Below are 56,167 nucleotides of genomic sequence, written 5' to 3' on the forward strand. Positions count from 1 at the left end.
CGGGGCCCGCCGCCGTCTGCTTCGCGGATTACACCGGGCCGTCCTTCTCCATGCCCGACCAGCCGCGCGGGCTCTCCGGCTCGCCGCTGTCGTCGTTGTCGATCACGTCGGGCGAGACCGCGGTGTCGCCGTGCTCGTTCGCGAAGTCGGGCTGGTCCTGCGGGTCCAGCTCCGAGTTGCCGAAGGCCGGAAGGCGCTCGTTCTGCTGCGTCATGTCACTGCTCCTCTGGGCTCAGTCGAGAGTGCGGAGGGCCTCGGCGGCCTCGTCCTGGGCGTACTCGCCCTCGGGCAGGGCGTCGATCCGGGTCAGCGCGGAGGCCGGCAGGCCGGCTGCCACGGCGCCACGCTGCAGGTCGGCGCTGCTGAGCCTCTCCTGCGCGGCGTAGGCGTCGTCGAGGTACTCGTCCAGCACGCGGAAGTCGTCGCTCACGGCAGTCGACTACCCGGCCGGCGGCCCGGCAAACGGTGTGGTCCAGGTCACATATGCTGCCGGAATGGGGTCGGGTGGCCGACGGTTGAGAACAGATGTCGGTGTGACCAGTGTCCCCGGGCCTCACCCTTTGCCTTCGCGGAATACCGTTCGGCTGGAGCCGCGTTGAGCCTTTCGCCGCGAGGCGACCTGCACACCGGCACCTACATCCGCCGCCCCCGGCCTCGCCGGGGGCGGCGTTTGTTTTCGACCCCGCTCCTCGGGGGTACCCCTCGATCATGAGTGATGATCGCGTCGAGCGGCGCGCTGCCGACCTGCTGCCGGAGGAACGCGCCGCCGGGAGTGCCGACCCGGAACTGCAGGCGGAAGCCATCCTCGCCGAGTCGGACGAGCGGGAGCACGTGCCCGAGGGCGCGCCGAGCACCTTCGTGGAACATCGTTCCTCGGACCGCACGGTTACGCCCGCGGACGGTACCCGATAGAGGACACCACTTTCGTGTTCCCGGATCCGCATGGCAATATCGGGCAAATGTCTGCCCCGCAACGGAGCACCGGGCGGCGGGTGGTGAACACGTCGGAGATCACGATCTCCGTCGCGTCGCCGTCCGACCCCAGTGGCTCCCCGCGTACCGCCTCAGCCGGTGACGTCGCCTCCGCCGATTCGCCGGTGGGGGAGGGACGCCGCCGCCGTGGTCGCCGCGGACGGAAGAACCGCCGGCCGGTCAGGGCCAAGGGCGCCGGCAGACCCGCGTCCGGCCGGAATGAGCCGGACGGGCCGCATCCGGTCGAGGTGGCTGGGCTGCTGCACGAGCTGTCGGCGCGGCTGCTCAGCGCCGACGACCTCCGGCAGGCCCTGGACCGCCTCGCCGTCTTCGCCGCGGGCGCCGTACCCGGCACCTTGCGCTGCTCGGTTGCCCTCATCGGCGAGGGCGGTCCGCTGACCCTGGCCGTCTCCGGGCCGCAGGCGCAGGCTCTCGACGACGTCCAGTACGCGTCGGGCGACGGTCCCGGGCTGGAGGCCGCCCGTACGCGGGCCGTGGTCAGCGTGGACGACCTGCCCGGCGACCCCCGCTGGCCCGAGCTCGCCGAGTGCGCCCGCGAGGAGGGCGTGCACGGGGTCGTGTCGATCCCGGTGGACGTCCAGCGCTCCGCGGTCGGCTCGGTCAGCTTCTTCGTCGGCCCGCCCGGCGGCGTCGGCTCGGAACGGCTGCTCACCGCCATGGCCCTGGTCAACCAGGCCGAGATCCTGCTCGGCGAGATGTGCCGCCGCGAGGGGCTGAGCCAGGGCGCGATCGTGGACCGGGCCGCCGGCGTCATCATCGCGCAGCGCGGCTGCGGCGTACGGGAGGCCTACGACGTGCTGCGGGACACCGCGCAGCGGCTCGGCATGCCCTGGGAGGACGTCGCCGAGCGGCTCATCGCGGCAGCCGCCCGCAACGCCTGAAACAGCGACAGGGTACGAGCGCGTGCTGCGCTCGTACCCTGTGCGGTTTCGAAGGGTTATGAACGGCCCGGAGCCGCCGGCGCCTGCTCGGTCCCGGCCACCGGCTCCCCGGCGGGGGCGGCCGCGGCCGCGGCGTCCTCGGCGCGCTGTGCCTGCGCCGAGCGCTGGGCGAGCGGGATCTCCGGCAGGAAGAACACCACGACCAGGCCGACCAGCATGACGGCGAGCGCCAGCAGGTAGACCACGTGGATGCCGTCGGCGAAGCCGACCTTGAACGGGTGGGCGAGCGCGTCCGGCAGCTTGTTGATGAACGACGTGTCGCTCAGGTCGCCGCCGCCGGACTGGCCGGGCGGGAGCTGGACCCCGGCGTCGGTGTACGCCCCCGAGATCCTGCCCGGCAGCACGTTGAACAGCACCGACAGGAAGATCGCGGTGCCCAGCGTGCCGCCCATGGACCGGAAGAACGTCACCGAGCTGGTGGCCACGCCGATCTCCCGCGGCGACACCGCGTTCTGCACCGCCGTGATCATCGGCTGCATGTTGCCGCCCAGGCCGAGGCCCATCAGCACCATGATCAGCATCGTCCGCCACAGCGGGGTGTCGGCGCCGACCAGGGAGAACAGGGCCAGTGAGGCGGCCATCAGGATGCTGCCGACGATCGGGAAGATCCGGTAGCGGCCGGTCTTGGCGATGAGCTGGCCGGCCGCGATCGAGCCGCCCATGATGCCCACCACGAACGGGATCATCTGCAGGCCGGCGACCGTGGGGGAGCTGCCCTTGACGATCTGCAGGTACAGCGGGACGGTCATCAGGCCGCCGAACATCGCCATGCCCAGGATCGTGCTCGAGGTCGCGCCGACGGCGACCGTACGGTTGCGGAACAGCCGCAGCGGCAGCAGCGCCTCGTCCTTGTACGCCCGCTCCGCCAGCACGAACGCGACCAGGCCGACGGCGCCGATCACGTAGCAGGCCAGCGCCCGTCCGGAGCCCCAGCCCCAGTCGCGGCCCTGCTCGGCCACGGTCAGCAGCGGCACGAGGCCGACGATCAGCGCGACCGCGCCGGGCCAGTCGATGCGGTGGTCGGTGCGCTGGTGCGGCAGGTGCAGGACCCGCGCCACCACGATCATCGCCACGATGCCGATCGGCACGTTGAGGTAGAACACCCAGCGCCAGCCGTCGACCCACAGGATGGTGTCCGCGCCGGCGAAGAACCCGCCGAGGATCGGGCCGATGACGCTGGCAGTGCCGAACACCGCCAGGAAGAAGCCCTGGTACTTGGCGCGCTCGCGGGGCGGGACGATGTCACCGATGATCGCGAGCGCCAGCGACATCAGGCCGCCGGCGCCGATGCCCTGGATGGCCCGGAACGCGGCCAGCTCGTACATGTTCTGGGACAGGCCGCAGAGCATCGAGCCGACGATGAACACGCCGATCGCGAACAGGAAGAACGGCCGCCGGCCGTAGATGTCGGACAGCTTGCCGTACAGCGGCGTGGAGATCGTCGACGTGATGAGGAACGCCGTCGTCGCCCAGGCCTGCAGGTTGAAGCCGTTGAGGTCGTCGGCGATCGTCCGGGTCGCCGTTGCCATGATCGTCTGGTCCAGGGCGGCCAGGAACATGCCCATCATCAGGCCGATCAGAACCGTGAGGATCTGCCGGTGGGTGAAGTCCGCGGAGGCCTGGGGGCCTCGGGCGCCGCCCCCTGGACCGGCCTCCGCCGGTGCTGTGGTGCTCGAGTTACTCACGCGTTCTCCCGTGCTGGTACGGCTGGGTCGCTGCGCAGGAGCGCCTCGACGGAGCTGTTGAATTGTTCGAAGAGGCCGGCGAACGCGGCGACGCGCTCGGCCGGCCAGTCGCTCAGCGCCTCGCTGAGCAGTGCGTGCCGCGCCTCGTCCAGGCGGGCACAGGCCGCGTGGCCCGGCTCCGTGATGGCCAGGCGGGAGGCCCGGCCGTCGGCCGGATCGGCCTCCCGGCGGGCGAGTCCGGCCTTGACGAGCTGGGCCGCCTGGCGGCTGATCGTGGAGGGGTCCGCGTGCTTGACCTCGGCCAGATCGGTGACCCGCAACGGGCCGAGGTGACGCAGCGGGAACAGCAGCATCAGCGCGGAGGTCTCGGCTCCGAGATCCCCGGCATTGAGCATGCCCTTCATGCGAGCTCCCACGCGGAAGAACCGCATGAGTTCGTCGGCCAACCGGCCGGTGTCGTCCGCTGCCACGCTGCACCCCCCTCAGATGTATGCAGCGTACAACTGGTTGGTTGGTGAAAGCATTTCCACTCGATCAACGCAGCGTGATTGTGGTGCGCATCTCCCACACGCCGGTCGCCAGCGCCTCGGTCTCCTCGAGGGAGGCGGGCACCGGCACGGTGTACTCGGCCCGCCGGACGAAGAGTCGCTCCGGGAAATACCCACGCCCGGGGTCGCCAACCAGGATCACCGCGCCGGCGGCGGCCGCCCGGCGCAGGGCCGCGGTCATCCGGTCGGCCACGCTGCGGGTGTAGAACACGTCCCCGGCCAGGATCACCTCCGCCGGCCCGGCGTCGCCGATGTCGGCCGCCCGGGCGTGCACGGTCACCCCGTTGGCCTCGGCGTTGCGGGTCGTCGCGGCCGCCGCGGCGGGGTCCAGGTCGAGGGCCTCGACCCGGGCGGCGCCGGCCCGGGCCGCCGCGATGGCCGCCACCCCCGACCCGGACGCGACGTCGAGGACGTGCCGCCCCCGGACCAGCTCGGGATGGTCGAGGACGTAGCGCGCGAGCGCCTGGCCCCCGGCCCAGACGAAGGCCCAGAACGGCGGCGGGACGTCGCTGCGGAACTGCCCGTCCGCCGAGTCGAACAACCCGACGCGATCGCCGGCCAGGTGCAGCGAGATCTCGGGAGCGAGGGGTACGGGCAGCAGAGCGGTTTGCACGACCCCGATTCTTCGTCGCGCGGATCCGCCCTGCGCCCTATTTACCGCGTCCGACGTCGCTTATGCGGCGAATTCTGGTGCTCGTGTGAACAATGCGTGACGAGCCTCACCGCGCCGGGCCTGGGTCAATGCGGCCGCTCTCACCGCTGCCGCTGCGGCCCGGTCGCGGTAGAGCTCCCGGGCCCGGGTCACCCATTCGGGGCCGGTCAGGTCCTCCAGCAGGGGACGCCCGGCCAGGTGTGCAGCCGCGACGAGGGGGCGCAATGCGCTGCGGCCGGACCGGCCGGCCGCCGCGGCCACCAGCTCGTCGAACCGGGCCACGTCGACGCGGACCCGGTCGGGCGCGAGGGCGAACTCGTCGTCGCTGATGGTGACGAAAGAGTCACCGGCTTCGGCGGCCGGATCGAGCCGACGGCACAAAAGGGACAGTTGACCCTCCATCATGGTCAGATGGCCGGCCGGCGGGCATTCCGGCCACAACAGCTCGGCCAGCTCGGCCTTCCGGACCTTCCCGCGCAGCGCCAGCAGTGCCAGGATGTGCCGGGGCAGGTCGTCACCGAGGTCGCCGCCGGAGAGGCGTACTCCGCGCGTGCGGACCTCGAGCGGGCCGAAGAGCTGGATCTCGTACATGGGGTTAGACCCTGGATGCGGGACGGTCGCGCGACAAGCCTCCGGCGCGACGGTCGGCACCCCGAAAGCGAGGGGGCGGACCGGCCGAAGATACGAGTCACGCCGAGCCGCTCGGCCTCATCCGCCCGGCGGGTGGCCACCGCGATCGGTTTGGCTTGGATGCGCTGTCAGACTGTTGGTACGCCTTGGCTTCGCTCGAGGGACACATAGACTTCCAGCGCTGGCGGATCAGGAGGCGTGAATGGTGGGCGAGGCGATCACGGTGCTCGTGGTGGACGGGCATCAGACGTTCGCCGAGTTGCTCGGTGTGGCGCTGACCGGGCAACCGGAGCTGCGTTACGTAGGACAGGCACGCACGGGTGAGCAGGCCATCCGGATGGTGCAGGAGCTGCGCCCGAACGTCGTGCTGCTCGACCCGGACCTGCCGGACGCGGACGGCATCGCGATCGCGGAGCTGCTGCGGCACCGCCTGCCCGACACCCGGTTCGTGATCCTCACGGCGAACAACGAGTCCGCGCTGGTCGGCCGGGCCACGGCGGCGGGCGCCTCCGGCTTCCTGTCGAAGAACGGCCCGCTCGGCGACGTGATGAACGCGATCCGCACGGCCCACGGCGGCGGCATGACCGTCTCCACCGACATCCTCGCCCGGCTGCTGCGCAGCACCGCCCCGGTGGTCGGCCCGCGCGCCGGCGGGCTCACCGCCCGCGAGCACGAGGTGCTCGTCCTCATGGGGTCCGGGCTCGACCCGCGCGCCATCGCCCGCCGGCTCGGCATCAGCGTGCACACCTGCCGCGGGTACGTGAAGGCTGTGCTGGGCAAACTCGGCGCGCACAGCCAGCTGGAGGCCGTCGCGGTGGCCACCCGGCGGGGCCTGCTGCGCCCCGACGGTCATAACGCAGAGTAATTCGCGTCTGCACTCATCCGCTACGCCGCGGGATCCGTACCACTCGCTGGAGCGCCGGAGGAAATGCCGGCGCCGGCGCGAGTTGGAGGGCTTCGCGTGCAACCGCCATTCGCTGATTCGTCCGATGTGTCCCTCGCGCTGGTCGGCCCGTCGAACTCCGGCACCGACTGGGCGAATCGGGACCGGGAATCGCTCTACCGTCGGCCGGGGACGCCCGCGGCCCCGTACCGGCGGCCGCCCGCGGCGACCCCCTTGCGTGACGAAAAGGAAGACATGTCCGACACCGGAAGCTGGAACGCCTTCGCCGCGCCGTCCAAAGGGAGACAGGAGCCGAAGGCGGATCGCGCGCCGGCGGATCGCACGCAGCATTCCCCGGAGCCGGAGTTCGGACCCGCGCCGCCGGCCACCGGCGGGCGGACGGCGTTCGGCGTCACGGCCGGACCCATCAGCGGCAACTGGCGCACCGACGCTCCGACCTCCCCGGCCGGCGGCGGTCCGGGGGCTCTGCCCATCCGGACGGCCCCCGACGCGGATACCGGCTATGCCGGGTGGACCACCGCCGGCCGCGACGCCGGTGCGGGGCAGCCGGCCTCCGGGCACGCAGCCGGTGCGGGGCAGCCTGCCTTCGGGCACGCTGCCGGTGCGGGGCGGCCGACCTCCGGTCAGCCTTACGGGGCCGGGGCCGGGGCCGGGGCCGGGTCCGGGGCTGGGGTCTGGTCCGCGGCTGGGGCCGTGCCCGAGCCGGCCCGGCACTCCCGGCCTGCGCCAGCCACCGACCGCTTCCGGCCTGCACCCGCTACCGATCGCTTCCGGCCGGCGCCGCCGGTCGAGCACGACGAGGGTGTCGGTGATTTCATCGGCGGGCCGGGACGGGAGATCCGGCCGCACCGGGCCGCCCGGCACCCCGCCCATCCCACCGCGCCGGCTGCCTCCGCCGGGCTGCCCGAGGCACCCCGGCGCAGCCGTGGCGTCCTGCTCGCCGGGCTCGCGCTGACCACCGCCGTGCTGCTCGGCGCGACCGTCGCCGGGGTGGCGTACTTCTCCGGGCCGGACAAGGACCTGACGTCCGTGCTGGAGCTGGGCGCGGGCGACAAGGCGGAGCAGCGTACGGCCAGCGCCGCCGTGGAGGGGCGTACCGCGGCCGGCTTCGACCTGGTGAGCGCGGTGACGCGGGTGACCGTACGCAGCGAGGACCTCGGCGACCGGCTGTTCAGCGTCACCACCGCGGACGACTCCGGCGTGCTGCCGAAGCCGGTGCTCGCGCAGGACAAGGTGCAGCTCTACCTCACGCCCGACGGCGACGGCAACGCGACCGGGGCGGTGGACGTCGTGCTGACGACGCGGGTCACCTGGACGCTGCGCTTCTCCGGCGCCGCCGACGAGCAGATCCTCAACCTGCAGGGTGGCCGGGTGGCGGGGATCGACATGCTGGGCGGGGCCCGGCGTACGGCGATCCAGCTGCCCGCGGCCGCCGGAACCGTGCCGCTGACGGTCACGGGAGCCGTCGATGAACTCGCGATGACGTCGCCGGCCGGCAACCCCGTACGCGTGCAGGTGAAAGGCGGGGCCAAGACCGTCGCAGCCGGTGCGCGCACCCTGCGGGACGTGGCACCCGGCTCGACGCTGACCCCGAAGAACTGGGCGACCAACGACCGGTACGACGTGAACGCCGAAGCCCGGGTGACCCTGCTGTCGGTCGAAACCGTCAAGTAGGGCACCCGGGCTCCGGGGCCGGGCCGGAGTCCGCCGGCCGGTCAGGCCGGCCGGCGGCCGCCGATCAGGAGAGCACCCGCAGCCGTACGGTCTGGCTCATGGCACGGAGCTGGTCGAGCACGTCGGCGCTGTAGTGGCCGCTGATGTCGGTGATCAGGTAGCCGTAGTCGCCCTTCGTGCTCAGCAGCTGGCCCTCGACGTTCACCTGGTGCTCGGCGAGGATGCTGTTGACCTGCGCCAGGACGCCGGGCGTGTTGAGGTGCACGTGCACGATGCGGCTCGTTCCACCCTGGGCGGGCAGGGCGATGCTGGGCAGGTTGACGCTCAGCGTGGTGTTGCCCTCCTCCACGAAGTGGACGAGCTTGTTCGCCACGAAGTCGCCGATGTCCGCCTGCGCCTCCTCGGTGGATCCGCCGATGTGCGGGGTGAGGATGACGTTCGGCAGCCCGCGCAGCTCGGAGACGAACTCGTCGCCGCGGCCCTTCGGCTCCTTGGGGAACACGTCCACGGCGGCGCCGGCGAGGTGACCGCTGGTCAGCGCCTCGCGCAGCGCGACGTGGTCGACCACGATGCCACGGGACAGGTTGAGGAACAGCGAGCCCTCGCGCATCTTCGCGAACTGCTCCGCGCCGAAGAAGCCGGCGTTGCCCGGGCGGCCGTCGACGTGCAGCGTGACCACGTCCACCGACTCCAGCAGCTCCTCCAGGGTGCTGCACCGCTGGGCGTTGCCGAGCGCCAGCTTGTCGGCGGTGTCGTAGAAGGACACGTGCATGCCGAGGTTCTCCGCGAGCACCGACAGCTGGGTGCCGATGTTGCCGTACCCGACGATGCCGAGCCGGCGGCCGCGGACCTCGTGGCTGCCGTTGGCGGCCTTGTCCCAGACGCCCTTGTGCATCAGGTCGTTCTTCTCGGTGAGCCGGCGGGTCATCGCGATGATCTCGGCGAGGGCCAGCTCGACGACCGAGCGGGTGTTGGAGAACGGCGCGTTGAAGACGGCGATGCCGGCCTGGGACGCGTGCGCCAGGTCGATCTGGTCGGTGCCGATGCAGAACGCACCGATGGCGACGAGGCTGTCCGCGGCCTCCAGCGCCTTGGCGGTCACCTTGGTCTTGGAGCGGATGCCGAGCAGGTGGACGCCCGGGATGCGCTCGATGAGCTCGACCTCGTCGAGGGCGTTGCGGACGGACTCGACCTGGTAACCCTCTGCCTCGAGCCGGGACACCGCGTCGGGGTGGATGCTCTCGAGCAGCAGAACTCGTACCTTGGCTTGGTCGATCATCACTTTCCGTTTCTCATGGGGAGTCGATCGTCCGGGCCGCCACGCCGAAGCCCAGCTCACAGCGTCCCAGCCTAATGCCCCGGATTGCCCGGACCTCCCGGGTGTGCCGGAGGTCCCACCTGCCGGGCCGCGAGCCACGGGAGCAGCGCGTCGGCCTGGGCGCGCTGGAACTCGCGCACGTGCGGGATGCCGGGCGAGGGCAGCCGGGAGCGGTGCATGAAGTAACCGGTGAAGCCCGCCAGCACGTCGGTGGCCTGCGCGTGGTCCACGCCGGTGAGGAGGAGGTCGCCGGGGCCGCCGTACACGGTGATGTTCATGGCGAGCAGCAGGGTGTCCAGCCACTCCGGTGCCAGGCAGGCCCACGGCCAGTCGACGACCGTGATCGCGCCGTCCGGGCGTACCAGAAGATTGTCGGCCCGGATGTCACCGTGCGCGACCGTCTCGCCGGTCCGCAGGACCGTCAGGCCGCGCATCGCGGCCGCGTGCAGCTCACCCAGACGGACCGCGGCCCAGGGATCGAGGTCTTCCATCGGGTCGTCCGCGAGGGCGGCCCAGCCGGCGAAGTGGTCCGCGAGCACGTCGGCAGCCTGCGGCACGCCGGAGATGCGCGACGGCGTGAGCGTTCCGGCGAGGTCGCGCAGGGCGGTCGCGGCCGCGTCCGTCTCGTCCTCCACCCAGGGGGTACGGGGATGACGGCCGGCGATGTCCTCCAGGACCAGCACCACCCACTCGCCGTCGTCGAAGTAGCCGAGCAGCCGCGGCACCGGCGCGTCCCCGGGCATCTGCCGCGTGACGTGGGCCTCGCGGCGGGCCATCTCGGCGGAGGTCACGTTGAGCGCGGTGCTGACCGCCTTGACGAAGGCCCGGCCGCCCGTCGCGGTCCGGACCCGGTCGGCGGTGCCGGGGGAGAAGCCGCCCCGCTGCGACTCGGCCGCCACGACCCGGTCGCCGAGCACGTCCTCGACCCGCCCGTGGACGGCGACGGGCAGGTCGTGCCAGCCGATACGGACGCCGGCCGCCCGGATGGTCGTCATCGCATCGCCCCCGTCACGCGAGATCACCTGGGAGGATCCTGGCAGGCGCGTCGCGGTTCGGAAACGGACTTCCCGGGTGGCCGGCCCGAACGGCGAAAATGTCGTACCGGCGCGGGACGATGCCGCCATGCCCAACGGAGGGACATGAGATGAGCGCACCGGCCATCGAGACATCCGGTCTGGTCAAGACGTTCGGCGACAACCGCGCGGTCGACGGCGTCGACCTGACCGTCCCGCACGGGACCGTCTACGGGCTGCTCGGGCCCAACGGCGCGGGCAAGACGACGCTGGTCCGCGTCCTCGCGACCCTGCTGAGACCCGACGGCGGCCAGGCCCGGGTCTTCGGCCGCGACGTGGTGCGCGAGGCGGACGCCGTCCGCAGCCGCGTCAGCCTCACCGGGCAGTACGCCTCCGTCGACGAGGACCTCACCGGCACGGAGAATCTCGTCCTGCTCGCCCGCCTGCTCGGGCACGGCAAGCGCGCCGCCCGCGACCGGGCCGCGCAGCTGCTCGAGGCGTTCGGGCTCACCGACGCCGCCGGCCGTCAGGTGAAGAAGTATTCGGGCGGCATGCGCCGGCGCATCGACATCGCCGCGAGCATCCTCAACACACCCGACCTGCTGTTCCTCGACGAGCCGACGACCGGCCTCGACCCGCGCAGCCGCAACCAGGTGTGGGACATCATCCGGGTGGTCGTCGCCCACGGCACCACCGTGCTGCTCACGACGCAGTATCTCGACGAGGCCGATCGGCTCGCCGGCCGGATCGCCGTCATCGACCACGGCAAGGTGATCGCCGAGGGCACCCCGGGCTCGCTGAAGGCGTCCATCGGCTCCGGCACCGTCCACGTACGCCTCCGCGACGCGGCGCAGAGACCGGAGGCGGAACGCCTGCTCACCACCGTCCTCGGCACGAGCGTCCAGGCGGGGACCGACCCGGTGGCGCTGACGGCCCGCGCCGGCAGTGCCGATTCCGAGCGTGGTGCTGCCGAGCACGCATCGCGCGCGCTGGCGGCGCTGGCCGACGCCGGGATCCTGGTGGACGACTTCTCGCTGGGCCAGCCGAGCCTCGACGAGGTGTTCCTGGCGCTGACGGACCGGAAGCCGGAGGCGGTGGCATGAGCACGACCACGACGAACGAACCGGCCACCGTCTACACGCCGTCGGCCGATGCCCTGGGCGCGGTGCTGGCCCGCGAGGCGCGTCCGCCACGCGCCGGGGCCTGGTCGGCCTCGCTGACCTTCGGCTGGCGCGCGATCCTGAAGATCAAGCACGTCCCGGAGCAGCTCTTCGACGTGACGGCCTTCCCGATCATCATGACGCTGATGTTCACGTACCTCTTCGGCGGTGCGCTGGCCGGCTCGACGCGGGAGTACCTGCAGTTCCTGCTTCCCGGGATCATGGTCACCAGCGTCGTGATGATCACGATGTACACGGGCGTCGGCCTCAACACCGACATCGAGAAGGGCGTCTTCGACCGCTTCCGGACCCTGCCGGTCTGGCGTCCCGCCGCGCTGGTCGGAATGATCTTCGGCGATGTCCTGCGCTACGTCCTCGCGGCCACGACCATCATGGTGGTCGGCCTCGTGCTCGGCTTCCGCCCCGGCGGCGGCGTGATCGGTGTCCTCGCCGGCATCGGCCTGCTGGTCGTGTTCTCCTTCGCCTTCTCCTGGATCTGGACGATGTTCGGGCTGTTCCTGCGCTCGGAGAAGTCGGTGATGGGCGTCAGCATGCTGGTGCTGTTCCCGCTCACCTTCCTCAGCAACGTCTTCGTCGACCCGGGCACGATGCCGGGCTGGCTGCAGGGCTTCGTCGAGGTCAACCCGATCACCCATGTGGTGGCGGCGGTTCGCGCGCTCATGGCCGGCGACTGGGACACGGGCGAGACGATGTGGGTGCTGGCGGCGAGCGCGGTCCTGCTGCTCGTCTTCGGGCCGCTGACGATGCGCCTCTACAACCGCAAGGGTGCGCGGTGACCGACGTGGACGCGTGGCGCGAGCAGCTCGCGGCCCGCTCCGAGCAGCTGCGCCGGGCACAGGCCCTGACTGCCGCCGACCGGCGCGATCGGCGGCGGCGGCGTCTGCACGGCATGGTCGATCGCCACGCCGCGCGGCTCGCCCACCGCCGCAGCGCCGCCCCCGATGGGCCGGCGCCGCCGAACCCGCCCGACCCGGCCGGCGCGGCGGCGCTGAAGCGGCCGGGCTGAAGCTGAGCCGGGCTGAAGCTGAGCCGGGCCGCCCGTGAGGGCTATGACCAGGCCTGGGCGGCCGGGAGGGCGACGGTCACGACGAGGCCGCCCTCGTCGCGCGGCTCGAGGTGCACGTCACCGCCGTGGGCGCGGGCCACCGCGCGCACGATCGACAGGCCGAGGCCCGCGCCGCCGGAGCCGGCGAGCCGGTCGGTGCCGGTGAGCCGGCGGAATGGTTCGAGGAGCGACGCCACCTCGTAGCGGGGCACGACCGGGCCGCTGTTGGCGACCTGCAGCGTGGCCCAGCCGTTGTGGGTGGCGGTGCTGACGCGGACCCAGCCGCCGGAGCTGAGGTTGTGCCGGGCCGCGTTGTCCAGCAGGTTCTGCACGAGGCGTTCCAGCAGCACCGGGTCGCCCAGCGTGGCGGCCTCGGCCAGGTCCGTCTTCACGTCGTCGGCGGCCGCGTGCTCGACGATGTCGGCCAGGTCGACGTACGAGCGCTCGGTCAGCTCCCGTTCCGACCGGGCGAGCAGCAGCAGGCCGTCGATCAGCCGCCCGTGCCGCTGGTTGATGGCGAGCAGCGTCGTACCGAGCTGGGTCACCTCCGGCGAGGCGTCCTTCTCCAGCGCCACCTCGAGCAGGGTCCGGTTCAGCGTCAGCGGCGTACGCAGCTCGTGCGAGGCGTTCGCGATGAACCGACGCTGCCCGTCGAACGACCGGTCGAGGCGCGCCAGCATCACGTCGAACGTGTCCGCCAGCCGCTTCATCTCGTCGTCCGGACCCTTCAGCGCGATCCGCTCGTGCAGGCCGCGGTCGGCGGCCGGCGCCTCGGCGATGCGCCGGGCCGTGTCGGTGATCTGGTGCAGCGGCTGCAGCATCCGCCCGGCCACCAGCCAGCCCAGGGCCACCGCGGCCGCGCCGACCACGAGCAGCGCGATGCCGCCCTGGGTCAGCAACGCGGACAGCGCGTCGTCCCGCGTGATCTCGACGGCCCTCCGGAACACCACGTCCGGCTCCGACCCGTCGAGCAACCGGGTGCGCTGCACGTCGACCGACGTCGCCAGCCCGGCGACCCCGGTCGGGAGCTGCCGGGACACGAGAACGTACGTCACGCCCAGCATCACGAGCCCGGCGAGCAGGAACAGGCCGCCGTACACGAGGGTCAGCCGGCCCCGAATGGTGAGCTTGAGCCTCATCCGATGCGATACCCCACTCCCGGCTCGGTGAGCAGCACCGGCGGATCGCCCAGCTTCCGGCGCAGCTTCAGGATCGTCATGCGGACCGCGTGGGTGAACGGGTCGGCGTTCTCGTCCCACGCCTTCTCCAGCAGCTGCTCGGCGGAGACCGCGGTGCCGTCGGCCCGCAGCAGCTCGGCGAGCACCGCGAACTCCTTGCGGGACAACGGGACATAGCGGCCGTCCCGGTAGACCTCGCGCCGGTGCGGGTCCAGGCTGATCCCCGCCCGTCGCAGCACCGGCGGGGTGGCCGGCCGGGAGCGCCGGCCCAGCGCGGCGACCCGGGCCGCCAGCTCGCGGAAGGCGAACGGCTTGACGAGGTAGTCGTCCGCGCCGAGGGCCAGCCCGTCGACGCGATCGTCCACGTCGGACGCGGCGGTCAGCATGAGGATCCGCAGGCTGCCGTCTTGTTGCGCCAGCTCGCGGCACACGTCGTCGCCGTGCACGAGCGGCAGGTCCCGGTCCAAGACCAGCACGTCGTAGTCGTTGACCGCGGCCCGTTCCAGCGCGGCGGCGCCGTCGTACACCACGTCGACCGCGTGGGCGTCGTGGCGCAGGCCGTCCGCGACCGTGTCGGCGAGCAGGCGCTCGTCCTCGACCACCAGGATCCGCATGCCTCCCATGGTGACCGGTGATCGCGTCACGTGGGCGTCACCGTTTTCGCTGACGGCGGGGAAACGCCCGGGGGTCTTCACTCGGCGCCGAGGCGGCCGCCCGGCCGCCGGGACGGAGACCAACGATGCGGACCAGAACGGTCCTCGCGCTCGGCCTGCTGCTCACACTGGCGGTGGGCGGGTGCGGCAAGGCGAAGGACGACGGTGGCGGGGTCGCCTCGGCCGGCGGTACGGCGACGCCCTCCAGCAGCGCCGCGGCGGCCGACAAGGAGGCCGACGCCGCGCTCAAGTTCTCGAAGTGCATGCGTGAGCAGGGGCTGACATGGTTCCCCGATCCGGAGCCGGTCGGGCACGGGATGCGCCTGTCGATCCCCAAGGGCACGGACCAGGCGAAGCTTCAGAAGGCCATGGAGGCCTGCAAGAAGTACGCCCCGAACGGCGGCGAACCCCGCAAGCTGAACCCGGAGGAGCTGGAGAAGGCGCGGCAGATGGCCCAGTGCATGCGGGACCACGGCGTCAAGGACTTCCCCGACCCCAACCCCGACGGCAACATCCGGATGCTGGGGGACAAGGGGCCCGGCGACCCGACGTTCGACAAGGCCATGGAGGCGTGCGACAAGTACGGGCCGGGTATCGCGGGCAGGGCGGGCTCATGAGGGGCCGCTACCTCATCGCCGGCGCGGTGGCCGCCGTCGGTGCCGCGGCCCTCGTGGCGGCCGGGCTTCCGTCGGGCGGTGACGACGCCGCCCAGGCGACATCCGTGCCGCCGGGCACCGCGCGCGTGACGAAGCAGACGCTTGTCGACACCCAGTCGGTGGACGGCGAGCTCGGGTACGGCGACGCCACGAAGCAGAAGGCGCGCCTGTCCGGCACGGTCACCGCCCTGGCGGCCTCCGGTTCGACGGTCAGCCGGGGACGGGCGCTGTACCGCATCGACAACGACCCGGTCGTGTTGCTGTACGGGACGCTGCCCGCGTACCGCACGCTGTCCCCGGGCGACGACGGAAGAGACGTGAAGCAGTTCGAGGCCAACCTCTGGGCGCTCGGATATCGGGGGTTCACCGTCGACAAGTCGTACACGTCTGCCACCGCGGATGCGGTCCGCGACTGGCAGGACGACCTCGGGGTGCCGGAGACCGGCAGGGTCGACCCGGCCCGGATCGTCTACGCGGCCGGCAAGGTCCGCGTCGATTCCCGGCAGGCCGCCCCCGGCGACGTGGTGCAGCCCGGCGCCGCGCTGCTCAGCACCACCGGCACGGGCCGCGTGGCCACCGTCTCCCTCGAGGCCTCCGACGCGCGGCTGGCCCGTAAGGGCGCCGCGGTCACCGTCACGCTGCCGGACGGCAAGCAGGCCAAGGGAAAGATCGTCGACGTCGAGACGACCGTGACGCCCGGCGAGGGGCAGCAGGAGGACACGACCACGTTCGACGTCACGGTCGGCGGTTTCAGCTCGGGCGCCCTCGACCACGCGGCCGTCACGGTCGACTTCACCGCGACGAAGCGTGACAACGTCCTGACCGTGCCGGTGGCCGCGCTGCTCGCGCTCGCCGAGGGCGGCTACGGGCTGGAGGTCGTGGAGGGGGACACCAGTCGGATCGTCGCCGTGCGCACCGGGATGTTCGCCGACGGGCGCGTCGAGGTCTCCGGCGCCGGCATCACCGACGGCACGACCGTGGGAACGCCGGCATGAGCGCGGTGGTCCAGCTCGGCGGCGCGACGAAGACCTACCCCGGCGGGGTCACCGCGCTCGACTCGGTCACCATCTCCATCGGGTACGGCGAGATGACCGCGGTGGTCGGCCCCTCGGGCTCCGGGAAGTCCACGATGCTGCACCTGATCGGTACGCTCGACCGCCCGTCCGCGGGAACCGTGCGCATCGACGGGCACGACGTCGCCGAGCTGTCGGACCGGCAACTGTCCGCCCTGCGCGCGCGGCGGATCGGCTTCGTGTTCCAGCAGTTCCACCTGGCTCCCGGCCGTACCGCGGTCGCCAACGTCGCGGACGGGCTGCTGTATGCGGGCGTACCCCGGAGGGAGCGGGAGCGGCGCGCGATCGCCGCGCTGAACCGGGTGGGCCTCGGCGCCCGCCTGGGGCACCGCCCGCACGAGCTCTCCGGCGGCGAACGGCAACGCGTCGCGGTGGCCCGCGCGGTGGCGGGCGACCCGGCGCTGCTGCTGGCCGACGAGCCGACCGGCAACCTGGATTCGGCGTCCGGCGCGGAGGTCGTCGAGATCCTGACCGAGCTCAACGCCGGCGGCACCACGGTCGTGGTGATCACGCACGACCGCGACCTGGCGGGCAGCCTGCCGCGGCAGATCCGCATGCGTGACGGCCGGGTGATGTGAGATGACCGAGCTCAGCCCGGCCCGGCTGCGCCCGGGCGACCTGATGCGCGTCGGCGGCTCCGGCATCCGTGCCCGCCCGCTGCGCGCGGTGCTGTCGGCCCTGGGGATCGCCATCGGCATCGCCGCCATGACCGCGGTGGTCGGCATCTCCTCGTCCAGCCGCGCCGACCTCGATCGGCAGCTCGCGGCGCTCGGCACGAACCTGCTGACCGCCGGCCCGGGCTCCACGATGTTCGGCGAGGACGCGACGCTGCCGGACGACGCCGTGCCGATGATCAAACGGATCGGCCCGGTCACCGCCGCCTCGGCGACCGGCACGGTGGAGGACACGTCCGTCTACCGCACGGACCGGATCCCGAAGGCGCAGACCGGCGGCATCTCCGTGCTGGCGGCCCAGCTCGACCTGCCCGCCACGGTCGGTGCCGCGATGGCCTCCGGCACCTGGCTGAACGCCGCGACCGGCCGCTACCCGGCGGTGGTCCTCGGCGCCACCACGGCCCGCCGGCTGGGCTCGGTGCCGGCGGTCCTCATCGGCGGCCGCCGGTACACCGTCGTCGGCGTGCTGCAACCGGTGCCGCTGGCCCCGGAGCTCGACTCGGCCGCGCTCATCGGCTGGGACGCGGCCCGCACGTACGCCGGCTTCGACGGGCACGCCACCACCGTCTACACCAGATCGAAGGAGTCGCAGGTGAGCGCCGTGCAGTCGGTGCTCGCCGCCACGGCCAACCCGGAGAACCCCGACGAGGTGAAGGTGTCCCGGCCCTCCGACGCGCTCAAGGCGCAGCAGGCCACGGACAACACCTTCACCCAGCTCCTGCTCGGCCTGGGCGCGGTGGCGCTGCTGGTCGGCGGGATCGGCGTGGCCAACACCATGGTGATCTCGGTGCTGGAACGCCGGGCGGAGATCGGCCTGCGCCGGTCGCTGGGCGCGACCCGCGGCCAGGTACGCGCCCAGTTCATCGCCGAATCGCTGCTGCTGTCCCTGCTCGGCGGCGCGGGCGGCGTGCTCATCGGGACGGCCGTGACCTTCGCGTACGCCGCGGCGCAGAGCTGGCCGGGTGTCGTGCCGGCGTGGGCGCTCGCCGGGGGAGTGGGAGCGACCGTGCTGATCGGCGCGGTGGCGGGCTGGTACCCGGCCGTACGGGCGGCCCGCCTCCCCCCGACGGAGGCGCTGGCCGCGGCCTGACGGGCTGAGCCCCGGCGTCGACGGCTACTCGGCGCCGGGGCTGCGCTCCCACACGGAGACGTGGCTGCGGCTGTCGGCGGTGAACGGCGTACGGTCCCAGCCGGCCCAGCGTTCCCGGAGCCGCATCCCGGCCAGCCGCGCCATGAGGTCGAGCTCGGACGGCCACACGTAGCGGTGCGGCGAGGCAAAGGTGCGTACGTCGCCGTCGATCGTCCAGCGGTGATGGGACACCGCGATCTGGTTGGCGACGTCGTAGCGCTCATACGCGAAATGGTCCGGGGTGTCCGCGAAGACGTGCGTCGTCACGCCCGGCGGCAGGCGGCGGAGCTCGGGAATGTAGTTCTCGACGACGAAGCAGCCCCCCGCCCGCAGATGGGCCGCCGCGTTGCGGAAGGCCCGCACCTGTTCGTCCTGGGTGGTCAAATTCGTGATCGTGTTCCGCACGAGATAGACGAGGTCGAACACGTGCGGGACGATCGCGGTGGCGAAATCGCCGACGTGAATCGCTATGTCGTGGCCGCCCGGCCGGGAACGCGCCTCGGCCGCCATCGCCGGCGACAGTTCGATGCCGTGCACCGTGACGCCGCGCCGGCTCAGCGGAAGGGCGATCCGGCCCGTTCCGATGCCCATCTCGAGAGCCGTGGAGAGTTCGAGGGCGGCCAGGAAATCGACGGCGGGGCCGATGACGGCGGGGTCGAACAGCTCCGGCCACAGCGTTTCGTAGTGGGCGGCGATCCATTCGTCGAAATGCGTCTCGGCCATTTCCTCTACCGTTCCGGCTCGCGCGGCCCGAGGAGGCGCTCGATGAGGCGGGGCTCGCCCGGCCACGCCGCCATCAGCACCTCCCGCGGCACCTGACGTCCCGCGTACCGTAGTGCCAGCGCGACCACGACGATGTCGTCGAGCGGACCGATGACCGGGATGAACTCCGGGATCAGGTCGATCGGACTGGCCACCCACACGCCGGCCAGGACGATGGCGATCTTCGCCCGGCGTGGCACGCGCGGATCCTTGCGCAGGCGCCGGACGGTGGTCACGCAGTCGGGGATGAACGCGGCGAGGTCCCGGAGCAGGCCGGGCGGCAGGCGCCGGGCCAGCAGGATGAGCAGCGCCCAGCTGGCCAGCAGGCACAGGATGGCGATGCCGATCCCGGCGATCCAATTTCGCACCCGGATATTCCACCACGGGTGGCTCGCTCCCACTTCAACGTATATCGGACCGGTGGGCTTGCGGCAAGGCCCCGGTCGTCGCGCAGAATCGTCGGCTGAGGGCACAATCTGCGACTACGGGGGCACTACGTGCAGGACGTGATGCATGTGAACGACGTCGGCGGGACCCAGGTCGCGCTCGTCGGCGGAAAAGGCGCTCAGCTGGGGGAGCTGTCACGGATCGACGGTATCCGGGTGCCGGCCGGTTTCTGCGTCACGACGAATGCGTACCGGCGGATTCTCGCGTCGACGCCCGCGATCGAGGATCTTCTCGATCGGCTGTCCCACCTGACGATCCACGACCGCGACGCGATTCGAACGGTCAGCGCGGACCTTCGCCGGACCCTGGAAACGGTCGACGTCCCGGACGACCTGGCGAGATCGGTTGTCGCCGCCGTCGCAGGGCTGGGCGAGCGGTACGCGTATGCCGTGCGGTCCAGCGCCACGGCCGAGGACCTGCCGACGGCCTCCTTCGCGGGCCAGCAGGACACCTACCTCAACGTCATCGGCCCGGCCGCGGTGCTCGAGCACGTCGTACGGTGCTGGGCCTCGCTGTTCACCGAGCGGGCCGTCACGTACCGGCTGCGGAACGGCTTCGACCACCGCAAGGTCCGGATGGCGGTCGTGGTGCAGCGGATGGTGTCCGCCGAGGCGGCCGGCATTCTCTTCACGGCGGACCCGGTCACCGGCAACCGGAAGGTCGCTGCCGTGGACGCCGGCTTCGGGCTCGGCGAGGCCCTGGTCTCCGGCCTGGTGAACCCGGACGTCTACCGGGTACGCGACGGCGGCATCGTCGCCAGGACGGTCGCCGCCAAACAGCGCCTGGTCCTGGCCCTGCCCGAGGGCGGAACGCGGGTGGTGCCGGTCGATCCGGAGCGGCAGGAGCAGCCGGCGCTGACCGACGAGCAGATTCTGCGGCTCGTGCGTCTGGGGCGGCGGATCGAGGAGCGGTTCGGCCGCCCCCAGGACATCGAGTGGTGCCTTGCCGACGGCGACTTCCACATCGTGCAGAGCCGGCCGATCACCACGCTGTTCCCCGTACCGGCGTCCGCCGACGGGAAGAACCACGTCTTTCTCTCCGTCGGCCATCAGCAGATGATGACCGATGCGATGAAGCCCTTGGGCATCGCCATGTGGCAGCTGATCGCCATGGCGCCGATGCTCGAGGCCGGCGGCCGGCTGTTCGTCGACGCCACCGGCCGCCTGGCCACGCCCGCGGGCCGGGCCGCCTTCCTCGACCTGGCCGGGCGGTCCGACCCGCTGATGCGGGACGCGCTGGAGACGCTCCTGGAAAACGACGACTTCCTCCCGGCCGTCCCGGACCCGGCCACGGCCCCGCCGCCGACCGGTGGGTCGTCCGCGCCGATCGAGAATGATCCCGCCATCGTCGCCGAGCTGATCGAACGCAGCGAGAAGTCGATCGCCGCGCTGGGGCACGACATCCGCACGAAGACGGGACCGGCGCTCTTCGACTACCTCATGGACGAGGCGTTCCCGGAGCACAAGCGGGTCCTGAGCGATCCGCTGAGCATGCAGGCGATCATGGCCGGGATGGGGGCCACCTGGTGGCTCAACGACCGGCTGCGGGAATGGCTGGGCGAGAAGAACGCGGCCGACACGCTCACCCTGTCCGCCCCGGGCAACATCACGTCGGAGATGGGGCTGGCGCTGCTCGACGTCGCGGACGCGATCCGGCCGCATCCCGAGGTGACGGCATTCCTGCAGCACGTTGAGGACGACGGTTTCCTGGAGGAACTGCCGACGATCCCCGGCGGGCTCGAGGCGCGCGACGCCATCGAGACCTATCTGGACCGGTACGGCATGCGCTGCGTCGGGGAGATCGACATCACGAGGCCGCGCTGGAGCGAACGACCGGCCACGCTCGTACCGCTGATCCTCGACAACATCAAGCTGTTCGAGCCCGGCGCGGCCGTACGGCGGTTCGAGCAGGGACAGCAGGCGGCGGAGAAGAAGCGGCAGGAGGTGCTGGAACGCCTGCGGGCGCTGCCGGACGGGGAGCGCAGAGCCGGCGAGACCGAGCGGATGATCGACCGGGTCCGCACCTTCATCGGCTACCGCGAATACCCCAAGTACGGGATCATCAGCCGCCTGTTCATCTACAAGCGGGCCCTGATGGCGGAGGCGGAGCGGCTGGTACGCGCCCGCGGGCTCGGCACGGCGGAAGACGCCTTCTACCTGACGTTCCAGGAGCTGCGGGACGCCGTGTCCACCGGGCGGGCCGACAACCACCTCATCCGCCGGCGCAAGGACGAGTTCCGCGCTTCCCAGGAGCTCACGCCGCCCCGGGTGCTCACCTCCGACGGCGAGGCCCTGTCGGGGTCGTACCGGCGCGACGATGCGCCGGCGGGTGCCCTGATCGGCATCGCCGTGTCCGGCGGGACGGTCGAGGGACGGGCCCGGGTCATCCTCGACCTGACGCAGGCCGACCTCGAGGCGGGGGACATCCTGGTCACGGCGTACACGGACCCGAGCTGGTCACCGCTGTTCGTGGCGGTCGCCGGCCTGGTGACGGAGGTCGGCGGGCTGATGACCCATGGGGCGGTGATCGCCCGGGAGTACGGGCTGCCGGCCGTGGTGGGCGTGGCCGACGCGACCCGGCTGATCAGGGACGGGCAGCGGATCCGCGTGCACGGAACGGACGGGTACGTGGAGCTCCTGCAGTGACCTGTCGGCGTCACGGGGAGGCGAGCGCCTCGGTGGGAGGCAGCCGGGCGGCGCGTACCGCGGGGTAGACGCCGGCGATGACTCCCACGAGCGTCGCGCCTCCGAGGCCGGCCGCCGCGACCCAGGAGGGAATCGAGACCGGCCAGGAGTGCCCCATCGCGTACGCGACGACCGCGCCCGAGCCCAGCGCTGTGCCGGCCACCCCGCCCAGCACCGACAGCGCCGTCGACTCGGCCAGGAACTGGAGGCGGATGTGGCCACGGCGGGCGCCCAGCGCGCGGCGGAGACCGATCTCGCGGCGTCGTTCCAGCACCGAGACCACCATGGTGTTGGCCACCCCGACCGCGCCCACCAGCACCGCCACGCCGGCCAGCCCGAGCACCAGGGACCCGAACGTCGTCGCGGTCGCCCGCTTCGCCGCGAGGGCGTCCGAGGGCCGGGAGACGTCGACCATCCCCGGCAGGCGCGGGTTCACGGTCGCGGGCAGCACGGCACGGACGTCCTCGAGGTTCGCCTCGGCCGCTCGTACGTAAAGGACCGTGGGGTGGCCGTCGAAGCCGAGGGCCCGCTCGGCGACCTCCCACCCGACCACGACCGAGGTGTCCAGGTCGGGCGCGAGCGGCGCCGGCGCGAGGACCCCGGCGACGACGAACCGGCGGTTGCCGATGGTGATCTGGGGCAGCGGCTCGCCGGGACGCACGGCGGCGACGCCGAGGCGGGACCCCGCCTCCCACCCGAGCACCGCCACCGGGAAGCGCGCGGTGGCCTCGGTCAGGAAACGCCCCGAGCTCAGCCGTGCGCCGATCGCGGGAAGCAGATCCGTACGGCCGGCCAGCACGGTGAGTCCGGAGGCGTCATGCTCGTCGACGCGGTCCGACCGGCGGGCCACGGTGTGCAGGTTGGCGACCGCGCTGACCTCGGCGACGGGCCCGATTCGGCGGACCATGCCGATCGACTCCGCCGGCAGGGGCTCCGGCTGATCGCCCACGGTGACCGGGTGCACCCGGAGAAGGTTGGTGCCGAGCGTGGCCAGCCGCGCGTCCAGGGCCCGCCCGCTCGAGGCCGGGACCCCGGTCACGACGACCATCGTGGCGATCCCGATGGCGATGCCCAGGGCCGACAGGGCGGCGCGGGCCTTCCGGGTACGCAGGCCGTGCAGTCCCAGGAGCACGACGTCCACCGGTGTCAGGCGCATGGTGTGCCGCCCTCGGCATGGTCCGAGACGATCCGGCCGTCGCGTACGGTGACGCGCCGGGGCAGGCGCGCGGCGATGTCCGCGTCATGGGTGATCACCGCGATGGTGGCGCCGTCGGCGTGCAGCCCGGTCAGCAGGTTCAGCACGGAATCTCCCGTCGCGGTGTCCAGCGCGCCGGTCGGCTCGTCGGCGAGGATCAGGTCGGGCTCGTTGACCACAGCGCGGGCGATCGCGACCCGTTGTTTCTCGCCGCCGGACAGCTGGTGGGGAAGGTGCCGCAGGCGGTGGCCCAGCCCGACCCGCTCCAGGGCCTGTTCCGCCAGCCGTCTGCGCCTGCGGCGCGGAACCCCGGCGTAGAGCAGCCCGGTCGCGACGTTCTCCACGGCGGTGGTGCCCTCGGTGAGGTGGAACTGCTGGAAGACGAAGCCGAGCCGGGCGCCGCGCAGGTCCGACAGGCGGCGGTCGGAGAGCCGCGTGACGTCCTCACCGCCGATGCGGACGGTGCCCCGGGACGGCAGGTCGAGCGTTCCCATGATGTTGAGCAGCGTCGACTTGCCGGAGCCGGAGGGGCCGACGATCCCCAGCAGCTCGCCGCGGGTCACGACCAGCGAGACGTCGTCGAGGGCCCGCACCCCGCCCGGATACTCCCGGGTGACCCGCTCCAGCGCGAGAACCTCGGTCATCCGGCATCCACCACCGTCAGGCCCGCGGTGATGCCGGCGCCACTGACCTCGACCATGCCGCCCGCGAACACGCCGGTGGTGGCGGCGACCAGACCGCCGCCGGGGTGCTGCAGGGCGTACCCGCCTTCGCGGAGCGCGACGAGCGCGGTGACCGGGACCATGAGCACGTTCCTGCGGGCCGCCGTCGTGAAGCGGACCTGGACGGGCGCGGCATCGAGCGCGGCCAGGCTCTTGCCGGCGGACGGCTTCACCGTCACGGTGCGCTTGGGCGGTTCGGCGGAGCCGGGGGAACCGGCGTCCGCGACGATGGACCGGCTGACGGCACTCACCTTGCCGGGCACCTCCCGGCCGTCGGGCAGGACCACCGCGACCTTCGCGCCGAGCCGGACCGTACGAGCGTCCCCGGCGGTCATGGGGATCGTCACCACCTTGGTCTTCGCGGTCGTCCGCAGCACGACCCCGTCCGCCGGGGCGCCGAGGTCGGCGATCACCTCGCTGACCCGGGCGGGCCCGGGCACGACCACCACCTGGCCGGGTCGCAGCGTGCCGGGAGGCGTCACCCCGAGCCGCTGCTGCCACTTCTTGACCGCGTCCAGCATCGGCTGGTCCACCGTGTCCGCCCTGCCGGCGCGGCTCGGATAGCCCAGTGCGCGCAGATTGCGGCGCAGTTGCAGCACGTCGTTGCCGGTCAGGCCGACCCGGTCGATCGCGCGGAACACCGGGGTGTCGCCGTAGAGGACCACGACGGGTTGATCGTTGACGCGGAACAGCTCGGCGCCGCGGCGTACGGCGGCGCCCGGCTTCGGCAGCCGGGTCAGCACACCGCTCCCGGTGGCACGCACCTCACGGGCCGCGCCGAAGCCGAGCGTGGCCGGCACCAGCCTGCTGTCGGAGAGGTTCCCGCGCTGGACCGTCGTCGTGGCCACCGACGGGGTGATCACCTGCGGTGGCGCGGGCGGCCCGGTGCGCAGGGTCGCCACGGCCGCGCCCGTACCGGCGCCGGCCCCGGCCATGGCCAGGGCGACGGCCAGCAGGCTAGTCCTTCTTCGCACCGAAGGCCTCCAGCATGCACTGCCGCTCCAGCTGCTGCTGATTCTCGGGAACCGGGGTGTCGCTGCTGTCGTACGTCCACTCGCCGGGCTTGGTCACGTGCACCATGAGCCCGTGGGCGCGCAGGCAGCGCACGTTCTCCTGCCACTGCGCCGCGAAGTCCGGGTTGCGGTCCGGGTCGGTCTCCACCGGTTCGAGCGGCTTCTGCGGAGCGCAGGCGGTGTACGCGGCCTTCGGCTCACCGCTGCTGTCGAGCAGGCGCTTGCCCGTTCCGACAGCCGGCGCCGCGACGTCCTTCTCCTTCGACCGTTCCTTGACGCCGTGCGAGAACAGACAGTCCTGGTACGCGTCCCAGAACCGGGCCTTCTCGTCGTCGGTCATGTCGAGGCGCAGTTGAACGCCCCGCGGGGTCCCGGCAGCCTGGGACGTTCGCGCGGCCGCCGGGGCGCTCTCCAGCGTCGCCACCCTCGGCGGCTGATGATCGGCGTTGCCTGACGAGCAACTGCTCAGGAGTACCAGGGCGGCGGCGACGAACGACGTCTGACGGAGGCGATTCATGGGCAGGGAGTCTGGCGGCGACTTGTCATGGTCCTGTTGTGATCGCGTAGTGCTTCCGTTCGCCGCCCGGTGCGGTACCGCGCCGGTCCTAGACTCGCCGCCGTGACTGCCAAGCTGCTCGTTGCCGAGGACGACCCCAAGCAGGCGGAGCTGCTGCGTCGCTACCTGGAGCACGAGGGTCACGCGGTGACGGTCGTCGGCGACGGTCGCGCGGCCCTCGACGAGATCCGCCGGAACCCGCCCGACCTGCTGGTGCTCGACGTGATGATGCCGCGGGTCGACGGGCTGGACGTGTGCCGGGTGCTGCGGCGGGAGTCGGAGCTGCCGGTGCTCATGCTGACCGCCCGCAGCAGCGAGGACGACCTGCTGCTGGGCCTGGACCTGGGTGCCGACGACTACCTCACGAAGCCGTACAGCCCCCGCGAGCTGGCCGCCCGGATCCGTACGTTGCTGCGCCGCACGCGGGTTCCGGTCGCCGCGTCGCCGGTGCTGCGGGTCGGCGGGCTCGAGGTTGATCCCGTACGCCACGAGGTGCGCGTTGACGGCCGGCAGGTCGGCTGCACCCCGGGCGAGTTCCGGCTGCTCGAGGTGATGGTCGCCGAGCCGGGACGGGTCTTCACCCGCGACCAGCTCCTGCGGCACCTGCACGGCTTCGACTCGTACGTGACGGCACGCACGGTCGACGTCCACGTGCTCAACCTGCGACGCAAGATCGAACCGGCTCCGGGCACCCCGGTGCGCCTGCTCACCGTGTACGGCATCGGCTACAAGCTCGCCGATGGCTGACCGGCGGCTCCGCAGCAGCCTGCTCGTACGGTTGCTCGCAGTGTCGATCGTGGTGTCGGTCCTCTCCGTGGCGGCCACCGCCTGGCTCGCCGCGCGCGTCACCACCCGGGCCGTGCAGCAGGAACGCGGCCAGGCCGTCGCCGACGGCGCCAGGGTCTACGACGAGTTGCTCGGGTACGCGGCGACGCACCGCGACTGGGCCGCCGCCGGCCCGCTGGTGCGCGAGCTGGCGCACAGCACCGGCCGCCGCATCGTCGTGACCGGCCGGGACCGGCGCCCGCTCGTCGAGTCCGCCGCCGCGCAGCTGCCCGAGGAGGCGTCGGCGACCGTCGACCCGCTCGCGGACGGCATCGACGGGCGCGCCGTCGGGCCCTTCCTGCTGTCCGGCCGGGACCGCCGCGACCTCGACCGCCTGGCCGCCGCGGCCGTGACCTGTCTCAACGGACCGCCGAGAACCGGGGCGGCCCCCACGGACGGCGCCGTCGTGCAGGCGGCCGTCGCCCGGGCGACGATCGTCCGCGAGCTGAGCGGTCGCCCCCGCGTCGAGACGGGCGATCCGCAGACGCCGGCCCGCTGCGCCGACGAGCTGAACGAGCTCGCCGAACCCACCGCCGCCGAGCAGCGCGCGCTCACCCAGCTCGGCACGCTGACCAACGCCTGCCTCAAACGGCAACGCCGGGCCCCCGTGGCGATCAGCTTGGGCGGCAGGTGGAGCACCACGCAGGTGACCGGCGACGGCTCCGCGTACGACCGGGCGGTGGAGTCCTGCCTTGCCGGCGCGCGTCGCGAGCAGCTCACAGCGTACGTGGCCCCGCCGGCGCTGCTGTTCGTGCTGGACCCGCGCTCGCCGTCCCCCGCCGGCGGCTTCGACCTGTCCCCGGCCAACCAGGCGCGGATCGCCGGCGTCGCCGGACTCGTCCTGCTGGTCACGATCGGCGTCACCGTGCTGGTCGGCATCCGCGTCGTGCGCCCGCTCCGCGCCCTCACCACCGCGGCCGACCGGTTGCGGGACGGCGACACCGGTGCGCTCGTCCGCGTGACCGGGCACGACGAGATCGCCCGGCTGGGCAGCGCCTTCAACGCCATGGCCGAGCAGCGCCGCCACATCGAGGGACTGCGGCGGGCCATGGTCGGCGACATCGCCCACGAGATGCGTACGCCGGTGACGAACGTCCGCGGCTGGCTCGAGGCGGCCGACGAGGGCGTGGTGCCGCTCGACAAGGAGCTGATCGGGTCGCTGCTCGAGGAGGCATTGCTCCTGCAGCACGTCATCGACGACCTGCAGGACCTCTCGGCGGCCGACGCGGGGGAGCTGCGCCTGCACCTTCGCGAGGTGGAGGTGTCCGAGCTGCTCACGTCGATCGCCGACGGCTTCGCCGCCACCGCGGGCGGGGTGTCGCTACGAGCCGAGGCGCCGCCCACGATCTGGCGTGCGGACCCGATCCGGCTGCGCCAGGCGATCGGCAACCTCGTGGCCAACGCCATCCGGCACACGCCGCCCGGCGGTTCGGTCACGCTCTCCGCCCGTACGCAAGGATCCGACCTGGTCATCGACGTGGCCGACACCGGATCCGGAATCCCGGCGGATCAGCAGGATCTGATCTTCGAACGGTTCTGGCGGGCGGAGAAGTCCCGCAGCCGGCAGACCGGCGGGAGCGGCCTCGGCCTGGCGATCGTGCGCAAACTGATCGAGGCACACGGCGGAACGGCGGCGGTGACGAGCACGCCGGGCCGCGGGTCGACCTTCACCCTGCGGCTGCCGGCAATCGGTCCGCAGTAGGTGCCACATCCTGGCACCTACTGCTGCGAATCTTGCTCTCGAAGCCGGCAATCACCTTCGAGGAGTCACCACCATGGCCATCACCACCACCCCCCACCTCAACTTCCGCGGCAACGCCCGCGCGGCGCTCGAGTTCTACCAGGCCGTGTTCGGCGGCCGGCTCACGGTCGTCGCGTACGGCGACTTCGGCATGCCCCAGGAAGCGCCCGACGCGGACAAGGTCGTCTTCGGTCAGGTGACGGCGGACAACGGCTTCAGCATCATGGCGTACGACATTCCCAGCGATTCCGCTTCGGCTCCGGCGCCTGTTTCTCCGACGGTTCGGCAGAACGGCATGACGCTGACGGGGCAGCCGTTCTTCGTGTCCGTCCGCGGCGATTCCGCCGAAGAGGTGGGGGAGCTGTGGAACAAGCTCGCCGACGGCGCCGACGTGATCGAGAAATTCGGGCCGTCGCAGTGGGCGCCCGGGTTCGGGATGCTCACGGACCGGTTCGGCGTCACGTGGATCCTCGACGTGGCGGCCCCGTACGCCGGCTGACTCCGGTCGTGCCCTCTCCTGTGCAAACCGGAGGGGGCACGTCAGAGGCGTCTCATCTCGAACGGCTGGCTCGGATAGCCATCAGGTTCGAGCGTTCCCCGCATAACGTCCGCACCGGAGCTGATCGTCATAGTCAGGGAACCGGTCAGACCGTTGAACGCCTGCCACCGGAAGGTGACGCGGCGCCCGGACAAAGCCCCCTGCCCGACGGTCGTGACACCGTAGGGCGACTCCTCCTGGAACACCAGCTGATCGCCGTACTGCTCGACCACATAGGTATAGCCGGTGCTGCCGGACCACCGGCCCGCAAGGCCGGGAAGTGACGACTCCACCGGCGCTCTGCGCGCCTCCGCAGCTTGCTGAGCGCTGTCGGCCTCCTGCTGCATCGTCGACTGCTTGTCGGCTATGTCCTGCGACGAATACTCCCGATCGTTGGCGTAGAACTCGATCTTCCCGCCCTCGATCGTCTTGACCTGCTGACCGCTCATGATCGCGTAGCCGCCGGCGCACAGAGCGAACAAGAAGATCCCGAGGGCGATGATGGTCGTCACCACACGGCCGGACCGGCGTCGTTGCGGCTTGGGCTCAGGGCCTGCACGGACAGGCTGCGCCGACGGGCGCGTATAGGTCGTCCACTGCCGGCCGTCGAAGTACCTGTCCAAGGCCTGCCCACAGGGATACCAGCCGGCGCCGGGCGGCGTTTTCGGATCCGTACGAGTCATCGTCCACCACCGAGCTTTCACATCGGTGCGTACGAACCCAGAATGCGCGCCGGGCAGGCTTGGAAGAAGAGCCGTCCGTCGCGCGCCCGAGGTCATACGGCCCTTCGCGGAACCATCCGTGTCTCGCCGTGCCGAGCGTGATGACCAGCCCTGGCCGCGTCGTCAATCCGTTCGATGTCACCCGTCGGGTTGTCTGCCCGCCGGCTGCCGTCGGGGCGGTACTCGCCTGGGAATACCTGACCGGCGTTCGGCGCTTGTGGAAAAGAAGGTGACGAAACCTCGGCGGAGCCCCACGCGGCGGCCGGGGTTTCTCCGTGTAATGGCCAGATGGCGACACGGAGGAACTGCTATGACGGACAAGCCGAGTGAGAAGCAACCGCGCTGGGAACGCTTAGTGACCTTGGGCGCGGCGCTGGCGTCCACCCTGGCAGCGTTGGTAACGGCGCTTGTTGAGCTGCAACGCGTGATCGGAGGCTGAGCCTCTTCCTGCACCGATGCGCTGTGGTTGCCCAGCGAATGCCCGCGTTCTTCATCGCCGTCCCAGAAGCCTGAGCGCTCCCGCCGGAGGCATCAACCTTGTCGGCCGGGAACGTCGGCTTCGTGATGCCGCCGGGTCGGGCTCTCTGGGATACCCAGCGGATTGGCCGAGCCCGCGGCACGCTAGCGGGTTGCCTTGATACCGGAGAAGTGGACTGGCCAGTAGCGCTTCGAGGCTCATCTCTGCAAGGGCGATTGGACCCGTTCGCAGACCGTCTGGATGAGGCCGGGGATGCGCGAGGATCGGTCCGGCCCTCGACAACGTACGGCGGAAAGCCGAAAGGCCGATTGAGCAGGAATGGAAGAAAGCGCGCCCGGCAGGATTCGAACCTGCGACCGACGGATTAGAAGTCCGTTGCTCTATCCGCTGAGCTACGAGCGCCTGGCCAGCACATCCTAGAGTCCCGCCGCCGTCGTGGCGAGCCGGATGTCAGGCCGTCGTGGCGTCCGCTTTGTCTCCTGGGCCGCCCGGCCGCTTCTCCGATGGCTGCGCGTCGCTGCTGGGCGTACCCATGGATGCGGCGACCTCGGCTTCGACGGCTGCGATGCCTTCCGGGGTGTCTTCCGGTGCCGGCGGGATGTGTTCCTGTGGGGTTCCCTTCGGGGGGACGAATGCGTCGACCCAGCGGCCCAGTTCGCGGAAGACCTCGTCGCGCACCTCGCGGCCGGACAGTGTGAGGTCGTGCATGCCGCCGTCGAAACGGGCGATCGTCACGCGCGGTCCCAGTCGCGGCGCCCAGCGCACGATGTGTTCCACATCGAGAACCGTGTCGGTCACCCTGGCGTCCTCGCTCCAGCCTCTACCCCGGAATGTACGGGTGGAGCACGCGACCAGAACGGGGGCGTCGATCGACAGTCCCGCGCGCAGCCGGGCCTGACCGCGACGGATTGCTTCGAGCCAGCCTGTGCGGACGGGGAAGCCGAGGACCGGTTTCCACTTCAATTCGTACGTCCATTCGCCGCGGTGCTCGGAGTGCAGGCTCTGGCCGTAGAGGCCGAGGGTGCTCATCGGCAGGACGCGGTAGGGGTTCCGGGAGCTGGTCTTGCCGACGATGCTCATCAGCGGACGGCGCAGGACCCACGGCACGTTGAAGTCGAAGAAGGGGCTGTTGAGGAACAGGCCGTCGACGATGCCCCGGTCGTGGCGCGCGTGCGACCACAGGGACGTGATCAGGCCGCCCGTCGAGTGGCCGGCGACGAGCATCTGGTCGTGGTCGTCGTCCTCGCGGATGATGCGGGCCGCCTCGTCGAGCTCCGGGAAGTATTCCGTGAGGCTGCGCGCGAAGTTCGGGGTCTGGTGCGGGAGCAGGCTGCGGCCGTACTTGCGCAGGTCGAGCGCGTAGAAGTCCCAGCCGCGTTCGACGAAGAAGTCGGCCAGGTGGGTCTGGAAGAAGTAGTCGACGAAGCCGTGCACGTACAGCACCGCGCGCCGCGTCGGGGTCTCGGCGCGGCGGCGGATCAGGGTCGCGACGACCGCACCCTCGTCGTCGGTGCCGAGGTCGATGGTGTGTCGCTCGTACGGCGGGCCCAGAACATCGATCTCCACGTCGCCAGGTTACCCACGCGTAGGGCTACCTGCGCCATACCAGGTTGTGACGATCTTGCGGACTTTTCCACATCGCGGCGTTGTCCACAGGCCGGCGCATCTTCTCCGGCGCCCCGGCCGCCACCCGGGGCAGGCTGCACCCCACGAACTTCGACCGATTGAGGAGAAGCGATGTTCGACACCAACATTGTCGTGATCGGCAACGTGCTGACCGCTCCGGAGTGGCGCCGTACGGCGAATTCCAACACGCTCGTGGCCAACTTCCGGGTCGCGTCGACGGCACGCCGGCTCGACCGGGAGACCGGCCGGTGGGTGGACGGCAACCACCTTCGCGTACGCGTCAACTGCTGGCGCCGGCTCGCCGAGGGCGTCGCCTCCTCGGTGACCGTCGGCGACCCGGTGATCGTGACGGGACGCCTCTACACGCGTGACTGGACCGACAACGAGGGCACCCTGCGCACGACGTACGAGATGGAAGCCGTCTCCGTCGGCCACGACCTGTCCCGCGGCCGGGCCAAGTTCTTCCGGAGCAAAGCCGCCGCGACGGCCGCGGTCGAGAGCCCCGAGGCGGAGGCGAAGATCCGCGGCGAGGCGGCCGCCCCGATCCCGGACAGCGAGGCCCCGCCGTGTACGGCGAAGGCGTGCCGGACGGCGAGGAGCCCACCTTCGAGGACGTCCCGGCGCGGTCGCCGGAGGGCTTCGACCCGGTGGCGGCGCTCCGCGGCGGCGGGTTCGAGCCGTTCGACACGGGCATCACCCTGCCGCCCGGAGCGGCGGATGCCACAGGTGCCCCGGACTCTGTTGCCGCCGCCGGGCCCGTCGTCGAACAGCTGCAGCTGTCGAGCACCGTCGAGCCGACCGGCGCGGAGCCGGCCCCGGACGCCGGTCCGCCGGCTGCCGAGGCGCCGTCGCCGCGCCGGGTACGCGCCCGAGCCCCGCGCCGCCAGCCGGTCGCGGCCTGAGCGCCGCCGCTCCGCGAGGCACCTCTCCCCGTGGACGCGCGGAGCGGCGGTACCGAACCAGCCCCACCCCTTCCCGTTCACGCCCGGCGGTCCGGTGCGCGCCGGCCTCCGCGGCAGCCGCCGACCGGCCCGGCGGGGGAGTGGTTCGAGGGCTGGCAGCCGGGAGCCCTGCGCTGGGGGTCGAGCGCGGGCGACCGGCCCGTCCGGGTGGGTCCCCGGTGGTCGCACCCACCCGGACGGCATAGCCGCTCGTCGCCCGTGGGCGGGCGAGCGGCCGGGACCCGGTCGTCGCTGCCCGCCCCACGCGCGGCGGCGACCGGGCACCCCTTGAACGACCGGTGGAGTCGGCGGTGAGGACGACGCCCACCGGCCGAGCTGTCCCCTTCCCACATCGGCATCGGCATCCGGGGAAAGAGCCCGCGCCCCTCGGCAAGGCGGCGCGGTGCCTGGGGACAGCACCCGACCGGCCGTCGCCGCACTGGCACCCGGCGGCGGCCGGTCCCCAGGCGTGGGCGGCTGCGAACGACGCGAGGCGCGTCCTCGTGGCCCGTCGGCGCCCCAAGGCAGCGGACGGTTGCCGATGGTCGGCGTCCGTCCGCTCGCCCCACCGTTCTGTCCCCCGAGCAGCGGTGGCGGCAGGCCTGTCCGGCAACGTGCGCAGAACGGCCGGGCGGGCAGAAAACCGCCGGCCGGCGGCCCCGATGGCGGGCCGGCGGCCGGCACGCGGGCCGGACCGGAGCTTGATCCATCCGGCCCGCGACGGCGCGTCGGCGGCAGGTGAGCGCGGCATGTGACCTGAAGCCACCTCGCAAGGTGGTGCACCGGACGAGCGGGAACGACTCACTAGGGTGATGCGGATGGAACGAGCAAGGCGAGCCGCGGTGACAGCCGACGCCGCCGGCATCCTGGCCGGGTACGCGTTGGACGCCGTCCTCGGTGACCCCCGCCGCTTCCACCCCGTCGCCGGCTTCGGGCAGGCGGCCGCGGCCGTGGAGGGGCGCCTCTACGCTCCGACGCGCCGCGCCGGGACCGCGTACGCCCTCATCGCCGCCGGCGTTCCCGTCGTGGCCGGTGCCGCGCTCGCGAGAGCGACCCGGCGGTGGCCGTGGGCACGCGCGACCCTGGTCGCCGCCGCCACGTGGACCGTGCTGGGCGGCCGTACGCTGCGTCGTGAGGCCGCGGTCATGGCCGGTCACCTGGAACGCGGCGACCTCGGCGCGGCGCGGGGACGGCTCGGTCACCTGTGCGGGCGCGATCCATCGGCACTGGACGAGCCGGAATTGGCCCGTGCCACCGTCGAGTCCGTCGCCGAGAACACGTCGGACGCCGTGGTGGCTCCGCTGTTCTGGGGCGGTGTGGCCGGTCTGCCGGGGCTTCTCGGCTACCGGGCGGCGAACACGCTCGACGCGATGGTCGGCCATCGCTCCGCGCGGTACGCCCGCTTCGGCACGGCGTCGGCGCGCCTCGACGACGTCCTGAATCTGGTGCCGTCGCGGCTGACCGGTGTCCTGACGATCGTTGCCGCTCCCGTGGCAGGCGGTCGGCTCGCGGAGACGTCGCGGGTGTGGCGCCGGGATCGCAACGATCACCCCAGTCCGAACGCCGGGCAGTGCGAGGCCGCGATGGCGGGGGCGCTGGGCGTGCGGCTGGGGGGACGCAACGTCTACTTCGGGCGTACGGAAACCCGGCCGTTCCTCGGCGACGGACCCCGACCGTCGGCGACGCACGTGCGCAAGGCCGCGCGGGTGTCGGGTGCTGTCGGGCTCGCCGCTGCCGTCATCGGTGCCGGCATCGCACTGGCCCGCGCGGGAAGGGGACGTCGATGAGCGGTGGACTGTTGGTGGCCGGGACGACGTCCGACGCCGGCAAGAGTGTCGTCACGGCCGGGATCTGCCGGTGGCTGCACCGCCGGGGCGTCAAGGTCGCGCCGTTCAAGGCGCAGAACATGTCCAACAACTCCGTCGTCGTGGTCGGCGCCGACGGGCGCGGCGGCGAGATCGGGCGGGCTCAGGCCATGCAGGCCGCCGCGTGCGGGATCGCGCCGGACATCCGCTTCAACCCGGTGCTGCTCAAGCCCGGGAGTGACCTGTCGAGCCAGGTCGTCCTGCTGGGCGAGGCGATCGACACCGTGACCGCCGGCAACTACCGGAGCATGCGGCCGCGGCTCGCGGAGGTCGCCCACGCCACTTTGGCCGAGTTGCGCAACGAATACGACGCCGTCATCTGCGAGGGAGCGGGCAGTCCCACCGAGATCAATCTGCGGGACGGCGACTTCGTGAACATGGGGCTGGCGCGGCAGGCCGGCCTTCCCGCGGTCGTCGTGGGCGACATCGACCGCGGGGGCGTCTTCGCGGCCCTCTTCGGTACGGTCGCGCTGCTCAGCCGCGAGGATCAGGCGCTGGTCAACGGCTTCATCATCAACAAGTTCCGGGGCGACCTCGGCCTGCTGCGGCCCGGACTCGACATGATCACCGCGGCCACCGGGCGGCCGGTGCACGGCGTGCTGCCGTTCGACCTCGACGTGTGGCTCGACGCCGAGGACTCCCTCGCGTACGGGCGGATGCTCGGCCGGCCAGGGCCGCCGCGCGGCACGGAATGGTTGCGGGTCGCCGTGGTGCGCCTGCCCCGGATCTCCAACGCCACCGACGCCGAGGCGCTCGCCACCGAGCCCGGGGTGCAGGTCCGGCTGACCATCGAGCCGGCCGAGATCGCCGACGCGGACCTGGTCGTGCTGCCCGGCTCCAAGGCGACCGTCAGCGACCTTGCGTGGCTGCGCGAGACCGGTCTCGCCGACGCTATTCGTGCCCACGCCGCCTCCGGAAAGCCCTTGGTCGGCATCTGCGGCGGTTTCCAGATGCTCTCCGAGACCATCCACGACGCGGTCGAGAGCCGCCGCGGCACTGTGCCCGGGCTCGGCCTGTTGCCCGTCGAGATCACGTTCGGGGAGCGCAAGACCCTGGCGCGGTCGCGCGGCGCGGCCTGGGGTGCGGTTCCGGTGAGCGGCTACGAGATCCATCACGGGTACGTCTCCACCGGCGCACCCGAGCCCCTCCTGCGGTACGCGGACGGCACGCCCGAGGGCGCCGTGGTCGGCTCGGTATGCGGCACGCACTGGCACGGCGCCTTCGAGTCCGACGAGTTCCGGCGCCGCTTCCTCACCGAAGCCGCGCGCGCGGCAGGACGGCACGGGTTCGAGGTGGCACCGGACACGCGCTTCGCGGAGGTGCGGGAACGCGCCCTCGACGCGCTGGGCGACCTGGTCGAGGAACACCTGGACACCGACGCGCTGTGGCGTCTGATCGAGGAGGGCCCGGTTGCCGGTCTGCCCTTCGTGCCGCCGGGAGCCCCCGGTGGATAGCTTCGCGGAGCTCGCCGCGCGGATCCTGGGGACCGAACCGCGGCTGGGGCCCGTACGGCTCGTGGCGATCGACGGGCCCAGCGGCGCCGGCAAGAGCTGGTTCGCCGACCGGCTCGCCAAGGCCGCCGACGTGCCGGTCGTGCACACCGACGACCTGCTCGACGGCTGGGAGGACCAGTTCACCTTCTGGCCGCGCCTCGAGGAGCAGGTGCTGGAGCCGTTGCGGCGGGGCCGGCCGGCCACGTACCTGCGCTACCTCTGGCATCGGCGGGCGTTCGGCGGGGTTCCGGTGATCGTCGAGCCTGCTGCGGCCGTACTTGTTGAAGGGGTGACGTCCGCGCGCCGGGCGATCCGTCCCGAGCTGTCATATTCGATCTTCGTGACCGCGCCCGTCGAGCTGCGGTGGAGACGGGTTTTGGCACGCGACGGCTCGGATGATGTTGCCTACCGGGCGTACCTTGAGCGCTGGCGCGCCGCCGAGGACGAGCACTTCGCCGCCGAAGCGACCGCCGCGCACGTTGACCTGGTGGTCGACGGGGCGTCGGAAGGGTCCGGCGAGGGGTACGAACGGCTGTAGCCTCCCGGCGCCGCAATGGGCCACGATCAGCTGCCTGAGCAGCGGGAACGGGGACGGACGATGACGACCGACGACAACCGGCCGACGCGGCGACGGGTCACGCTGACCGGCATCAGTTCCCGCGCGTGGGAGCACCCCGCCGACCGTGGCGCGCTGACAGCGCTGCGGGAGCTGCGCGGCTTCGACGACGTGGTGAAGACGTTCTTCGGCATGTGGAACGAGCGCGGTTTCCGCCTCCAGTTCCTCGCCAGCTCCATCCGCGTCGACCACCGGCAGTATCCGCGCGTCTACCAGCGCTTCACGGAGGCCGCCGCGACCCTCGACGTGGCCGAGCTCCCGGACCTGTACGTGACCCAGGATCCGATCATCAACGGTCAGGCCATCGGCATGGACAAGCCGTTCATCGTGATCACCACGGGCGCCGTGGAGAAGCTCGACGACGACGAGCTGCGCGCGCTGCTCGGCCACGAGATCGGCCACGTCCGCAGCGGCCACGCGGTCTACAAGACAATCATGATGATCCTGACCCGGTGGGCCGCGAACCTGAGCTGGCTGCCGGTCGGCGCGATCGCTCTGCGCGCCATCATCGCCGCGATGTTCGAATGGTGGCGCAAGGCCGAACTGTCCGCCGACCGGGCCGGGCTGCTCGCCGGTCAGGACCCTGCGGCGTCCACGCGACTGCTGATGAAGCTGGCCGGCGGCGGCGACCTCTCGCAGATCGACACCGCCGCATTCCTCGAGCAGGCAGTCGAGTACGAGAGCGGCGGCGACCTGCGCGACAGCATCCACAAGATCGGCATGACTGCGTGGAGCAGCCACCCCGTGCCCGTGGCGCGAGCGTCTGAGCTGCGCAAATGGGTCGACTCGGGTGATTACGCGAGGATTCTCGGCGGCGACTACCCGCGTCGCGACTCCGACGGCAACGCCTCGGTCACCGAGGACATCAAGGCCGCTGCCGACTCTTACCGCGAGACGTTCAGCACCTCGCAGGACCCGCTCGTGGGCCTGCTGCGCAAGCTCGGCGACGGGGCGGCCGACCTGGCCGGTTCGGCCGCGCGCGGCGCTCGCGACTGGGCCTCCGGCACGGGCCGGCGCCGCGACGACGACGCCCCTCCGCCGCCCCCGTCCTCACCCAACTGAGTTATCCACAGGCCGCTCGCTCGGCCCCGCACCGGCCCGGCGCGCGGGCCTAGGATCGGCTCATGAGCCTCACTGAAGACGACCTGCGCGCCGCGATCGCGCGGGAGCTGCCCGGAGTCCGCGCCGACCTCGAACGGCTGGTCCGCATCCCGGGGATCGCGTTCGACGGGTTCGACCACTCGCACGTCGAGCGGTCCGCCGAGGCGGTCGCCGAGCTGTTGCGCGGGTGCGGCCTCGAGGTCCAGATCGTCCGCGGCGGCGGCCAGCCCGCCGTCATCGGCCACCGGCCGGCGCCCGCCGGTGCGCCGACCGTGCTGCTCTACGCGCACCACGACGTGCAGCCGGCGGGCGACCCCGCGCTGTGGCAGAGCGACCCCTTCGAGCCGGTCGAGCGCGACGGACGCCTCTACGGGCGCGGCGCCGCCGACGACAAGGCCGGCGTGATGGCGCACGTCGCGGCGCTGCGCGCCTTCGGCGACCAGCTGCCGGTCGGGGTGGTGCTCTTCATCGAGGGCGAGGAGGAATACGGCTCCGACTCGCTCGACGAACTCCTCCAGACCCACAAGGAGCTGCTGCGCTCCGACGTCATCGTGATCGCCGACTCCGGCAACTGGGACATCGGCGCGCCGGCGCTGACCACCTCGCTGCGCGGCCTCGTCAACTGCTTCGTCGAGGTCAGCGTGCTGCAGAGCGCCGTGCACAGCGGCATGTTCGGCGGCCCGGTGCCCGATGCGCTCACCGTGCTGTCCCGCCTCATCAGCACGCTGCACGACGACCAGGGCGAGGTCGCGGTCGACGGGCTGGTCGGGCGCGAGGCCGCCACGGTCGACTATCCCGAGGAGCGGCTCCGGCACGAGGCCGGGGTCCTCGACGGGGTCAAGCTCATCGGCAGCGGCCGGCTCACCGACCGCATCTGGACCAAGCCCTCGATCTCGGTGCTCGGCATCGACGCCCCGAAGACCAACGAGGCGCCCAACGCCCTGGTGCCCAAGGCGAAGGCCAAGCTGAGCGTACGGCTCGCGCCCGGCGACGACCCGTCCTCGGCGTATGCGGCGGTCCGGGCCCACCTCGAGAAGTACGTGCCGTGGGGCGCGCACGTCGAGGTGACCCTGGAGAGCGGCGGCATGCCGTGCGTCATCGACGCGACCGGCCCGGCGTACGACGCGGCGCGCTCGGCCTTCGCGACCGCCTGGGACGGTGTGGAACCGGTGGACATGGGCGTCGGCGGCTCGATCCCGTTCATCGCCACCTTCCAGGAGCTGTTCCCGCAGGCGGCGATCCTGGTGACCGGCGTGGAAGATCCGTACGCGAACGCGCACGGCCCCAACGAGAGCCTGCACCTGGGTGAATTCGCCCGCGTCTGCCTCGCGGAGGCCCTCCTGCTGCACAACGTTGCCGCGCTGGGAGCCGGCGCCGACGCCTCTTCCGGTGGTGCGGCTGGTGGCGGGGACCCGGCGGCTCCGTCCGGCGGTGCGGCGGCTTCGGGGGACGGCGTGTGACATGACTGCCCCGGATCCGGGCGCTCCCCGGCACAGCTGCGACGTTCTGGTGGTCGGCGCCGGACCCACCGGTCTGATGCTGGCGAACTGGCTGGTGAAGCTCGGCGTCCGGGTCATCGTGGCGGACGGCAAGCAGGGCCCGACCCGCGAGTCCCGCGCCCTGGTCGTGCAGGCGCGCAGCATCGAGGTGTACGACCAGCTCGGCATCGCCGACAAGGTCCTCGCGGCTGCGCGCCGGGCCGAGGCTCTGGCGCCGGGCTTCCGGGACCGCGTGTTCGGCCGGATCCCGCTCGGACCCCTGGGCGGCGCCGTCACGCCGTACCCGTGGATCCAGGTTCTCGAGCAGAGCCGCAACGAGGAGATCCTCTACGGGAACCTGCAGGCCCTCGGTGGCTCGGTCCGGTGGGAGTCGCCGGTCACCGAGCTCACGGCCGGGCCGGGCGGCGTGGAGGCGGTCGTCGGCGGCGAGACGGTGACCGCCCGCTACTGCGTCGGCGCGGACGGCGCCAACTCGATCGTGCGTAAGTCCCGCGACATCGGCTTCGAGGGGGTCACCAACCCGCACCTGTTCTACGTGATCGACGCGGTGGGTGTCGGTGGCCTCGTCGACGGCTCGATCAACGTGCGACCGGGCGGCAGCGACTTCCTGCTCGCCTTCCCGATGAACGGTCGCGGCAACTGGCGGCTCATCGGGCTCGTCCGCGACGACGACGGCGACGGCAAGGTGGGGGAGGACGACGCCCGCGCCCGGATGCGCCGCGAATTCGCCGTCACGTACGCCGACTCGCGCTGGTTCGCCACGTACCGGGTCCATCACCGAGTGGCGGCGACCTTCCGCGACGGCCCGTTCTTCCTCGCCGGCGATGCCGCCCACGTCCACTCGCCGGTCGGTGGTCAGGGCATGAACACGGGCCTGCAGGACGCACACAACCTGGCGTTCAAGCTCGCCGACGTCATCCACGGGCGGGCCGGCGAGGCATGGCTCGACCGCTATGCGGCGGAACGGCGCCCGGTGGCGCGTACGCTCGTCGCGACCACGGACCGGCTGTTCGGCTTCGTGACCTCGCAACGGGTGTGGCTGCGCGCCGTACGCCGGGCCGCCGTGCCGTTCGTCGCCCCGATCGCCGTACGGCTCCTGCCGCGGGTGTCGGGCGGCTCCCGCTTCTTCGAGTACGTGAGCCAGACCCGCATCCGCTACCCGATGCTCCCCGACACGCCCCGCGACCCCGTGGTGGGCCGGCGGCTCGCGTGGACCGGCGACAACTTCGCGGCTCTGCGGGCGCTGGAATGGCAGGTTCACGCGTACGGGAATCCCGGCCCCATCCCGGATCTCGGCTTGCCGGTGCACGTGTTCGACGCGGCTCCACAGACACGCCTGCAGCCTGGGATCCTCTACCTCGTACGCCCCGACGGGTTCGTGGCGGCCGCCGCGCCACCGGGGGAGGCCCCCGAGACGTTCCGCCGCGCCATGCCACCTCCGGGCGGCAGCGCGCCGGCTCGAGCCTCTGCGGATGACGCACCGGCTTCAGCCTCTGCGGTGATCTCCGACGCGGATGCGCCTGCTCCGGCTTCTGCGGTGTCCTCCGGTGCGGACGTGCCTGCTCCGGCTTCTACAGTGTCCTCCGATGCGGACGCGCCTGCTCCGGCGTCCACGGGGTCCTCCGCTGAGGTCGGCGATGAAGGGCGTGACGTTCCGAACGGGTGAGTCTGCTGCGCCGCGGAGATCAATCCTGTTAGGATTCGAACATGAGTTCGAATGATGCCATTCAGGCGCTCCGCGCCGCCGGCAGTGCTCTGGGGGACGTGGACGTCTCCGGGTGGGACGACACCATGCTCACCGACCAACTGGCGGAGCTCTCCGCCGCCCTGTGCCAGCTCGACGCGCAACTGAGCCGCGTCGCCGACGCCGTACGAGCCCGCGGCTTCCGCATCACCGAGCCGCTGGCCGCCTGACCTGATCGTGTCCCACCCTGCCGTGCCACCCGAGCCCTCGCCCCAGGGTTCGCGTGCCCCGGCAGGCGCGCCTTCCGTCCGGGCGGCAACGCCTGGACGGCGCGCCTTCCGTCCGGCTGCCATGCCTGGACGGCGCGCCTTTCGTCCGGGCCGCAACGCCTGGACGGCGGCGCAACGCCTGTCATCGCCCCGGAAGGTTCGTCGCCACGAGGCTTCCGCGGGGATGGCAGGTGCCGCTGCCGGGTTCTCCCCGACCCGGCGGCGACCGGGCCGGCCCCATGTCCCTGGATGGCCGGCCCGGCAAGCTTCAGCCGCCCACGCCCGCCGACACTGCCGGGCGGGCGTGTGGGCGGGCTGCTCGGCCCGCTTCGCCGGCGCCGACGCGGTGGCCCGGCCGCTGGCTTTCCCGGCAGCGCCGTCCGCAGCCAGCGCCGTCCCCAGCCGGCATCGGCCGTCCGCCCGCGGCCGGAACCGGCCGTCCGCCCGCCTGCAGTGGCCGTCCGCCCGCCTGCAGTGGCCGTCCGCCCGCCTGCAGCGGCCGTCCGCTCGCAGCGGATCGAAGCCACCGATCCGCCGCCCACCCGCTTCCCTCCGCCAGGACCCGCCCGGCACGCGGTCCTGGCGGAGGGATCCAGGCCGTGGTGACCGCTTCACGGGGGAGTGCGTCCCGACGGCCCGGAAAATGTCGGAGGTGGCTGCCAGGATGGGTCCGTGCAGTTCCTGGATCTGGCAGCCACCTCGGCAGCCGTCGCCGCCGTTTCGGGCCGGAAGGCCAAGGTCGACCTGCTCGCCGACGCCCTGCGCCGGCTGGAGCAGGTTGAGATCGCAGCCGGTTCGGCTTACCTGGCCGGCGAGCTGCGGCAGCGGCAGACCGGCGTCGGTTACGCCGCCCTGCGCGACCTGCCCGCGCCCGCCGCCGAGGGCAGCCTGACCGTCGCCGAGGTGGACGAGCGCATCGCCGCGATCTCCGTGGTCTCGGGCGCCGGGTCGCAGGCCCGACGGCGGGAGCTGGTCGCCGCCTTGTTCGGGCGGGCCACCGCCGAGGAGCAGCGGCTGCTCGTGGGGCTCTTCGGCGGCGAGTTACGTCAGGGCGCCCAGGCCGGCCTGCTCGCCGACGCGATCGCGCGGGCCGCTGAGGTTCCGCTCACCGCCGTGCGCCGGGCCCTCCTGCTGTCCGGTGATCTCAAGCAGGTGGCGGTGGCCGCGTTGACCGGGGGAGCGCCCGCGCTGGCCGACATCAGCCTGCGGGTGGGCACTCCGCTCAGCCCGATGCTGGCCGGCAGCGCGCCCGACGTCGGTGCCGCACTGCTCGCTACAGGGGCGCCTGCGACCGTCGATGTGAAGCTGGACGGGATCCGCATCCAGGTGCACCGTTCCGGCGACGAGGTGGCCGTCTTCACCCGCAGCCTCGACGACATCACCCCGCGGCTGCCCGAGGTGGTGGCCGCGGTCCGCGCCCTTCCCGTGCGCGACGTCGTGCTCGACGGCGAGGCGATGGCGCTGGACGCCGACGGTCGCCCGCGGCCGTTCCAGGAGACGTCGAGCCGGGCGGCCACCCGCGGTGCCCGGCGCGGTGCCAAGGACGGGCCGACATCCGGGCCGGCGCTCGTGCCGTACTTCTTCGACCTGCTGCATCTCGACGGCACGGACCTGCTCGACGAGCCGGGCCGTGTCCGCTGGTCGGCGCTCGCCGACACCCTGCCGCGGGCGCTCATCGTCGGTCGCCGCACGGTGGAGACGGAGGAGCAGGCCAAGGAGGCGTTCGCCGAGGCCCTTGCCGCCGGTCAGGAAGGCGTCGTGATCAAAGCCCAGGACGCACCGTACGACGTGGGCCGCCGCGGCGCCGCCTGGGTGAAGGTGAAGCCCCGGCACACGCTCGACCTGGTCGTCCTCGCAGTCGAATGGGGTCACGGCCGGCGCAAAGGCTGGCTGTCCAACTTGCACCTGGGCGCGCGCGATCCGCGTACGGGCGGCTTCGTGATGCTGGGCAAGACCTTCAAGGGCCTGACCGACGAGCTGCTGCGCTGGCAGACCGAGCGGTTCAAGGAACTGGCCGTCGACGATTCCGGCTGGGTCGTCACCGTACGCCCCGAGCAGGTCGTCGAGATCGCCTTCGACGGCGTACAGACGTCCCCGCGCTACCCGGGCGGCGTGGCGCTGCGGTTCGCCCGCGTGCTGCGCTACCGCGATGACAAGCGAGCAGAGGAGGCCGACACGATCGACATGGTGAAGGCGATAGGCCTGCCCCCAGCCGCAGATCAGCCCGGCCTGCCGATGTAACCGCTGCCGGGCCTGCTGCCGGGCACGCCGCCGGCTGCTGCTGCAGTCTCCGACCGCCGCTGCGGGGCGCCAGTGACCGCCGCCGGCGGGCACCCGCCGACCGTCGCTACAGCGCGGCCAGCGACCGCCTGCTGCCGGGCACCCGCCGAGCGCAGCGACCGCCGCCGCTGCGCGCCCCGCCGACCGTCGCTATAGCGCGGCCAGCGACCGCCTGCTGCCGGGCACCCGCCGAGCGCAGCGACCGCCGCCGCTGCGCGCCCCGCCGACCGTCGCTACAGCGCGGCCAGCGACCGCACGTAGTTCACCTGCTGATGGACGAACGTCACCTGCGCCTGGTCCGTCACCGGGATCCGAGCGACGTACTGCCGCGTCCCGTTGGTCACCGTCACCTGCACCGTCCCACGCGGGATCGTCACCTTGACCAGCAAAAACAGCAAGCTGAACACCGTCAGCACGCAGAACCCGGCGATGGCCGCGACGATCGCCCAGGTCGGGATCTTCGTCTCGTTGTGCCAGTAGTCGTGCACGGTCCAGGTCGACCCCGCCAGTGGGATGTCACCGGCCGGGGTGTGCACGACCGTCGAGGTGATGCCCATGTCCCCGATCTGGACGATCACCGGGCCCGCGGTGGCCGGCACGTCCGGCGGCGGCACCGCGGGTATGGGCACGCTCCACGGGTCACTCGGGTTCGCATCCTGGGGAAACGTCACCTGCAAAACCCTAGCCGTGCCCACAACGGCACGAAACTCCCGCGCCCACGCCAAGCCCAACCCGCAGGACCCCGCGCCAAGCTGCAACTCGCGGGCCGAGGGTCAAGCCCCGGCCCGACAGCCGCGACGCTCCAAGCCTCAGGCTGCCGGCCGCGCGCCGGGCCTCAACCCGCGGGCGGCGTACGAAGCCCCAACCGGCCGGCCGTGCGTCCGGCCCTGACCCGCGGGCCGCGCGCCAAGTTTCAACCCGACCAGCCGTGACGCTCCAAGCTTCAACCCGCTGGCCGCGCGCCAAGCGCCCACATCAAGCCTCAACCCACGGGCCGCGCGCCAACCCTCAACCCGCGGCCGACGCGACAGACATCCGCTCAATCCGGCTGACGGTCCACCGGCGCGGCCACCACCCGCTCATCGGCCTCCGCCACCCGGTCCACCCGCTCCTTCTTCGGCGCGTCCCCGCGCGCCTCCTTGCGTACCTGCAGCCCGAACACGATCAGCGCCATGACTGCGAACAGCCACCACTGGATCGCGTACCCGCCGTTCTGCCAGGAGTCCTCGTGGTCGATCGAGACCTTCGAGAATCCCGGCGAGGGGTCGCTGACCAGCACGTACGCGCCGTACACCGGGTACGGGAGCTCGCCCGCCAGGTGCGGCAGGGAGATGCGGCGGGTGTCGATGCGGCCGTCGCGGCGGGCGATGCCGGAGGGGCGGCTCTCCGAGAGGTGGAGCTGGCCGACCACCGTGACGTCGCCCGTGGGTGGTGGGGTGGCGACCGGTGCGGAGATGGCGTCGCCGTTGGCGGACGGTACCCACCCCCGGCCGATCAGCACTGCCGTGCCGTCGGCGAGGACGAGGGGGGTCACGATCTCGAAGCCGACTTTGCTGTCGACCGTACGCCCGCGGGCCTGGATCTCGTGCGTGGCGTCGTACCGTCCGGTGACGGTGACCTTCGTCCAGGCCTTGCTCTTGCCGGGTTGTTCGCCGAGTTTGCCGGCCGCAGTGGGCTTGACCAGCACCGAGGTCAGCGGCACTGAGGGGGCGGAGTCGGCCGCGTCGATGCGGTCGTTGACCGCGTCGCGTTCGTGGTACCGGTGCAGCTGCCAGTTGCCGAGCATGACCATGATCACCGACGCGATCACCGTCAACGCCGTCGCGGTGAGCCACCGTGGGGTGAGCATGAACCGGTACACGGTCCGAGGCTACCCGGGTGTCCACCGGCGCTCGCGGCTGGCAGGTAGGGTGCGACATCCGGGGCGTCAATATCATGTCGCCGCCGCTTTCCGTATCCCCGAGGGAGCCACTGATGTCCAGCCAACCCCGCCTGGTGGTGAGCGCCCCCTCGTCCGGGCACGGCAAGACCGCCATCGCGGTCGGACTGCTGGCTGCTTGCGCGGCTCGGGGCGTTCCGGCGGCCGGGTTCAAGGTGGGACCCGATCACACCGACGCCGCTTATCTGGGCCTCGCCGCGGGGCGTCCGGGCCGCAACCTGGACCCGCGGCTGGTCGGTTCGCACCGTATCGCCCCGCTGTTCGCGCACGGCGCGGCCGGCTCGGAGATGGCGGTCATCGAGGGTGCGATGGGCCTGTTCGACAGCCTGACCGGGCAGCCGGAGATCGACGGCACCGCGGCGGTCGCGGCCGCGCTCCGCGCCCCGGTGCTGCTCGTGGTCGACGTCGCCGCGATGGGGCATTCGCTCGCCGCGCTGGTGCACGGCTTCCGCATGTTCGACGAGATGGTGCACCTCGGCGGCGTCGTGCTGAACCGCGTCGCGTCGCCACGGCACGAGGAGATGCTGCGTACGGCCCTGGACGATATCGGCATGCCCGTACTCGGTGCGCTCCGTCGCGGTGATCTCCCCGCGGTCCTGCCGGCGCGGTCGCAGGGGCCGGTCCCGGTCGCGCACCGCACGGTCGAGGCGATCCGCGCCGTACGCCGTCTGGGTGAAGCCGTCGCCGGCGCGCTGGACCTGGACCGCATCATGGCGCTCGCCGACACCGCCCCGGCCCTGCCCGCCCCCGCCTGGTCACCGACGGACGCCCTGGCCGAGGCCACCGGCGAGCCGCCTGTCCCGCCGGAACAGCGTCCGGTGATCGCGCTCGCGGGCGGCCCCGGTGCGCCCTACACGTACGTCGAGACGGCGGAGCTCCTCACGGCCGCGGGAGCGGACGTCGTCGTGATCGACCCGCTCCGCGACGAGACGCTGCCGCCCGGCACCCGCGGCCTGATGATCGGCGCCGGCCTCCCGGAGAGCTACGCGGAGGAGCTGTCCGCCAACCGCCGCCTCAACGCCGCGGTGTCCCGCCTCGCCCACGACGGCGGCCCGATCATCGCGGAAGGCGTCGGCCTGCCCTGGCTCGGCCACGACTTCGACGGCCGCCCGATGTGCGGCATCCTCGACGCGACGGCGACGACCGCGGCCCAGACCGTGGCCGGCTACCGCGAGGCCACAGCGCCGTCGACCTCGGTCCTGGCGCCGGCCGGAGCCCGCATCACCGGCTACAAACAGCACCGCGCGATCGTCGGGCCGCGCGCCGGGCAGGTGCCGGCCTGGACCTGGTCGGGCGGCAACCCGGAAGGCTTCGTCTGGCGGCAGGTCCACGCCTCGCAGTTGGGCCTGCACTGGGCGGGAGCCCCGGAGATCGCCCGCCGCCTGGTCGCGGCGACCATCCCGGCCGGAGGCCGCGTCCCGGCAACCCCGATCGCCGCCCACGCGACGGTCTCGCCGTCCGCGGGTCACTCGGCCGCGGTTTCACCGGGCGCCGGGCATGCTACGGCCGTTTCGCTGGGCGCCGGTCACGCTGCGGCGGTCTCGCCGGGCGCCGGTCACGCTGCGGCCGTTCCGCCGGGCGCTGGGCACGCTGCGGCGGTCTCGCCGGTGGCCGGCCACGCGGCCGCGGTGCCGGCGCAGCCGCCGGGCCCGCCGGCGGACCCGGACGAGGATCCGGGCGAGGCCACGTTGTCGCTCTCGGCCCTGACAATCCACAACCAGGACCAAGGTACGGCCACACCGGCGCAGTGACACCAAAGCTCGCGACCGCCCGGCTGCCTGACCGAGGCGAGTGAGTCACGCCCAGCGCCGACCCGCGGCCTGTGCTTTCTCCAAGCTCGCGCGGCACCCGGCCGTTCGACGTCGGGCTCGTGCGGCACTCGGCTCGTGCGGCACTCGGCTCGTGCGGCACTCGGCTCGTGCGGCACTCGCCCGCTCGACGTCCGCCCGCTCGACGTCCGCCCGCTCGACGTCCGCCCGCTCGACGTCCGCCCGCTCGACGTCCGCCCGCTCGGCGTCCGGCCGCGTGGCACTCGCCCGTCCGGGGCACCCGGTCCGGGCGCGAATCCCAGCTCAACGACCGCATCGGCGTGCCGTCAGGCGACACGCCGGACGGCAATTGTCGCAGGGCGGCCTTACGGTGAGGGGGCCCCGCGTGAAGGGAGAACAACCGTGGCCGACCGTGTGCCCCTGGACTTCGACCCACCCGTGCGTCGGATCCGGGCACTGCTGCTGGGCATCACCGACGACCATCTCACCGCGCCGACCCCCTGTCCGGATTGGACGGTCGGCGACCTGCTCGATCACATCATGAGCCTCGCCTGGGCGTTCACCCAGGCGGCCCAGAAGCGAACGGACGCCCCCGGCACCGACACGGCCCCGCCGCAACCCTCAGCGGCCAACCTCTCACGGCACTGGCGCAGCCGCCTCCCCGTGGTCCTGGAAGAGCTCTCGACAGCCTGGAAGGACCCCACGGCCTGGGAGGGCACGGCCCGGGCCGGCGGTGTCACCATGCCTGCCGCCGCGATGGGCACAGTGGCGATCAACGAGGTGACCATGCACGGCTGGGACCTCGCCCGCGCCACCGGCCAGGAGTATGCGGCGGATCCCCGCATCCTCGAGACCATCATCGAGTTCCTGTCCCAGGGCCCGGCCGAGGGCACCCCCGGATTCCTCGGCCCGGTCTTCCCCACGGACGACGAGGCGACGCTCCTCGACCAGGCGGTGGCGCTCGCCGGCCGAAACCCGCACTGGCGCCCGCTCTCGGCCCCGCACTGACACCCACCCGGCAAACGCACCCGCCGCCCACGGCCCGGCGCGATCCGGACAGCGATCGGCGTCTGGTCCGCGGCTGACGGCCGGACGGCGGTCGGCGCCCGGGCTGCGATTGGCGCCCGGACAGCGATCGCCGCCCGGGCCGCGGTTGACCGCCGGACAGCGATCGCCGCCGCGCCGCGACTCGGAGCGCGGGTTGACGCCGGGTCGCGACTCGGAGCGCGGGTTGACGCCGGGCTGCGACTCCGAGCGTGGTTGACGCCGGGTCGCGACTCGGAGCGCGGGTTGACAGCCGGGCCGCGGTTTGACGGTCAGGCCGTTGTTGACGGCCGGGCTGCGATCAGCGGCCGGTGGTGGTTGATGGCCAGCCGCGATCCGAGCCCGCACTGTCGCCCGAACGAGAACCGGGCCGGACCGCCAACGGCGGCCCGGCCCGATCCCGGCCCTTCAGTCCCCGTGCACCATGAAGTCCGGCGGCGGGTTGAACTTCTCCTTGGGCTTGCCCTTCAGCGCATCCTTCAGCGTCTCCGCCACGGTGTATTTCGAGATGGTGCCCCGGCTGGTCCCCACCGTGTTCTCCGGATTGTCCGGGTCCGCCACGAAGGCCGCCGCCGCCAGCTGGGGCGTGTATCCGCAGAACCAGGCGCTCCGGTTGCTGTCCGTCGTGCCGCTCTTGCCGGCGACCGGTCGGTGCAGTGTCGCGTGGACCATCGGGGAGGTCTGCCAGCCTCCGCAGTCGCCCTTCGCCGCTCCGTAGCCGGTGACGCACCGTGCGGCGTCGGTTGCGGCCTGGGCGACTTCCGGGCGGAGTTCCTGGTGGCAGCGGGGCCCGGCCACCTTCTTCCCTTTGTATTCGTAGCTTGCCCCGTCGCGGGTGTTGATGAGGCGGACCGGGATGGGTTCGCAGTAGGTGCCCTCCGCGGCGAGGGTGGCGAAGACGTTGGCCATCTCGATGGGCGTGGCGTCGCTGACGCCGAGGGTGAAGGCGCCCCATCCGCCGGCGTGTTCGGGGGTGGCGAGTTCACGGTCGACGTCGGTACGCCATTTCAGCCCGAGCCGTTCCGCCATGCGTACGGCCTTCTCCGCGCCCACCTTCTGTTCGAGCTGGACGAAGTACGTGTTGACGGACTTGCCGAAGCCGCTCCACATGGTCTGCCGTCCGGTCATGGAGGCGCTGGAGTTCTTCGGGCACCAGTGGATGCCGCAGGTGGCCGGCCCGGGCGCGGTGATGTACTTGCTGACGTACCGCTGGGGTGCGTTGAAGGCGGTGGTCAGCGGCATGCCTTCGTCGAGGGCGGCGAGCATCGTGAAGATCTTGAAGGTGGAGCCGGCCTGGTAGCCCGCCATGTCGCCGCCGCCGAGGAGCGGGTTGACGGTGTTCGGGTAGTTGCCGCGGATGTCGTCGCGCTTGCGGCGGTCGCTGTGCTCGCCGTTGTTCTTCTGGTCGAGCGAGTACCTGCGGTTGACGGCCATCGCCTTGATGCGGCCCGTGCCGGGCTCGATGACGACTTCGCCGTGCGCGTACACGCTCTTCTTCTTCTCTTTGTCCAGGATGTGTTCCATCGCCGAGGCCTGGATCTTCGGGTCGATGGTGGTGACGACGCGGTAGCCGCCGCGGCGCAGGTTCTCGAGGCGTTCCTGGGGGTCCGCGCCGAAGGCGGGCTGTTCCATCCACCAGTTGCGCAGGTAGTCGCAGAAGAAGCCCCAGTCGTTGTGCTTCTTGGGCACCGAGACGCAGTCGTTGGGCGGGCTGGTCAGCTTCAGCTTGATCTTCGTCTTGCGCGCCGAGTCCGCCTGCGCCGCCGTGATCGACCCCATCTTGCGCATCTGGTCGATCACGTAGTTGCGGCGTTCGGTGGCCGCGGTCCGGTCGTTGACGGCCGGGTCGTATGCCGTGGGCGCCTTGACCAGCCCGGCGAGCAGTGCCGCCTCGGTGAGCGTCAGCTGTTTCGGCGTCTTGGAGAAGAAGACCTCGGCGGCGGCGAAGATGCCGTACGCACGGTGCCCGAAGTACGCCGAGTTCAGGTACCGCTGCAGGATCTCCTCCTTCGACACGCGCTTCTCGAGCTCGATGGCGAGCCGCATCTCGCGAAGTTTCCGGGCGGTGGTCTGCTCGGTGGCCTCGAGTGCCTCCTTCGGCGTCCGGGCCCCGTCGCGCAGCGCCATGCGGACGTACTGCATGGTCAGCGTGGAGGCGCCCTGGGAGACGCCGCCGGCCTGCTGGTTGGCGACGAAGGCGCGCGCCACGCCCTTGGGGTCGACGCCGTTGTGCTCGTAGAAGCGGGTGTCCTCGGACGCCACGATCGCGCTCGTGATGTACGGCGACATGTCCTCGATCTTCGTCGGCTTGCGATGCTCCTCGTAGAACATGGTGAGCAGCGTCTTGCCGTCGTTGGCGTACACGTAGGTGGTCTGCGCGGACGGCACCACCGTGAGCTGTTCCGGCATGCTCGCGAGCGCGTCGGCCCCGGTCTTGGCGCCGACGCCGGCGAGGGCGACCAGCGGGAAGACGAGACCGGCGATGGCGACGCCGGCGATGAGCCCGGCGCGGATGAGCGGGGCGAGCCGTCCAGCTTTGGCGAGTCCGGTCTTCGTCACCCCTCGAAGGTATGACAAAACGGCCGAAGTGAACTCCCGTTTCGCATCCGTCATGCTGACCCCGTGGAGAACGAGCGTGGCCTTCAGGAGATGGACCTCCACCACCATGGGGACGCCGAGGTCGGGCCGGGCCTGGTCGACCTGGCGGTGAACGTACGCCGGCAGCCGATGCCGTCCTGGCTGGCCGAGCCGATCGCCGCCGCCCTGGCGGACCTCGCGGCCTACCCGGACGCGACGCGGGCCACGGCGGCCACCGCCGCGAAGCATCGCCGGGATCCCGCCGAGGTGCTGCTGACCGCGGGAGCGGCCCAGGCCTTCGTGCTCATCGCGCGGGCCGTCGACGCGCGCCGGCCCGTGGTCGTGCATCCCCAGTTCACCGAGCCCGAGGCTGCTCTGCGCAACGCCGGCCGCGAGGTCGGGCGGGTGCTGCTGCGCGAGGAGGACGGCTTCCGGCTCGATCTCGCGCTGGTCCCGGAGGACGCCGACCTGGTGATCGTCGGCAACCCCACCAACCCGACCTCCGTGCTGCACCCGGCCGCCGACATCGTCAAGCTGGCGCGGCCCGGCCGGGTGCTTGTCGTCGACGAGGCGTTCGCCGACACCACGTGGCGGCCCGGCGAGGACGGCGAGCCCGAGTCGCTGGCGGGCCGCGGCGACGTACCCGGCCTGATCGTCCTGCGCAGCCTGACCAAGACGTGGGGCCTGGCCGGCCTGCGGATCGGCTACGCGCTCGCGGCGCCCGGCATGATCGAGCGGCTCGCCCGGGCCCAGCCGCTGTGGGCGGTGTCGACGCCGGCGCTGGCGGCGGCCGAGGCCTGCGCGTCGCCGGCGGCCGTGGCGGCCGAGCGGCAGATCGCCGCGGCGCTGGCGGCCGAGCGGGACCATCTGGTCGCCGGCTTGCGCGGCGTGCCGGAAGTCACTGTCGCGGGTCTGCCGGCCGCCGCGTTCGTCGCGCTGCGCCTGCCCGGCGCCGACCAGGTGCGCCTTGAGCTGCGCAAACGTGGGTACGCGGTACGGCGCGGCGACACATTTCCCGGGCTGGGCGCCGATTGGCTGCGAGTAGCGGTGCGCGACACTGCCACCAGCGATGCTTTCCTCGCGACGCTGACCGATGTGCTGAAGGAGCGACAGTGACCCTGGAGACGACCCTCGCCGCCATCGCGCCCCCCGATGAGCCGGCCATGGCCGCCGCCCGTGACCTGCAGTCCCGGCTGACGAAGCCGGCCGGCTCGCTGGGCGCCCTCGAGGAGCTGTCCGTACGCCTCGCCGGCCTCGCCGGAGCCTGTCCGCCGCCGATGCCGGAGCCCGCGGCGATCGCGGTCTTCGCCGGCGACCACGGCGTGCACGCGCAGGGCGTCACCCCGTGGCCGCAGGAGGTCACCGCGCAGATGGTGGCGAACTTCGTCGCCGGGGGAGCGGTGATCAACGCGTTCGCCCGGCAGACCGGCGCGTCGCTGATGGTGGTCGACGTCGGCGTGGCGATCCCGCTGCACGGCGGCGACAACCTGCTCGACGCCAACGTCCGGCGCGGGACCCGGGACCTCACGGTCACCGCGGCGATGACCGAGGACGAGGCCCGGTCCGCGCTGGAGACCGGCATCTCGGTGGCCGGGGCGCTCATCGACGGCGGTGCGAAGTGCCTGGTCACCGGCGACATGGGGATCGCCAACACCACGCCGGCGGCAGCCCTGGTGGCGGCGTTCACGGGTGCCGCGCCGGCCGAGGTCACCGGGCGTGGCACGGGCGTCGACGACGACACGTACGCGAAGAAGATCGACGTGGTCACCCGCGCGCTGGAGCTGCACCGGCCCGACCCGTCGCGCCCGCTGGCGACGCTGGCGGCCGTCGGCGGCCTGGAGCACGCGGCGTTGGCCGGTTTCATCCTCGGCGCGGCCGCCCGGCGGGTGCCGGTGGTCGTCGACGGGGTCATCGCCGCGTCCGCGGCGGTCGTGGCGGCGGCCTTCGCCCCGCATTCGGTGGCCGCGATGATCGCCGGGCACCGGTCCGTCGAACCCGGCGCCACGGTCGCGCTGAACCACCTCGGCCTCACCCCGCTGCTGGATCTCGGCATGCGCCTCGGCGAGGGCACGGGCGCCACGCTCGCGCTGCCCGTCGTCGCCGGCGCGGTCCGGGTGCTGCGCGAGGTGGCCACCTTCGACTCGGCGGGGGTCTCGGAGAAGTGAACCTCTACCCCTTGGCGCTGCGGCTGGAGGGCCGGCGGGTCCTCGTGGTCGGCGGCGGTGCGGTGGCGACCCGCCGGATGGCCGCCCTGCTGGCGACGGGTGCGCGGGTCGACGTGGTGTCGCCCGTGCTCACCCCGGCGCTGCGCGCGTACGTGGACGCCGGCCGCCTCACCTGGCACGAGCGCCGCTTCGAGCCCGCCGACGTGGACGGTGCCTGGCTGGTCCAGGTCGCAGTGGACGATCCCGCGGCGGCCGCACAGGTCAGCCTCGCCGCGGAGGAGCGCCGGGTCTTCTGCGTACGCGCGGACGACCGGGACGCCGCCACGGCCTGGACCCCTGCGGTGACCCGGCAGGGGCAGATCACGGTCGCGGTGACCGACGGTGGTGACCGGCGCAACGCGATGGCGCTGCGCGACCTCATCGCCGCCGCGCTGGAGAACAACGAGCTGACCGCGCGCGCCGCCGGCCCGGGTCAGGTCTTCCTGGTCGGCAGCGGCCCGGGGGACCCCGAGCTCATCACGGTCAAGGGCCGCCGGCTGCTGAACCGGGCGGACGTGGTGGTCACCGACCGGCTGGTGCCCGGGATGCTCCTCGACGAGCTGCGTCCCGAGGTCGAGCTGGTCGACGCCGCCAAGATTCCGTACGGGCCGTCCGCCACGCAGGAGGAGATCAACCGGATCCTCGTGGAGCGCGCGCTCGAGGGAAAGTTCGTGGTACGGCTCAAGGGCGGCGACCCGTTCGTCTTCGGCCGGGGCGGCGAGGAGGCGCTCGCGTGCGCCAAGGCGGGCGTACCCGTGACGGTCGTGCCCGGGGTGACCAGCTCGATCGCCGCTCCGGCGCTGGCCGGCATCCCGGTGACGCACCGCGGCGTGGCGCACGAGTTCACGGTGGTCTCGGGGCACGTGCCGCCGGAGAGCGACCAGTCGCTGGTGGACTGGGCGGCGCTGGCGAGGCTGCGGGGCACGCTCGTGGTGATGATGGGCCTGAAGAACCTGCCGAAGATCGCGCAGCGGCTGCTGGCCGAGGGGCGCGCCGCGGACACGCCGGCCGCCGTGGTGCAGGAGGGGTCGACGACCTCCCAGCGGGTTCTGCACAGCACCCTCGGCGAGGTGGCCGCCGCGACGGCGGCCGCGGGGCTGCGACCGCCGGCGGTCGTGGTGATCGGCGACGTCGTTCCCGTGTTGGGATAGTCACGCTACGGACGGGGTAACGCATTCACATGAGTGAGCGACCGCGCATGATGCTTGCGGGGGTGGTCCTCGACGCCCCGAACGCGAACGAGCTTGCGGCGTTCTACCAGCGGCTGCTGGGCTGGAACGCCGTCGAGGACGAACCGGACTGGGTCATGCTGGGCGCCCCGGCGGGCGGTCCGGGGCTGTCGTTCCAGACCGAGTCCGCGTACGTGCGCCCGGTGTGGCCCGCCGGCCCGGACGACCCGCAGATGAGCGTGCACCTCGACATCCGCGTCGACGATCTCGAGGCCGCCTGCGCGCACGCCGAGAAGGCGGGGGCCACCCGGGCCGACTACCAGCCGCAGGAGCACGTCCGGGTCTACCTCGACCCGGCCGGCCACCCCTTCTGCCTATTCCTCTGACTTGTCGTCGCCGGTCTCCGGCACGCCCAGCTCGTTGAGGAACGACCGGGCCCACTCGGCGACGTCGTGCGTGCGCAGGTGCCGCTGCATGACCCGCATCCGGCGCTTGAGCTCGGCGGGCTCGGCGGCCACGGCGCGCAGCAGCGCGTCCTTGACGCCGTCCGGGTCGTGCGGGTTGCACAGGAACGACTGACGCAGCTCGGTGGCCGCGCCGGCGAACTCGCTGAGCACCAGCGCCCCGCCGCGGTCCGAGCGGCAGGCGACGTACTCCTTGGCGACCAGGTTCATGCCGTCGCGCAGAGGCGTCACCATCATGACGTCGGCGGCCACGTACATCGCCGCGAGCTCCTGCTTGCTGTACGACTGGTGCAGGTAGTGCACCGCCGGCATGCCGACCTTGCCGAACTCGCCGTTGATCCGGCCGACCTCGCGCTCCACCTTCACCCGCAGCGTCTGGTAGTGCTCGACGCGTTCCCGGCTGGGCGTGGCGACCTGCACCATCACCGCGTCGGGCACCTTGAGCTTGCCGTCGGCGAGCAGCTCGCGGAACGCCTTGAGGCGCAGCTCGATGCCCTTGGTGTAGTCCAGCCGGTCGACGCCCAGGATGATCGTCTCGGGGTCGCCCAGCTCGGCGCGGATCTCCTTGGCCCGGGCCTGGACCTTCGGGTCGGCCGCCATCCGTTCCATCTCGGCGGTGTCGATGCTGATCGGGAACGCGCCGGCCTTGACCTTGCGGCCGTCGACCTGGATCGACTGGCCCTCGTAGCGCAGCCCGAGCAGGTGCCGGGCGAGCCGGACGAAGTTCTGCGCGGCGAGCCGCTGCTGGAAGCCGACCAGGTCGGAGCCGAGCAGGCCGCGCAGGATCTCGGCCCGGAACGGCATCTGCATGAACAGCTCGATCGGCGGGAACGGGATGTGCAGGAAGAACCCGATCCGCAGGTCGGGGCGCATCTCCCGGAGCATCGCTGGCACGAGCTGGAGCTGGTAGTCCTGCACCCAGACGGTCGCGCCCTCGTCGGCCACCTCGGCCGCGGCCTTGGCGAAGCGCTGGTTGACCACCCGGTACGCCTCGCGCCAGCGCCGCTTGTAGACGGGCGTCTCGACGGCGTCGTGGTACAGCGGCCAGATCGTCGCGTTCGACTGGCCCTCGTAATAGCGTTCGAGCTCCTCCGCGCTCAGCGGCACCGGGTGGATGTTGATCCCCTCGAGCTCGAAGGGCTCCGGCGCCTCGCCGTCACCGCCGGCCCACCCGATCCAGGTGCCGCGGTGCTGCACGAGCACCGGATGCAGGGCGGTGACGAGACCGCCGGGACTCGGGCGCCACTGCCGCTCCCCGTCGACGATGACCTCGTCCACGGGCAGCCGGTTGGCGACTACGACGAAGGAACTTCGTTCGGCCACGCTGAGAGCACCTCCGGGTCGGTCTGGGTCCCCGCTGTCGAGCCTACTGTGCGTAGCCAGCCGGGGCGTGCTGAGGCATGTACCCGCCGTGCGGCACCGCTCTTGGCTGGCAGGTGCCATCCTTGGCCGGTGAGCCTGTCCGATGATCTTCCCCCGCCGCGGCGACCACTGTTCTTCCCTGTGGTCATCGCCACCGTCTTCCTGACCATCATCGGGATGTCGGCGGGGTTCGCCCTCGGCACGCGCCACAAAGACGCCCAGGGCAGCGGGCAGTCCGTGGGACCCCTTCCCGACAACGGCACGCCCCCCGAGGACCAGGCGGTCGAGTGCCCGGCGCAGATGCAGGACACCGCCCGCCGGCTGGGCTTCGCGGGCACCCTCACCCAGGTCCTCCGGGTACGCTCCGCCGACTCGGAGACCGTGGTCTGGATCTGCCGGGACCCCGACGGCAGCCTTTATTACCAGGCGAACCGCGGCGACGAGACGGCGAAATGGGTCGAGGGGGAGACTGCTCTGTTCCTCAGCGGCGTGCAGCAGGACGGCGACACGTACACCGCGGTCGCCCACGACGGCAACAAGTTCAGCGTCAACGACCACCAGCTCAAAGTGGTCACCAAGAACCGTACGGAGACCCACGACGTGCAACCGGAGTGACGCCCGGCGGGGAATCCTTG

The 56,167-nt window shown here is 72.3% G+C and carries 53 protein-coding genes, 1 tRNA gene and 3 pseudogenes; 33 read left to right on the forward strand and 24 right to left on the reverse strand.

Annotation, left to right across the window (positions count from 1 at the left end; translation table 11 throughout):
* Positions 1-28: 28 nt before the first annotated feature.
* Positions 29-214, reverse strand: coding sequence for a hypothetical protein (locus IT780_RS36880; RefSeq protein WP_199516504.1), 186 nt, complete (start codon positions 212-214; stop codon positions 29-31).
* A gap of 18 nt (positions 215-232) precedes the next feature.
* Positions 233-430 (reverse strand): hypothetical protein, encoded by a 198-nt coding sequence (locus tag IT780_RS36885; protein WP_199516505.1) that lies wholly within the window; start codon positions 428-430, stop codon positions 233-235.
* Positions 431-708: 278 nt separating this feature from the next.
* Between IT780_RS36885 and IT780_RS36890 the strand changes: the two genes are divergently transcribed.
* Positions 709-912, forward strand: coding sequence for a hypothetical protein (locus IT780_RS36890; protein ID WP_199516506.1), 204 nt, complete (start codon positions 709-711; stop codon positions 910-912).
* Positions 913-1,220: 308 nt separating this feature from the next.
* On the forward strand, positions 1,221-1,874 hold the full coding sequence (locus IT780_RS36895) for an ANTAR domain-containing protein (protein ID WP_307831578.1): 654 nt from the start codon (positions 1,221-1,223) through the stop codon (positions 1,872-1,874).
* A gap of 56 nt (positions 1,875-1,930) precedes the next feature.
* Here IT780_RS36895 and IT780_RS36900 read toward each other — a convergent pair whose 3' ends face one another.
* The 4 genes from IT780_RS36900 to IT780_RS36915 form a co-directional block, all read right to left on the reverse strand.
* Entirely contained in the window at positions 1,931-3,619 is a 1,689-nt protein-coding gene (locus IT780_RS36900; RefSeq protein WP_199516508.1) for an MDR family MFS transporter, read from the reverse strand.
* Positions 3,616-4,089, reverse strand: coding sequence for a MarR family winged helix-turn-helix transcriptional regulator (locus tag IT780_RS36905; RefSeq protein WP_307831579.1), 474 nt, complete (start codon positions 4,087-4,089; stop codon positions 3,616-3,618). Before IT780_RS36905 ends, IT780_RS36900 begins: the two co-directional genes overlap by 4 nt.
* Positions 4,090-4,153: 64 nt before the next feature.
* The gene (locus tag IT780_RS36910) at positions 4,154-4,780 is read right to left on the reverse strand and encodes a class I SAM-dependent methyltransferase (RefSeq protein ID WP_199516509.1); all 627 of its coding nucleotides are present in this window, start codon (positions 4,778-4,780) and stop codon (positions 4,154-4,156) included.
* A 60-nt stretch (positions 4,781-4,840) separates the two neighbouring features.
* Positions 4,841-5,410: an AfsR/SARP family transcriptional regulator gene (locus IT780_RS36915; protein WP_199516510.1), complete on the reverse strand. Its 570-nt coding sequence runs from the start codon at positions 5,408-5,410 to the stop codon at positions 4,841-4,843.
* 241 nt (positions 5,411-5,651) lie between these two features.
* Here IT780_RS36915 and IT780_RS36920 point away from each other — a divergent pair, with 241 nt between their 5' ends.
* The gene (locus IT780_RS36920; RefSeq protein WP_199516511.1) at positions 5,652-6,314 is read left to right on the forward strand and encodes a response regulator; all 663 of its coding nucleotides are present in this window, start codon (positions 5,652-5,654) and stop codon (positions 6,312-6,314) included.
* A gap of 732 nt (positions 6,315-7,046) precedes the next feature.
* Positions 7,047-8,027: a hypothetical protein gene (locus IT780_RS36925; RefSeq protein ID WP_199516512.1), complete on the forward strand. Its 981-nt coding sequence runs from the start codon at positions 7,047-7,049 to the stop codon at positions 8,025-8,027.
* A gap of 64 nt (positions 8,028-8,091) precedes the next feature.
* Here IT780_RS36925 and serA read toward each other — a convergent pair whose 3' ends face one another.
* Both serA and IT780_RS36935 read right to left on the reverse strand, forming a co-directional pair.
* Positions 8,092-9,306: a phosphoglycerate dehydrogenase gene (serA, locus tag IT780_RS36930; RefSeq protein ID WP_199516513.1), complete on the reverse strand. Its 1,215-nt coding sequence runs from the start codon at positions 9,304-9,306 to the stop codon at positions 8,092-8,094.
* Between the two features lie 71 nt (positions 9,307-9,377).
* Positions 9,378-10,340 (reverse strand): phosphotransferase family protein, encoded by a 963-nt coding sequence (locus tag IT780_RS36935; RefSeq protein WP_199516514.1) that lies wholly within the window; start codon positions 10,338-10,340, stop codon positions 9,378-9,380.
* Positions 10,341-10,489: 149 nt separating this feature from the next.
* On the opposite strand from IT780_RS36935, the gene IT780_RS36940 reads away from it, so the two are divergent.
* Genes IT780_RS36940 through IT780_RS36950 form a run of 3 tightly spaced genes read left to right on the forward strand, consistent with a single transcriptional unit; the run spans position 10,490 to position 12,545 of the window.
* Positions 10,490-11,461 carry an ATP-binding cassette domain-containing protein gene (locus tag IT780_RS36940; RefSeq protein ID WP_199516515.1) on the forward strand — a complete coding sequence of 324 codons (972 nt, stop codon included), beginning with the start codon at positions 10,490-10,492 and terminating at the stop codon, positions 11,459-11,461.
* Positions 11,458-12,315 (forward strand): ABC transporter permease, encoded by an 858-nt coding sequence (locus IT780_RS36945; RefSeq protein WP_199516516.1) that lies wholly within the window; start codon positions 11,458-11,460, stop codon positions 12,313-12,315. Before IT780_RS36940 ends, IT780_RS36945 begins: the two co-directional genes overlap by 4 nt.
* Positions 12,312-12,545 carry a hypothetical protein gene (locus IT780_RS36950; protein ID WP_199516517.1) on the forward strand — a complete coding sequence of 78 codons (234 nt, stop codon included), beginning with the start codon at positions 12,312-12,314 and terminating at the stop codon, positions 12,543-12,545. The genes IT780_RS36945 and IT780_RS36950 overlap by 4 nt, the downstream gene beginning before the upstream one ends.
* 41 nt (positions 12,546-12,586) lie before the next feature.
* Here IT780_RS36950 and IT780_RS36955 read toward each other — a convergent pair whose 3' ends face one another.
* Together IT780_RS36955 and IT780_RS36960 are read right to left on the reverse strand one after the other, a co-directional pair.
* Positions 12,587-13,723: a sensor histidine kinase gene (locus IT780_RS36955; RefSeq protein ID WP_199516518.1), complete on the reverse strand. Its 1,137-nt coding sequence runs from the start codon at positions 13,721-13,723 to the stop codon at positions 12,587-12,589.
* A complete protein-coding gene (locus IT780_RS36960; RefSeq protein WP_199516519.1) occupies positions 13,720-14,376 on the reverse strand; it encodes a response regulator transcription factor in 657 nt (218 codons plus the stop codon). Before IT780_RS36960 ends, IT780_RS36955 begins: the two co-directional genes overlap by 4 nt.
* A 125-nt stretch (positions 14,377-14,501) precedes the next feature.
* On the opposite strand from IT780_RS36960, the gene IT780_RS36965 reads away from it, so the two are divergent.
* From IT780_RS36965 to IT780_RS36980, 4 genes are read left to right on the forward strand one after another with little or no spacing between them, the layout of a single operon-like run.
* Complete coding sequence (locus tag IT780_RS36965) at positions 14,502-15,032, forward strand: hypothetical protein (protein ID WP_199516520.1); 531 nt, start codon at positions 14,502-14,504, stop codon at positions 15,030-15,032.
* On the forward strand, positions 15,029-16,066 hold the full coding sequence (locus IT780_RS36970; protein ID WP_199516521.1) for an efflux RND transporter periplasmic adaptor subunit: 1,038 nt from the start codon (positions 15,029-15,031) through the stop codon (positions 16,064-16,066). The genes IT780_RS36965 and IT780_RS36970 overlap by 4 nt, the downstream gene beginning before the upstream one ends.
* Complete coding sequence (locus IT780_RS36975) at positions 16,063-16,722, forward strand: ABC transporter ATP-binding protein (RefSeq protein ID WP_199516522.1); 660 nt, start codon at positions 16,063-16,065, stop codon at positions 16,720-16,722. Before IT780_RS36970 ends, IT780_RS36975 begins: the two co-directional genes overlap by 4 nt.
* Before the next feature lies 1 nt (position 16,723).
* A complete protein-coding gene (locus IT780_RS36980; protein ID WP_199516523.1) occupies positions 16,724-17,908 on the forward strand; it encodes an ABC transporter permease in 1,185 nt (394 codons plus the stop codon).
* Between the two features lie 24 nt (positions 17,909-17,932).
* Here the strand turns inward: IT780_RS36980 and IT780_RS36985 are convergent, their stop codons facing one another.
* Positions 17,933-18,670, reverse strand: a complete 738-nt coding sequence (locus tag IT780_RS36985; RefSeq protein ID WP_199516524.1) for a class I SAM-dependent DNA methyltransferase — start codon at positions 18,668-18,670, stop codon at positions 17,933-17,935.
* Positions 18,671-18,675: 5 nt separating this feature from the next.
* Positions 18,676-19,077 (reverse strand): YkvA family protein, encoded by a 402-nt coding sequence (locus tag IT780_RS36990; RefSeq protein WP_199516525.1) that lies wholly within the window; start codon positions 19,075-19,077, stop codon positions 18,676-18,678.
* A 141-nt stretch (positions 19,078-19,218) separates the two neighbouring features.
* Here IT780_RS36990 and rph point away from each other — a divergent pair, with 141 nt between their 5' ends.
* On the forward strand, positions 19,219-21,801 hold the full coding sequence (gene rph / locus IT780_RS36995) for a rifamycin-inactivating phosphotransferase (protein WP_199516526.1): 2,583 nt from the start codon (positions 19,219-19,221) through the stop codon (positions 21,799-21,801).
* Positions 21,802-21,811: 10 nt separating this feature from the next.
* Here the strand turns inward: rph and IT780_RS37000 are convergent, their stop codons facing one another.
* Genes IT780_RS37000 through IT780_RS37015 form a run of 4 tightly spaced genes read right to left on the reverse strand, consistent with a single transcriptional unit; the run spans position 21,812 to position 25,287 of the window.
* Complete coding sequence (locus IT780_RS37000) at positions 21,812-22,996, reverse strand: ABC transporter permease (RefSeq protein ID WP_199516527.1); 1,185 nt, start codon at positions 22,994-22,996, stop codon at positions 21,812-21,814.
* Entirely contained in the window at positions 22,987-23,679 is a 693-nt protein-coding gene (locus IT780_RS37005) for an ABC transporter ATP-binding protein (RefSeq protein ID WP_199516528.1), read from the reverse strand. Before IT780_RS37005 ends, IT780_RS37000 begins: the two co-directional genes overlap by 10 nt.
* Positions 23,676-24,731 carry an efflux RND transporter periplasmic adaptor subunit gene (locus tag IT780_RS37010; RefSeq protein ID WP_199516529.1) on the reverse strand — a complete coding sequence of 352 codons (1,056 nt, stop codon included), beginning with the start codon at positions 24,729-24,731 and terminating at the stop codon, positions 23,676-23,678. Before IT780_RS37010 ends, IT780_RS37005 begins: the two co-directional genes overlap by 4 nt.
* Positions 24,715-25,287 (reverse strand): hypothetical protein, encoded by a 573-nt coding sequence (locus IT780_RS37015; protein ID WP_199516530.1) that lies wholly within the window; start codon positions 25,285-25,287, stop codon positions 24,715-24,717. Before IT780_RS37015 ends, IT780_RS37010 begins: the two co-directional genes overlap by 17 nt.
* Positions 25,288-25,389: 102 nt before the next feature.
* Here IT780_RS37015 and IT780_RS37020 point away from each other — a divergent pair, with 102 nt between their 5' ends.
* From IT780_RS37020 to IT780_RS37030, 3 genes are all read left to right on the forward strand, one after another.
* Positions 25,390-26,073, forward strand: a complete 684-nt coding sequence (locus IT780_RS37020) for a response regulator transcription factor (RefSeq protein ID WP_199516531.1) — start codon at positions 25,390-25,392, stop codon at positions 26,071-26,073.
* Positions 26,066-27,853 carry a sensor histidine kinase gene (locus IT780_RS37025; protein ID WP_199516532.1) on the forward strand — a complete coding sequence of 596 codons (1,788 nt, stop codon included), beginning with the start codon at positions 26,066-26,068 and terminating at the stop codon, positions 27,851-27,853. Before IT780_RS37020 ends, IT780_RS37025 begins: the two co-directional genes overlap by 8 nt.
* Before the next feature lie 73 nt (positions 27,854-27,926).
* Positions 27,927-28,391, forward strand: coding sequence for a VOC family protein (locus IT780_RS37030; protein WP_199516533.1), 465 nt, complete (start codon positions 27,927-27,929; stop codon positions 28,389-28,391).
* Between the two features lie 41 nt (positions 28,392-28,432).
* Here IT780_RS37030 and IT780_RS37035 read toward each other — a convergent pair whose 3' ends face one another.
* The gene (locus tag IT780_RS37035) at positions 28,433-28,942 is read right to left on the reverse strand and encodes a hypothetical protein (RefSeq protein ID WP_233414129.1); all 510 of its coding nucleotides are present in this window, start codon (positions 28,940-28,942) and stop codon (positions 28,433-28,435) included.
* 57 nt (positions 28,943-28,999) lie between these two features.
* Positions 29,000-29,209, reverse strand: a pseudogene (locus IT780_RS43565) (DUF2510 domain-containing protein); the annotation flags it as partial.
* A gap of 253 nt (positions 29,210-29,462) precedes the next feature.
* Here IT780_RS43565 and IT780_RS42920 point away from each other — a divergent pair.
* Entirely contained in the window at positions 29,463-29,591 is a 129-nt protein-coding gene (locus tag IT780_RS42920; protein WP_267910236.1) for a hypothetical protein, read from the forward strand.
* Between the two features lie 368 nt (positions 29,592-29,959).
* Here the strand turns inward: IT780_RS42920 and IT780_RS37040 are convergent.
* Both IT780_RS37040 and IT780_RS37045 read right to left on the reverse strand, forming a co-directional pair.
* Positions 29,960-30,032: transfer RNA gene (locus tag IT780_RS37040), tRNA-Arg, on the reverse strand.
* Between the two features lie 48 nt (positions 30,033-30,080).
* The gene (locus tag IT780_RS37045) at positions 30,081-31,196 is read right to left on the reverse strand and encodes an alpha/beta hydrolase (protein ID WP_199516535.1); all 1,116 of its coding nucleotides are present in this window, start codon (positions 31,194-31,196) and stop codon (positions 30,081-30,083) included.
* Positions 31,197-31,367: 171 nt separating this feature from the next.
* On the opposite strand from IT780_RS37045, the pseudogene ssb reads away from it, so the two are divergent.
* From ssb to IT780_RS37090, 10 genes and pseudogenes are all read left to right on the forward strand, one after another.
* A pseudogene (ssb, locus tag IT780_RS42375) lies at positions 31,368-31,743 on the forward strand (single-stranded DNA-binding protein); the annotation flags it as partial.
* Positions 31,744-31,837: 94 nt separating this feature from the next.
* Positions 31,838-32,158: a hypothetical protein gene (locus IT780_RS42380; RefSeq protein ID WP_233414162.1), complete on the forward strand. Its 321-nt coding sequence runs from the start codon at positions 31,838-31,840 to the stop codon at positions 32,156-32,158.
* A gap of 857 nt (positions 32,159-33,015) precedes the next feature.
* Complete coding sequence (locus tag IT780_RS37055; protein ID WP_199516537.1) at positions 33,016-33,984, forward strand: cobalamin biosynthesis protein; 969 nt, start codon at positions 33,016-33,018, stop codon at positions 33,982-33,984.
* Positions 33,981-35,516 carry a cobyric acid synthase gene (locus IT780_RS37060; RefSeq protein WP_199516538.1) on the forward strand — a complete coding sequence of 512 codons (1,536 nt, stop codon included), beginning with the start codon at positions 33,981-33,983 and terminating at the stop codon, positions 35,514-35,516. Before IT780_RS37055 ends, IT780_RS37060 begins: the two co-directional genes overlap by 4 nt.
* A complete protein-coding gene (locus IT780_RS37065) occupies positions 35,509-36,093 on the forward strand; it encodes a uridine kinase family protein (RefSeq protein ID WP_199516539.1) in 585 nt (194 codons plus the stop codon). Before IT780_RS37060 ends, IT780_RS37065 begins: the two co-directional genes overlap by 8 nt.
* A 60-nt stretch (positions 36,094-36,153) precedes the next feature.
* Complete coding sequence (locus tag IT780_RS37070) at positions 36,154-37,233, forward strand: M48 family metallopeptidase (RefSeq protein WP_199516540.1); 1,080 nt, start codon at positions 36,154-36,156, stop codon at positions 37,231-37,233.
* Between the two features lie 62 nt (positions 37,234-37,295).
* A pseudogene (locus IT780_RS37075) lies at positions 37,296-38,639 on the forward strand (dipeptidase); the annotation flags it as partial.
* A 94-nt stretch (positions 38,640-38,733) separates the two neighbouring features.
* Complete coding sequence (locus tag IT780_RS37080) at positions 38,734-40,437, forward strand: FAD-dependent monooxygenase (protein ID WP_199516542.1); 1,704 nt, start codon at positions 38,734-38,736, stop codon at positions 40,435-40,437.
* 41 nt (positions 40,438-40,478) lie between these two features.
* Positions 40,479-40,685, forward strand: coding sequence for a hypothetical protein (locus tag IT780_RS37085; protein WP_199516543.1), 207 nt, complete (start codon positions 40,479-40,481; stop codon positions 40,683-40,685).
* A gap of 711 nt (positions 40,686-41,396) precedes the next feature.
* Entirely contained in the window at positions 41,397-42,965 is a 1,569-nt protein-coding gene (locus IT780_RS37090; RefSeq protein WP_199516544.1) for an ATP-dependent DNA ligase, read from the forward strand.
* A gap of 272 nt (positions 42,966-43,237) precedes the next feature.
* On the opposite strand, the gene IT780_RS37095 is transcribed toward IT780_RS37090, so the two are convergent.
* Both IT780_RS37095 and IT780_RS37100 read right to left on the reverse strand, forming a co-directional pair.
* On the reverse strand, positions 43,238-43,675 hold the full coding sequence (locus IT780_RS37095) for a hypothetical protein (RefSeq protein ID WP_199516545.1): 438 nt from the start codon (positions 43,673-43,675) through the stop codon (positions 43,238-43,240).
* A gap of 368 nt (positions 43,676-44,043) precedes the next feature.
* Complete coding sequence (locus IT780_RS37100) at positions 44,044-44,865, reverse strand: SURF1 family cytochrome oxidase biogenesis protein (RefSeq protein WP_199516546.1); 822 nt, start codon at positions 44,863-44,865, stop codon at positions 44,044-44,046.
* A 113-nt stretch (positions 44,866-44,978) separates the two neighbouring features.
* Between IT780_RS37100 and IT780_RS37105 the strand changes: the two genes are divergently transcribed.
* Positions 44,979-46,694 (forward strand): cobyrinic acid a,c-diamide synthase CobB, encoded by a 1,716-nt coding sequence (locus IT780_RS37105; RefSeq protein ID WP_233414131.1) that lies wholly within the window; start codon positions 44,979-44,981, stop codon positions 46,692-46,694.
* A 420-nt stretch (positions 46,695-47,114) separates the two neighbouring features.
* Positions 47,115-47,720, forward strand: a complete 606-nt coding sequence (locus IT780_RS37110; protein WP_199516547.1) for a TIGR03086 family metal-binding protein — start codon at positions 47,115-47,117, stop codon at positions 47,718-47,720.
* A gap of 444 nt (positions 47,721-48,164) precedes the next feature.
* Here IT780_RS37110 and IT780_RS37115 read toward each other — a convergent pair whose 3' ends face one another.
* A complete protein-coding gene (locus tag IT780_RS37115) occupies positions 48,165-50,369 on the reverse strand; it encodes a transglycosylase domain-containing protein (RefSeq protein WP_233414132.1) in 2,205 nt (734 codons plus the stop codon).
* A 36-nt stretch (positions 50,370-50,405) separates the two neighbouring features.
* On the opposite strand from IT780_RS37115, the gene cobC reads away from it, so the two are divergent.
* The 4 genes from cobC to IT780_RS37135 are packed head-to-tail and all read left to right on the forward strand — an operon-like array spanning position 50,406 to position 54,092.
* Positions 50,406-51,449, forward strand: coding sequence for an Rv2231c family histidinol phosphate aminotransferase CobC (gene cobC, locus IT780_RS37120; protein WP_199516603.1), 1,044 nt, complete (start codon positions 50,406-50,408; stop codon positions 51,447-51,449).
* Positions 51,446-52,498 carry a nicotinate-nucleotide--dimethylbenzimidazole phosphoribosyltransferase gene (gene cobT, locus IT780_RS37125; protein ID WP_199516549.1) on the forward strand — a complete coding sequence of 351 codons (1,053 nt, stop codon included), beginning with the start codon at positions 51,446-51,448 and terminating at the stop codon, positions 52,496-52,498. The genes cobC and cobT overlap by 4 nt, the downstream gene beginning before the upstream one ends.
* Positions 52,495-53,688 carry a uroporphyrinogen-III C-methyltransferase gene (cobA, locus tag IT780_RS37130; protein WP_199516550.1) on the forward strand — a complete coding sequence of 398 codons (1,194 nt, stop codon included), beginning with the start codon at positions 52,495-52,497 and terminating at the stop codon, positions 53,686-53,688. Before cobT ends, cobA begins: the two co-directional genes overlap by 4 nt.
* 29 nt (positions 53,689-53,717) lie before the next feature.
* Entirely contained in the window at positions 53,718-54,092 is a 375-nt protein-coding gene (locus IT780_RS37135) for a VOC family protein (protein ID WP_199516551.1), read from the forward strand.
* Here the strand turns inward: IT780_RS37135 and IT780_RS37140 are convergent.
* Positions 54,081-55,493 carry an alpha,alpha-trehalose-phosphate synthase (UDP-forming) gene (locus IT780_RS37140; RefSeq protein WP_199516552.1) on the reverse strand — a complete coding sequence of 471 codons (1,413 nt, stop codon included), beginning with the start codon at positions 55,491-55,493 and terminating at the stop codon, positions 54,081-54,083. The two genes, IT780_RS37135 and IT780_RS37140, sit on opposite strands and share 12 nt — an antisense overlap.
* 129 nt (positions 55,494-55,622) lie before the next feature.
* Here IT780_RS37140 and IT780_RS37145 point away from each other — a divergent pair, with 129 nt between their 5' ends.
* A complete protein-coding gene (locus IT780_RS37145; protein ID WP_307831582.1) occupies positions 55,623-56,147 on the forward strand; it encodes a hypothetical protein in 525 nt (174 codons plus the stop codon).
* Positions 56,148-56,167 lie beyond the last annotated feature (20 nt).

It is taken from the genome of Nucisporomicrobium flavum, assembly GCF_016464385.1.
GTDB lineage: Bacteria > Actinomycetota > Actinomycetes > Mycobacteriales > Micromonosporaceae > Actinoplanes > Actinoplanes flavus_A.

Excerpts from the sequence above, each read along its gene's own strand:
- IT780_RS36880 (WP_199516504.1), bottom strand. The coding sequence starts at position 214 with ATGACGCAGCAGAACGAGCGCCTTCCGGCCTTCGGCAACTCGGAGCTG.
- IT780_RS36890 (WP_199516506.1), top strand. The coding sequence starts at position 709 with ATGAGTGATGATCGCGTCGAGCGGCGCGCTGCCGACCTGCTGCCGGAG.
- IT780_RS36915 (WP_199516510.1), bottom strand. The coding sequence starts at position 5,410 with ATGTACGAGATCCAGCTCTTCGGCCCGCTCGAGGTCCGCACGCGCGGA.
- IT780_RS36920 (WP_199516511.1), top strand. The coding sequence starts at position 5,652 with ATGGTGGGCGAGGCGATCACGGTGCTCGTGGTGGACGGGCATCAGACG.
- serA (WP_199516513.1), bottom strand. The coding sequence starts at position 9,306 with ATGATCGACCAAGCCAAGGTACGAGTTCTGCTGCTCGAGAGCATCCAC.
- IT780_RS36935 (WP_199516514.1), bottom strand. The coding sequence starts at position 10,340 with ATGACGACCATCCGGGCGGCCGGCGTCCGTATCGGCTGGCACGACCTG.
- IT780_RS36940 (WP_199516515.1), top strand. The coding sequence starts at position 10,490 with ATGAGCGCACCGGCCATCGAGACATCCGGTCTGGTCAAGACGTTCGGC.
- IT780_RS36945 (WP_199516516.1), top strand. The coding sequence starts at position 11,458 with ATGAGCACGACCACGACGAACGAACCGGCCACCGTCTACACGCCGTCG.
- IT780_RS36955 (WP_199516518.1), bottom strand. The coding sequence starts at position 13,723 with ATGAGGCTCAAGCTCACCATTCGGGGCCGGCTGACCCTCGTGTACGGC.
- IT780_RS36960 (WP_199516519.1), bottom strand. The coding sequence starts at position 14,376 with ATGCGGATCCTGGTGGTCGAGGACGAGCGCCTGCTCGCCGACACGGTC.
- IT780_RS36965 (WP_199516520.1), top strand. The coding sequence starts at position 14,502 with ATGCGGACCAGAACGGTCCTCGCGCTCGGCCTGCTGCTCACACTGGCG.
- IT780_RS36970 (WP_199516521.1), top strand. The coding sequence starts at position 15,029 with ATGAGGGGCCGCTACCTCATCGCCGGCGCGGTGGCCGCCGTCGGTGCC.
- IT780_RS36975 (WP_199516522.1), top strand. The coding sequence starts at position 16,063 with ATGAGCGCGGTGGTCCAGCTCGGCGGCGCGACGAAGACCTACCCCGGC.
- IT780_RS36980 (WP_199516523.1), top strand. The coding sequence starts at position 16,724 with ATGACCGAGCTCAGCCCGGCCCGGCTGCGCCCGGGCGACCTGATGCGC.
- IT780_RS36985 (WP_199516524.1), bottom strand. The coding sequence starts at position 18,670 with ATGGCCGAGACGCATTTCGACGAATGGATCGCCGCCCACTACGAAACG.
- rph (WP_199516526.1), top strand. The coding sequence starts at position 19,219 with ATGCATGTGAACGACGTCGGCGGGACCCAGGTCGCGCTCGTCGGCGGA.
- IT780_RS37000 (WP_199516527.1), bottom strand. The coding sequence starts at position 22,996 with ATGCGCCTGACACCGGTGGACGTCGTGCTCCTGGGACTGCACGGCCTG.
- IT780_RS37005 (WP_199516528.1), bottom strand. The coding sequence starts at position 23,679 with ATGACCGAGGTTCTCGCGCTGGAGCGGGTCACCCGGGAGTATCCGGGC.
- IT780_RS37015 (WP_199516530.1), bottom strand. The coding sequence starts at position 25,287 with ATGAATCGCCTCCGTCAGACGTCGTTCGTCGCCGCCGCCCTGGTACTC.
- IT780_RS37025 (WP_199516532.1), top strand. The coding sequence starts at position 26,066 with ATGGCTGACCGGCGGCTCCGCAGCAGCCTGCTCGTACGGTTGCTCGCA.
- IT780_RS37030 (WP_199516533.1), top strand. The coding sequence starts at position 27,927 with ATGGCCATCACCACCACCCCCCACCTCAACTTCCGCGGCAACGCCCGC.
- IT780_RS42920 (WP_267910236.1), top strand. The coding sequence starts at position 29,463 with ATGACGGACAAGCCGAGTGAGAAGCAACCGCGCTGGGAACGCTTAGTG.
- IT780_RS37055 (WP_199516537.1), top strand. The coding sequence starts at position 33,016 with ATGGAACGAGCAAGGCGAGCCGCGGTGACAGCCGACGCCGCCGGCATC.
- IT780_RS37060 (WP_199516538.1), top strand. The coding sequence starts at position 33,981 with ATGAGCGGTGGACTGTTGGTGGCCGGGACGACGTCCGACGCCGGCAAG.
- IT780_RS37070 (WP_199516540.1), top strand. The coding sequence starts at position 36,154 with ATGACGACCGACGACAACCGGCCGACGCGGCGACGGGTCACGCTGACC.
- IT780_RS37080 (WP_199516542.1), top strand. The coding sequence starts at position 38,734 with ATGACTGCCCCGGATCCGGGCGCTCCCCGGCACAGCTGCGACGTTCTG.
- IT780_RS37085 (WP_199516543.1), top strand. The coding sequence starts at position 40,479 with ATGAGTTCGAATGATGCCATTCAGGCGCTCCGCGCCGCCGGCAGTGCT.
- IT780_RS37105 (WP_233414131.1), top strand. The coding sequence starts at position 44,979 with ATGTCCAGCCAACCCCGCCTGGTGGTGAGCGCCCCCTCGTCCGGGCAC.
- IT780_RS37115 (WP_233414132.1), bottom strand. The coding sequence starts at position 50,369 with ATGACGGATGCGAAACGGGAGTTCACTTCGGCCGTTTTGTCATACCTT.
- cobC (WP_199516603.1), top strand. The coding sequence starts at position 50,406 with ATGGACCTCCACCACCATGGGGACGCCGAGGTCGGGCCGGGCCTGGTC.
- IT780_RS37135 (WP_199516551.1), top strand. The coding sequence starts at position 53,718 with ATGAGTGAGCGACCGCGCATGATGCTTGCGGGGGTGGTCCTCGACGCC.